General features: G+C 64.8%; 63 protein-coding genes and 1 riboswitch (1 of these 64 only partly in view). Of the genes, 30 read left to right on the forward strand and 33 right to left on the reverse strand.

The features are described 5' to 3' along the window. Window positions 1-2981 (reverse strand): HAMP domain-containing protein (locus tag JQ603_RS24815; RefSeq protein WP_212343312.1); only part of this gene is annotated, 2981 nt, incomplete at its 3' end. Between the two features lie 278 nt (window positions 2982-3259). Between JQ603_RS24815 and JQ603_RS24820 the strand changes: the two genes are divergently transcribed. Then, window positions 3260-3559, forward strand: a complete 300-nt coding sequence (locus tag JQ603_RS24820) for a hypothetical protein (protein WP_212343313.1) — start codon at window positions 3260-3262, stop codon at window positions 3557-3559. A gap of 6 nt (window positions 3560-3565) precedes the next feature. Here JQ603_RS24820 and JQ603_RS24825 read toward each other — a convergent pair whose 3' ends face one another. Next, on the reverse strand, window positions 3566-4072 hold the full coding sequence (locus tag JQ603_RS24825; protein ID WP_212343314.1) for a DUF4142 domain-containing protein: 507 nt from the start codon (window positions 4070-4072) through the stop codon (window positions 3566-3568). Window positions 4073-4166: 94 nt separating this feature from the next. On the opposite strand from JQ603_RS24825, the gene JQ603_RS24830 reads away from it, so the two are divergent. Further along, a complete protein-coding gene (locus JQ603_RS24830; RefSeq protein WP_212343315.1) occupies window positions 4167-4361 on the forward strand; it encodes a hypothetical protein in 195 nt (64 codons plus the stop codon). A 331-nt stretch (window positions 4362-4692) separates the two neighbouring features. After that, window positions 4693-4899, forward strand: a complete 207-nt coding sequence (locus tag JQ603_RS24835; protein ID WP_212343316.1) for a hypothetical protein — start codon at window positions 4693-4695, stop codon at window positions 4897-4899. Window positions 4900-5100: 201 nt separating this feature from the next. Here JQ603_RS24835 and JQ603_RS24840 read toward each other — a convergent pair whose 3' ends face one another. Continuing rightward, a complete protein-coding gene (locus tag JQ603_RS24840; RefSeq protein ID WP_212343317.1) occupies window positions 5101-5349 on the reverse strand; it encodes a hypothetical protein in 249 nt (82 codons plus the stop codon). A 172-nt stretch (window positions 5350-5521) separates the two neighbouring features. On the opposite strand from JQ603_RS24840, the gene JQ603_RS24845 reads away from it, so the two are divergent. Then, window positions 5522-5680, forward strand: a complete 159-nt coding sequence (locus JQ603_RS24845; RefSeq protein ID WP_018648711.1) for a hypothetical protein — start codon at window positions 5522-5524, stop codon at window positions 5678-5680. 148 nt (window positions 5681-5828) lie between these two features. On the opposite strand, the gene JQ603_RS24850 is transcribed toward JQ603_RS24845, so the two are convergent. The 6 genes from JQ603_RS24850 to JQ603_RS24875 form a co-directional block, all read right to left on the reverse strand. Next, on the reverse strand, window positions 5829-6311 hold the full coding sequence (locus tag JQ603_RS24850) for a DUF3147 family protein (RefSeq protein ID WP_212343318.1): 483 nt from the start codon (window positions 6309-6311) through the stop codon (window positions 5829-5831). Continuing rightward, the gene (locus JQ603_RS24855) at window positions 6311-6658 is read right to left on the reverse strand and encodes a DUF3147 family protein (RefSeq protein ID WP_212343319.1); all 348 of its coding nucleotides are present in this window, start codon (window positions 6656-6658) and stop codon (window positions 6311-6313) included. Before JQ603_RS24855 ends, JQ603_RS24850 begins: the two co-directional genes overlap by 1 nt. Beyond that, window positions 6655-7224 carry a phosphatase PAP2 family protein gene (locus JQ603_RS24860; RefSeq protein ID WP_212343320.1) on the reverse strand — a complete coding sequence of 190 codons (570 nt, stop codon included), beginning with the start codon at window positions 7222-7224 and terminating at the stop codon, window positions 6655-6657. The genes JQ603_RS24855 and JQ603_RS24860 overlap by 4 nt, the downstream gene beginning before the upstream one ends. 71 nt (window positions 7225-7295) lie before the next feature. Continuing rightward, on the reverse strand, window positions 7296-8186 hold the full coding sequence (locus JQ603_RS24865; RefSeq protein ID WP_212343321.1) for an SDR family oxidoreductase: 891 nt from the start codon (window positions 8184-8186) through the stop codon (window positions 7296-7298). A 48-nt stretch (window positions 8187-8234) separates the two neighbouring features. Next, window positions 8235-8786, reverse strand: coding sequence for a DUF4142 domain-containing protein (locus tag JQ603_RS24870; protein ID WP_212343322.1), 552 nt, complete (start codon window positions 8784-8786; stop codon window positions 8235-8237). Window positions 8787-8864: 78 nt separating this feature from the next. Next, complete coding sequence (locus tag JQ603_RS24875; RefSeq protein ID WP_212343323.1) at window positions 8865-9092, reverse strand: hypothetical protein; 228 nt, start codon at window positions 9090-9092, stop codon at window positions 8865-8867. Window positions 9093-9243: 151 nt separating this feature from the next. Here JQ603_RS24875 and JQ603_RS24880 point away from each other — a divergent pair, with 151 nt between their 5' ends. The 4 genes from JQ603_RS24880 (at window position 9244) to JQ603_RS24895 (ending at window position 12797) form a co-directional block, all read left to right on the forward strand. Further along, window positions 9244-9618 carry a PRC-barrel domain-containing protein gene (locus JQ603_RS24880; protein WP_212343324.1) on the forward strand — a complete coding sequence of 125 codons (375 nt, stop codon included), beginning with the start codon at window positions 9244-9246 and terminating at the stop codon, window positions 9616-9618. Window positions 9619-9641: 23 nt separating this feature from the next. Then, entirely contained in the window at window positions 9642-9800 is a 159-nt protein-coding gene (locus JQ603_RS24885) for a hypothetical protein (protein ID WP_212343325.1), read from the forward strand. A gap of 208 nt (window positions 9801-10008) precedes the next feature. Beyond that, the gene (locus tag JQ603_RS24890; protein ID WP_212343326.1) at window positions 10009-11187 is read left to right on the forward strand and encodes an HlyD family secretion protein; all 1179 of its coding nucleotides are present in this window, start codon (window positions 10009-10011) and stop codon (window positions 11185-11187) included. After that, window positions 11184-12797, forward strand: coding sequence for a DHA2 family efflux MFS transporter permease subunit (locus JQ603_RS24895; RefSeq protein WP_212343327.1), 1614 nt, complete (start codon window positions 11184-11186; stop codon window positions 12795-12797). The genes JQ603_RS24890 and JQ603_RS24895 overlap by 4 nt, the downstream gene beginning before the upstream one ends. Before the next feature lie 60 nt (window positions 12798-12857). On the opposite strand, the gene JQ603_RS24900 is transcribed toward JQ603_RS24895, so the two are convergent. Next, entirely contained in the window at window positions 12858-13322 is a 465-nt protein-coding gene (locus tag JQ603_RS24900) for a winged helix-turn-helix transcriptional regulator (RefSeq protein WP_212343328.1), read from the reverse strand. Window positions 13323-13483: 161 nt separating this feature from the next. On the opposite strand from JQ603_RS24900, the gene JQ603_RS24905 reads away from it, so the two are divergent. The 4 genes from JQ603_RS24905 (at window position 13484) to JQ603_RS24920 (ending at window position 17512) form a co-directional block, all read left to right on the forward strand. Further along, the gene (locus tag JQ603_RS24905) at window positions 13484-14221 is read left to right on the forward strand and encodes an SDR family oxidoreductase (RefSeq protein ID WP_212343329.1); all 738 of its coding nucleotides are present in this window, start codon (window positions 13484-13486) and stop codon (window positions 14219-14221) included. 62 nt (window positions 14222-14283) lie between these two features. Beyond that, entirely contained in the window at window positions 14284-15285 is a 1002-nt protein-coding gene (locus JQ603_RS24910; protein ID WP_212343330.1) for an NAD(P)H-dependent flavin oxidoreductase, read from the forward strand. A gap of 107 nt (window positions 15286-15392) precedes the next feature. Next, complete coding sequence (locus JQ603_RS24915) at window positions 15393-15812, forward strand: hypothetical protein (protein ID WP_212343331.1); 420 nt, start codon at window positions 15393-15395, stop codon at window positions 15810-15812. Between the two features lie 125 nt (window positions 15813-15937). Beyond that, window positions 15938-17512, forward strand: a complete 1575-nt coding sequence (locus JQ603_RS24920) for an alkaline phosphatase D family protein (RefSeq protein WP_212343332.1) — start codon at window positions 15938-15940, stop codon at window positions 17510-17512. On the opposite strand, the gene JQ603_RS24925 is transcribed toward JQ603_RS24920, so the two are convergent. Next, the gene (locus JQ603_RS24925; RefSeq protein WP_212343333.1) at window positions 17509-17730 is read right to left on the reverse strand and encodes a hypothetical protein; all 222 of its coding nucleotides are present in this window, start codon (window positions 17728-17730) and stop codon (window positions 17509-17511) included. The genes JQ603_RS24920 and JQ603_RS24925 overlap by 4 nt on opposite strands. Window positions 17731-17983: 253 nt before the next feature. On the opposite strand from JQ603_RS24925, the gene JQ603_RS24930 reads away from it, so the two are divergent. Beyond that, window positions 17984-18802 (forward strand): aldo/keto reductase, encoded by an 819-nt coding sequence (locus JQ603_RS24930; RefSeq protein WP_212343334.1) that lies wholly within the window; start codon window positions 17984-17986, stop codon window positions 18800-18802. A gap of 70 nt (window positions 18803-18872) precedes the next feature. Here the strand turns inward: JQ603_RS24930 and JQ603_RS24935 are convergent, their stop codons facing one another. Then, a complete protein-coding gene (locus JQ603_RS24935; RefSeq protein WP_212343335.1) occupies window positions 18873-19100 on the reverse strand; it encodes a hypothetical protein in 228 nt (75 codons plus the stop codon). Between the two features lie 176 nt (window positions 19101-19276). Beyond that, window positions 19277-19729: a hypothetical protein gene (locus JQ603_RS24940; RefSeq protein ID WP_212343862.1), complete on the reverse strand. Its 453-nt coding sequence runs from the start codon at window positions 19727-19729 to the stop codon at window positions 19277-19279. 157 nt (window positions 19730-19886) lie between these two features. Here JQ603_RS24940 and JQ603_RS24945 point away from each other — a divergent pair, with 157 nt between their 5' ends. Next, window positions 19887-20159: a helix-turn-helix domain-containing protein gene (locus JQ603_RS24945; RefSeq protein WP_018648688.1), complete on the forward strand. Its 273-nt coding sequence runs from the start codon at window positions 19887-19889 to the stop codon at window positions 20157-20159. A gap of 8 nt (window positions 20160-20167) precedes the next feature. Here JQ603_RS24945 and JQ603_RS24950 read toward each other — a convergent pair whose 3' ends face one another. Both JQ603_RS24950 and JQ603_RS24955 read right to left on the reverse strand, forming a co-directional pair. Continuing rightward, window positions 20168-21400: a PLP-dependent aminotransferase family protein gene (locus JQ603_RS24950; protein ID WP_212343336.1), complete on the reverse strand. Its 1233-nt coding sequence runs from the start codon at window positions 21398-21400 to the stop codon at window positions 20168-20170. Between the two features lie 90 nt (window positions 21401-21490). Next, window positions 21491-22018, reverse strand: coding sequence for a DUF3124 domain-containing protein (locus JQ603_RS24955; protein WP_212343337.1), 528 nt, complete (start codon window positions 22016-22018; stop codon window positions 21491-21493). Between the two features lie 67 nt (window positions 22019-22085). Between JQ603_RS24955 and JQ603_RS24960 the strand changes: the two genes are divergently transcribed. The 4 genes from JQ603_RS24960 to JQ603_RS24975 all read left to right on the forward strand — a co-directional run bounded on the left by JQ603_RS24960 (window position 22086) and on the right by JQ603_RS24975 (window position 27521). After that, window positions 22086-23816, forward strand: a complete 1731-nt coding sequence (locus JQ603_RS24960) for a cation:proton antiporter (RefSeq protein WP_212343338.1) — start codon at window positions 22086-22088, stop codon at window positions 23814-23816. Between the two features lie 191 nt (window positions 23817-24007). Further along, on the forward strand, window positions 24008-25084 hold the full coding sequence (gene ribB, locus JQ603_RS24965; RefSeq protein ID WP_212343339.1) for a 3,4-dihydroxy-2-butanone-4-phosphate synthase: 1077 nt from the start codon (window positions 24008-24010) through the stop codon (window positions 25082-25084). Window positions 25085-25274: 190 nt separating this feature from the next. Continuing rightward, the gene (locus JQ603_RS24970; protein WP_036004014.1) at window positions 25275-26489 is read left to right on the forward strand and encodes an acyl-CoA dehydrogenase; all 1215 of its coding nucleotides are present in this window, start codon (window positions 25275-25277) and stop codon (window positions 26487-26489) included. 114 nt (window positions 26490-26603) lie between these two features. After that, complete coding sequence (locus JQ603_RS24975) at window positions 26604-27521, forward strand: MBL fold metallo-hydrolase (protein ID WP_212343340.1); 918 nt, start codon at window positions 26604-26606, stop codon at window positions 27519-27521. A gap of 94 nt (window positions 27522-27615) precedes the next feature. On the opposite strand, the gene JQ603_RS24980 is transcribed toward JQ603_RS24975, so the two are convergent. Both JQ603_RS24980 and JQ603_RS24985 read right to left on the reverse strand, forming a co-directional pair. Continuing rightward, on the reverse strand, window positions 27616-28470 hold the full coding sequence (locus JQ603_RS24980) for a DUF1499 domain-containing protein (protein WP_212343341.1): 855 nt from the start codon (window positions 28468-28470) through the stop codon (window positions 27616-27618). Between the two features lie 197 nt (window positions 28471-28667). Next, window positions 28668-30296 (reverse strand): fatty-acid--CoA ligase, encoded by a 1629-nt coding sequence (locus JQ603_RS24985; protein WP_212343342.1) that lies wholly within the window; start codon window positions 30294-30296, stop codon window positions 28668-28670. Window positions 30297-30361: 65 nt separating this feature from the next. On the opposite strand from JQ603_RS24985, the gene JQ603_RS24990 reads away from it, so the two are divergent. Continuing rightward, the gene (locus JQ603_RS24990; RefSeq protein WP_212343343.1) at window positions 30362-31441 is read left to right on the forward strand and encodes an extensin family protein; all 1080 of its coding nucleotides are present in this window, start codon (window positions 30362-30364) and stop codon (window positions 31439-31441) included. A gap of 36 nt (window positions 31442-31477) precedes the next feature. On the opposite strand, the gene JQ603_RS24995 is transcribed toward JQ603_RS24990, so the two are convergent. Continuing rightward, a complete protein-coding gene (locus JQ603_RS24995; protein ID WP_018648678.1) occupies window positions 31478-32164 on the reverse strand; it encodes a L,D-transpeptidase in 687 nt (228 codons plus the stop codon). Window positions 32165-32490: 326 nt separating this feature from the next. On the opposite strand from JQ603_RS24995, the gene JQ603_RS25000 reads away from it, so the two are divergent. Continuing rightward, window positions 32491-33468, forward strand: coding sequence for a magnesium transporter CorA family protein (locus JQ603_RS25000; protein WP_212343344.1), 978 nt, complete (start codon window positions 32491-32493; stop codon window positions 33466-33468). Between the two features lie 184 nt (window positions 33469-33652). Continuing rightward, the gene (locus JQ603_RS25005; RefSeq protein WP_212343345.1) at window positions 33653-33886 is read left to right on the forward strand and encodes a hypothetical protein; all 234 of its coding nucleotides are present in this window, start codon (window positions 33653-33655) and stop codon (window positions 33884-33886) included. 80 nt (window positions 33887-33966) lie between these two features. Here the strand turns inward: JQ603_RS25005 and JQ603_RS25010 are convergent, their stop codons facing one another. The 3 genes from JQ603_RS25010 to pdxH are packed head-to-tail and all read right to left on the reverse strand — an operon-like array spanning window position 33967 to window position 36187. Further along, window positions 33967-34737: a class I SAM-dependent methyltransferase gene (locus JQ603_RS25010; protein WP_212343346.1), complete on the reverse strand. Its 771-nt coding sequence runs from the start codon at window positions 34735-34737 to the stop codon at window positions 33967-33969. Between the two features lie 17 nt (window positions 34738-34754). Then, window positions 34755-35507, reverse strand: a complete 753-nt coding sequence (locus JQ603_RS25015; RefSeq protein WP_212343863.1) for an SDR family NAD(P)-dependent oxidoreductase — start codon at window positions 35505-35507, stop codon at window positions 34755-34757. A 38-nt stretch (window positions 35508-35545) separates the two neighbouring features. Continuing rightward, window positions 35546-36187 carry a pyridoxamine 5'-phosphate oxidase gene (gene pdxH / locus JQ603_RS25020; protein ID WP_212343347.1) on the reverse strand — a complete coding sequence of 214 codons (642 nt, stop codon included), beginning with the start codon at window positions 36185-36187 and terminating at the stop codon, window positions 35546-35548. A gap of 113 nt (window positions 36188-36300) precedes the next feature. Between pdxH and JQ603_RS25025 the strand changes: the two genes are divergently transcribed. Both JQ603_RS25025 and JQ603_RS25030 read left to right on the forward strand, forming a co-directional pair. After that, a complete protein-coding gene (locus tag JQ603_RS25025; RefSeq protein WP_212343348.1) occupies window positions 36301-36708 on the forward strand; it encodes an RT0821/Lpp0805 family surface protein in 408 nt (135 codons plus the stop codon). 109 nt (window positions 36709-36817) lie between these two features. After that, window positions 36818-37777 (forward strand): DnaJ C-terminal domain-containing protein, encoded by a 960-nt coding sequence (locus JQ603_RS25030; protein ID WP_212343349.1) that lies wholly within the window; start codon window positions 36818-36820, stop codon window positions 37775-37777. 317 nt (window positions 37778-38094) lie between these two features. Here JQ603_RS25030 and JQ603_RS25035 read toward each other — a convergent pair whose 3' ends face one another. Continuing rightward, window positions 38095-38865 (reverse strand): anti-sigma factor family protein, encoded by a 771-nt coding sequence (locus JQ603_RS25035; protein ID WP_212343350.1) that lies wholly within the window; start codon window positions 38863-38865, stop codon window positions 38095-38097. Window positions 38866-38971: 106 nt separating this feature from the next. Continuing rightward, window positions 38972-39460, reverse strand: a complete 489-nt coding sequence (locus tag JQ603_RS25040; protein WP_011085414.1) for a sigma-70 family RNA polymerase sigma factor — start codon at window positions 39458-39460, stop codon at window positions 38972-38974. Window positions 39461-39632: 172 nt separating this feature from the next. Between JQ603_RS25040 and fabI the strand changes: the two genes are divergently transcribed. The 4 genes from fabI to JQ603_RS25060 all read left to right on the forward strand — a co-directional run bounded on the left by fabI (window position 39633) and on the right by JQ603_RS25060 (window position 43511). After that, window positions 39633-40448 carry an enoyl-ACP reductase FabI gene (gene fabI / locus JQ603_RS25045; protein ID WP_212343351.1) on the forward strand — a complete coding sequence of 272 codons (816 nt, stop codon included), beginning with the start codon at window positions 39633-39635 and terminating at the stop codon, window positions 40446-40448. A 24-nt stretch (window positions 40449-40472) separates the two neighbouring features. After that, window positions 40473-41072: a histidine phosphatase family protein gene (locus JQ603_RS25050; RefSeq protein ID WP_212343352.1), complete on the forward strand. Its 600-nt coding sequence runs from the start codon at window positions 40473-40475 to the stop codon at window positions 41070-41072. Window positions 41073-41161: 89 nt separating this feature from the next. After that, window positions 41162-42250, forward strand: a complete 1089-nt coding sequence (gene aroC / locus JQ603_RS25055; RefSeq protein WP_212343353.1) for a chorismate synthase — start codon at window positions 41162-41164, stop codon at window positions 42248-42250. A gap of 70 nt (window positions 42251-42320) precedes the next feature. Continuing rightward, entirely contained in the window at window positions 42321-43511 is a 1191-nt protein-coding gene (locus JQ603_RS25060) for an adenylate/guanylate cyclase domain-containing protein (RefSeq protein WP_212343354.1), read from the forward strand. 42 nt (window positions 43512-43553) lie between these two features. On the opposite strand, the gene clpS is transcribed toward JQ603_RS25060, so the two are convergent. Genes clpS through JQ603_RS25085 form a run of 5 tightly spaced genes read right to left on the reverse strand, consistent with a single transcriptional unit; the run spans window position 43554 to window position 46290 of the window. After that, complete coding sequence (gene clpS / locus JQ603_RS25065; protein WP_025034645.1) at window positions 43554-43859, reverse strand: ATP-dependent Clp protease adapter ClpS; 306 nt, start codon at window positions 43857-43859, stop codon at window positions 43554-43556. A gap of 40 nt (window positions 43860-43899) precedes the next feature. Further along, window positions 43900-44241, reverse strand: a complete 342-nt coding sequence (locus JQ603_RS25070; RefSeq protein ID WP_212343355.1) for a DUF190 domain-containing protein — start codon at window positions 44239-44241, stop codon at window positions 43900-43902. A 2-nt stretch (window positions 44242-44243) separates the two neighbouring features. Next, complete coding sequence (gene crcB, locus JQ603_RS25075; RefSeq protein WP_212343356.1) at window positions 44244-44669, reverse strand: fluoride efflux transporter CrcB; 426 nt, start codon at window positions 44667-44669, stop codon at window positions 44244-44246. A 6-nt stretch (window positions 44670-44675) separates the two neighbouring features. After that, window positions 44676-45065, reverse strand: coding sequence for a fluoride efflux transporter CrcB (gene crcB / locus JQ603_RS25080; RefSeq protein WP_212343357.1), 390 nt, complete (start codon window positions 45063-45065; stop codon window positions 44676-44678). A 16-nt stretch (window positions 45066-45081) separates the two neighbouring features. Next, window positions 45082-46290 (reverse strand): MFS transporter, encoded by a 1209-nt coding sequence (locus JQ603_RS25085; protein ID WP_349630757.1) that lies wholly within the window; start codon window positions 46288-46290, stop codon window positions 45082-45084. A gap of 95 nt (window positions 46291-46385) precedes the next feature. Further along, window positions 46386-46461: riboswitch (Fluoride riboswitch) on the reverse strand. Window positions 46462-46729: 268 nt separating this feature from the next. On the opposite strand from JQ603_RS25085, the gene JQ603_RS25090 reads away from it, so the two are divergent. Further along, window positions 46730-47599, forward strand: a complete 870-nt coding sequence (locus tag JQ603_RS25090; RefSeq protein WP_212343358.1) for a DUF1194 domain-containing protein — start codon at window positions 46730-46732, stop codon at window positions 47597-47599. A gap of 151 nt (window positions 47600-47750) precedes the next feature. Here JQ603_RS25090 and JQ603_RS25095 read toward each other — a convergent pair whose 3' ends face one another. Both JQ603_RS25095 and JQ603_RS25100 read right to left on the reverse strand, forming a co-directional pair. Further along, window positions 47751-48524, reverse strand: a complete 774-nt coding sequence (locus JQ603_RS25095; RefSeq protein ID WP_212343359.1) for an enoyl-CoA hydratase/isomerase family protein — start codon at window positions 48522-48524, stop codon at window positions 47751-47753. Between the two features lie 200 nt (window positions 48525-48724). Beyond that, window positions 48725-49366 carry a carboxymuconolactone decarboxylase family protein gene (locus JQ603_RS25100; protein WP_245003842.1) on the reverse strand — a complete coding sequence of 214 codons (642 nt, stop codon included), beginning with the start codon at window positions 49364-49366 and terminating at the stop codon, window positions 48725-48727. 132 nt (window positions 49367-49498) lie between these two features. Between JQ603_RS25100 and JQ603_RS25105 the strand changes: the two genes are divergently transcribed. After that, the gene (locus JQ603_RS25105) at window positions 49499-49882 is read left to right on the forward strand and encodes a bleomycin resistance protein (RefSeq protein WP_212343361.1); all 384 of its coding nucleotides are present in this window, start codon (window positions 49499-49501) and stop codon (window positions 49880-49882) included. A 30-nt stretch (window positions 49883-49912) separates the two neighbouring features. On the opposite strand, the gene JQ603_RS25110 is transcribed toward JQ603_RS25105, so the two are convergent. Next, window positions 49913-50971: a class I SAM-dependent methyltransferase gene (locus tag JQ603_RS25110; RefSeq protein WP_212343362.1), complete on the reverse strand. Its 1059-nt coding sequence runs from the start codon at window positions 50969-50971 to the stop codon at window positions 49913-49915. Window positions 50972-51186: 215 nt separating this feature from the next. Between JQ603_RS25110 and JQ603_RS25115 the strand changes: the two genes are divergently transcribed. Continuing rightward, window positions 51187-51789: a hypothetical protein gene (locus JQ603_RS25115; RefSeq protein WP_212343363.1), complete on the forward strand. Its 603-nt coding sequence runs from the start codon at window positions 51187-51189 to the stop codon at window positions 51787-51789. 5 nt (window positions 51790-51794) lie between these two features. Here JQ603_RS25115 and JQ603_RS25120 read toward each other — a convergent pair whose 3' ends face one another. Both JQ603_RS25120 and JQ603_RS25125 read right to left on the reverse strand, forming a co-directional pair. Next, on the reverse strand, window positions 51795-53042 hold the full coding sequence (locus JQ603_RS25120) for a class I SAM-dependent RNA methyltransferase (protein WP_212343364.1): 1248 nt from the start codon (window positions 53040-53042) through the stop codon (window positions 51795-51797). Then, on the reverse strand, window positions 53035-53316 hold the 3' end of the coding sequence (locus JQ603_RS25125; protein ID WP_212343365.1) for a TlyA family RNA methyltransferase. Its footprint extends 453 nt past the window's final position; the window shows 282 of its 735 coding nt (coding positions 454-735); the start codon falls outside the window, past its right edge; its stop codon occupies window positions 53035-53037. Before JQ603_RS25125 ends, JQ603_RS25120 begins: the two co-directional genes overlap by 8 nt.

The raw sequence follows: 53316 nt of genomic DNA on the forward strand, positions 1-53316 counted from the left end.
TCCACCATGGTGTTGATGGTGTTCTTCAGCTCGAGGATTTCGCCCTTCACGTCCACGGTGATCTTGCGGGACAAGTCGCCGCGCGCCACGGCGGTGGTCACTTCGGCGATGTTGCGGACCTGCGTGGTGAGGTTGGCAGCGAGCAGGTTGACGTTGTCGGTGAGGTCCTTCCAGGTGCCGCCGACGCCGGGCACGACGGCCTGGCCGCCGAGCCGGCCTTCGGTGCCGACCTCACGCGCGACGCGCGTCACTTCGGCGGCGAAGGAGCGGAGCTGCTCGACCATGGTGTTCAGCGTATCCTTCAGCAGCAGGATTTCGCCGCGCACGTCCACGGTGATCTTCTTCGAGAGGTCGCCGCCGGCGATGGCGGTTGCGACCTCGGCGATGTTGCGGACCTGGGCCGTCAGGTTCGACGCCATGAAGTTGACGTTGTCGGTGAGGTCCTTCCAGGTGCCGGCGACGCCGGGCACCTCGGCCTGGCCGCCGAGCTTGCCTTCGGTGCCGACCTCGCGCGCCACGCGCGTCACTTCGCCGGCGAAGCCGTTGAGCTGGTCCACCATGGTGTTGATGGTGTTCTTCAGCTCGAGGATTTCGCCCTTCACGTCCACGGTGATCTTGCGGGACAAGTCGCCGCGCGCCACGGCGGTCGTCACTTCGGCGATGTTGCGGACCTGGGCGGTGAGGTTGCCCGCCATCGAGTTGACGCTGTCGGTGAGATCCTTCCAGGTGCCGGCGACGCCGGGCACGTTGGCCTGGCCGCCGAGGCGGCCTTCGGTGCCGACCTCGCGCGCCACGCGCGTCACCTCGCCCGCGAAGCGGTTGAGCTGGTCGACCATCGTGTTCAGCGTGTCCTTGAGCTGAAGGATCTCGCCGCGCACGTCCACGGTAATCTTGCGCGAGAGGTCGCCGCCGGCGATGGCGGTTGCGACCTCGGCGATGTTGCGGACCTGGGCGGTGAGGTTGCCTGCCATCGAGTTGACGTTGTCGGTGAGGTCTTTCCAGGTGCCGGCGACGCCGGTCACCTGCGCCTGGCCGCCGAGCTTGCCTTCGGTGCCGACCTCGCGGGCGACGCGCGTGACTTCGCCGGCGAAGGCGTTGAGCTGGTCGACCATGGTGTTGAGCGTTTCCTTCAGCTGAAGGATTTCGCCCGACACGTTCACGGTGATCTTCTTGGAGAGGTCGCCCTTGGCGACTGCGGTGGCGACTTCGGCGATGTTGCGGACCTGGCCGGTCAGGTTCGAGGCCATAGAATTGACGCTGTCGGTCAGGTCCTTCCAGGTGCCGGCGACGCCGCGCACCTGGGCCTGGCCGCCGAGCTTGCCTTCGGTGCCGACCTCGCGCGCGACGCGCGTGACTTCGCCGGCGAAGGCGTTGAGCTGGTCCACCATGGTGTTGATGGTGTCCTTCAGCTCCAGGATCTCGCCGCGCACGTCCACGGTGATCTTCTTGGAGAGGTCGCCGCCGGCGACCGCGGTCGTCACCTCGGCGATGTTGCGGACCTGAGCGGTCAGGTTCGACGCCATCGAGTTGACGCTTTCGGTGAGGTCCTTCCAGGTGCCGGCGACGCCGAGCACGTTGGCCTGACCGCCGAGCCGTCCTTCGGTGCCGACCTCGCGCGCCACGCGCGTGACCTCGCCGGCGAAGGCGTTGAGCTGGTCGACCATGGTGTTGAGCGTTTCCTTCAGCTGAAGGATTTCGCCCGAGACGTTCACGGTGATCTTCTTCGACAAGTCGCCGCCGGCGATGGCGGTCGCGACGTCGGCGATATTGCGGACCTGCGCGGTCAGGTTCGACGCCATGAAGTTGACGTTGTCGGTGAGGTCTTTCCAGGTGCCGGCCACGCCAGGCACCTGGGCCTGGCCGCCGAGCTTGCCTTCGGTACCGACCTCGCGCGCCACGCGCGTGACTTCCGAGGCGAAGGAGTTGAGCTGGTCCACCATGGTGTTGATGGTGTCCTTCAGCTCCAGGATCTCGCCGCGCACGTCCACCGTGATCTTGCGGGAGAGGTCGCCGCGCGCCACGGCTGTGGTGACGTTGGCGATGTTGCGGACCTGCGCGGTGAGATTGCCGCACATCGCGTTCACGGAGTCGGTCAGGTCCTTCCAGGTGCCGGCGACGCCGGGCACGATCGCCTGGCCGCCGAGCTTGCCGTCGGTGCCGACCTCGCGCGCGACGCGCGTCACTTCGGAGGCGAAGGAGCGGAGCTGGTCCACCATCGTGTTGATGGCTTCCTTGAGCTGAAGGATCTCGCCGCGGACGTCGACGGTGATCTTCTTGGACAAGTCGCCATTGGCGACCGCGATCGTGACCTCGGCGATGTTGCGAACCTGGTTGGTCAGGTTGTTCGCCATCGAGTTGACGCTCTCGGTCAGGTCCTTCCAGACACCGGTCACCTCCGGCACCTGGGCCTGGCCGCCGAGCTTGCCCTCGGTGCCGACCTCGCGCGCCACGCGCGTCACCTCGGAGGTGAACACGCCGAGCTGCTTGATCATGGTGTTGACGATGTTCGCCGACTGCAGGAACTCACCGCGGAGCGGACGGCCGTCGACGTCGAGCTTGACGGTCTGGAGCAGGTCGCCTTGCGCCACCGCGGCAACGGCGCGCGTCACCTCGCGCGTTGGCCACAACAGATCGTCGATCAGCGTGTTGACGGAGCCTTCCATGTCCGCCCAGGAGCCGGAGGCGAGGCCGAACTTCACGCGCTGCCGGGTCTTGCCCTCGCGCCCCACCACCTGGCCGACCAGCTCGAGCTGCTGGGCCATGCGCTGGTTGGCGGCGATGATTTCATTAAAAGTGTCGGCAATCTTGCCATCGATGCCGAGATAGTCGCCGCTCATGCGCACCGAGAAATCGCCGCTGCGCATCGCTTGCAGCGCGAGCAGCAATTCCGGTCTGGAATCCGGATCCGACATTCCGTTGGTTCTGGGTTTTGGGACGCGACGACCGGAGCGTGATGCAGTTCCGGGATCGAGGTCGCTCATACTTGATTCCCCCGCAGGCGTCGTCCGAATCCGCGGCACGACGCAATTGGTCAAAATAGAGCGTCAGCCAAATTCGAAATCAAGCGCCAAGGTTGCGGCACGAGGATATGGAACCTGCTTTGCTCAGCCCGGCCAAGATAACGACGGTTGGTCGCATCGGTTCCATTCGGTTCTTGGAAAAATTTCGAGCTCTGCTGGACCTCGAGCCGGCGAGCTGCCGGCGCCCTTTCGGAACGGAGCGCCAACCTTTTCGGTTAGCGGGGACAGGGAGAGAGCAGATGCAGATCAAAGCAGGATTCACCGCGGTCGCTGTCACCATATTGCTCGCCGGTTCTGCCTTCGCGCAGGGTGAACCCAGCGGCCGCGGGGCAGTGACCGGCGATCCCGCCGCAAGCTCCGCCACCCCAAAGGCGGATGCACCGACCACGGGGACCGCAACCCGGGCGAACCCCAGCGGCAGCGGCACCTCGAGTTCGGGGGGCAAGGACGACAATGGGGATGCGGGCAGGGACAAGATGCCGGAAAGCGACCGCACGGTGCGACCGGAGAGCCAGCAGCATCATCCGAACGACAAGTGAGGGCGGCTACTTGTCCGCCATGGTGCGCTCGGCGTCCTTGACCTGCGAGCGCAGCGTCGGCAGCTGTTCGCGCGCGAACGCTGCAAGCGCGGCATTGTCAGGCGTCCGGAGATAGCGTTCGAGCAGGGCGATGGTGGATTCATATTCGGCGATTTGTGCGGCATAGAAAGTCCGGACATAGGTCGGTCCATCCGAGCTGTCGGGCTCGGCGAGGCCAGCGCTCGCCGTCTTGCCGATCCGGGGCTCGGCGCCGATCGCCGCCTGAATATCCTTGAGGGTCTTGTCGCGTTTGGCAGCTTCTTCGGCGCGCAAGGCGGCAAGGTTTTTCACCTCCGCATTGCCCTTCAGGTCGGTGCTCTCCAGAAGGCCGTGCTGAAAGCGGCTGAACGCGTAGAGGCCGCTGATGACGTCAATGGCCGTCGGCGCACGGTTGTCAGGCCTTTGCTCGCCGGTGCTGTCGGCCAGCGCTGCGCTGCCAATGAACATCAGGATGATCGCGACAAGAACTCGCATCCAGGTCAATGACCGATGCCGTGCGAAGTTCCCGAACGTTACGATCCGGTAAAGGGCGGTTGCGACGCGGGAGTTCCGTCCCCACGTCTTCCCCATGAAACAGTCTGACGTTTTCAGGGATAACGCCGAGAACTGCCTGCAGCTCGCCGAGCGAGCGGAAGGGCAACCCGCCTACAAGCGCTATTCGCGCATGGCGGATGCCTGGACGGCACTCGCAAGGGAGCAGGACTGGCTCGATGGTGAAATCCCGCCCGTGACGGTCCGGATCCTCCCAAAGCAGGAGGCATAGGCGGCTCTCGTCTTCGTGAATCCGTGTGTGAGACTACACACGGAACGCAGCCGACCAATCCAGGATCATCCGGGAACAGTCGATCGCGTGGATTTCGACTCCAGAAGGAGGTTTTTGCAATGGCTCCGCGTCTTGCCCTTCTTTCACTCATTCTCGCCTTTGGCGTCTCGGTCGCGTTCGCGACGGTGACGACGGTACGGCAGCTGCACCTCGAGAGGGCGTCGGTTGCGGTTCATGCCGCCCATAGCTAGCGCTGCTGCTCGCGTCCGGAACAATCGGCGCTGACATGCGTAGCCGCTTCGAGACATCAAGAGAGAAGCGAGAGCATATCATGGCCCATTCCGACCACGGCATCGTCAGGGACAAGCGCGCGGAGGAGCAGCCCCGCGACAAGAAGCGTGCCCAGACGGTTCACAAGACGGACCCGAAGGGCTCGCCATCGCGAGAGGCGACGCGCGATCCTGACCTCACCGACAAGAACAAGACGCCGGGCTCCGGTGTGATGCCGGACGATTCCGGCGACGCGCCGACGGGGTAGAGCATGATCCGGAAAAGCGTGAAGCGGTTTTCCGGAAAAATCATGCTCAAGCGCTAGAGGGTTCTGGCAAGGAACGAATCCGCGCGCGAAGAGTCGATGGATTGCTTCCGGTTTAGCATGCCCCCGGTGCGCCGGAAGCAATCTCCAAGGACGGCCCTGGCACCCACCGTGCCGGGGTCGTTTTGCTTTGCGAGGCGTTGATCAGTCCTCTTTGCCGTCTTCGGGGTCGGTTTGAGTGTGGCCCTCAGGTCCGCGGCCGAATACGCCGAAACTGCTCGACTTTACGCCGGCAGCAGCATCGACGCCCGCTGCCGCCAGTCCGAACTTGAGCAGTTCGCGGACTGCCGCAGCGCGGGTCGGCATGCGGTGCTTGAACCGGAAATCATCAACTGCGGCCAGCTCGTCGGGTGAGAGCATGACCTGGAGGCGCTCCGCGCGAAGGTCATTCATGGTCGATCACGCAAAATGAGTAAGTTGAGTAGTCTGCTCAACAAACGAACTTGGCGGGAGTTCCACAAGAGTCGATAAAACTGCCAAATGAGTAAAAATAACAAGCAAAATCAATAAGTTATATTGAAACGAGTCCCGTGCTGGCGCATTCTCTTGCAAAGGGAGATGGGCCATGACGGATGAGGTCAGGTTACCCCGCAAGCTTTCCGAAGAGCCAGAAGCACCCAAGCCGGTGCGGCCGAGCCACCAGAAGGTCATCGATCAAGTCGAGCGCTGGGCCAACAGCCCGGGCCTGCAACCCCCGAGGACGGACGATGCGAAGACGGTCTGAACCCCACACATTCGAACAACGTCTCGACGCGCAGAGGCTGCGGCTCGAGCACGAACTCGCAAGTCTGCCGATCGGCGTTCAGCGGGACTCCGTTGCCGCGCGCATCGAACAGCTTCATGCCGCCGCGGAGATGTTTGAGTTTCTGAAGTTACGGGACGCTACGACGCCGCGCTGATCGCGACCAGGATTCGGAGGGCAGGCGATGCGAGACGGTGCGGAATTTCCGTCTCATCCACCACGCCGAGACTGAAACCACGGCCCAGGCGAAAACGGCGGCGATGAAGGCCGCTACGCTGCTCACGGGGACCGTGACGTAGAAGACGGCGGCAAACGCAGCGAGACCGATGCTTCCCAAGCCGGCGCCGGCGGCGTCGAGCGCCGCGGCCTTTTGCCCGCGCCGGCGGCCGTCGAGACCTGCCTTTTCCTTGGCCCGGCGCTCATGACTTTCGATCAGCGTTGCACTGGCGCAGAAGATGGCGGGAAGGGCAAGGAAGAGCCCACCTATGGAGGTGCCGAAGCTGGCCCCCATGATGCCTGCCAGCACTGTCGCCAGTCCGCCGAGCACGAAGCGAATGGCGTATTCGTACCAGCGCGTTTGCTTCAGCGCCGATGGGGACAGCTTGACCAGCATCAGGCGGCGCCTCCGAAGCTTGCGAGCAGGCCGAGGGCGACGACCAGCCATACTGCGAAGGTCAGAATGGTGGCGGGCAGCGCGGCAAGACGAAACCTCATCAGCAGGTGGCACACGGCGACGCTGTAGCAGGCAAGCGCGATCGCGCCATAGATCATGGTCCAGCTTTCGGCTGCGGCGTAAGCTCTGCCATGCTGCACGATCGCGATTGCGAGCGTGGCGAGCGCGACTGACGGTGCGGCGCCGAGCAGGCCGGCAAAACTCTTCGGCCGCAGCATGTCGCCAAGGATCGCGAAGGCTGAGACGATCATCCCGCCGGCGATGAAGCGAACGACATATTCGGTCATGACCGTATCCGCTTGTGGCGCCGGGGCAGCGTGAGCGGCCTGAGAAGTCGTTCGATGACAACGCCGAGCGAGAATCCCACCAGCACATCGCTCGGCCAATGCGCCAGAATCGCGACGCGCGTTAGCGAGAGTGCGACCGCGATGACGCGTATCGCGCGGCGCGGTCCTGCCGGCAGAAGGCCCGCGGCCGAGGCGAGCGCACCCATGTGCATGGCGTGGCCGGAGGGGAAGGCATCCCGCGGTCGCCCGGAGAAGGGAACGCCATTCCGGTGGCCGCGAACGGTCGTGCGATCGGGTCTTGTCTGGTCGAACACGGATTTCAGCGCGTGCGGCAGCACCGCCGTCGCCAAGGTCACTGCCAGAATATGATTGGCGGCGGGGCGCGCCTGCGGCCGCCGCAATTGGGCGTAGAGCCATCCTGCAGCGGCAAGCGCCAGAAGCACGTGCTCGTCGGCCGCCCAGGTCAGCGTCTGCGCTGCCTGCTCCAGCCCTGTATTGGTGTGGTCGGCGATCTCATTTGCGATCGCAGTGTCGATCCGAGTGGGTCTGACTGTTACGACTGCCATCGGTCCGCGGTCGGTGAAATGTTCTCCATGACACGATTGTAAAGCTTGGGTGACGATGATCGTTCCTGCGGCTAAGGCTGTCCGGATCCGCCTGCGGCGCCATAGACCTGACCGGTCGCGTAGCTCGCATCGGCCGCGGCAAGCTGTACGTAAATGGAGGCGAGTTCGGCAGGTTGGCCGGGACGGCCGAGTGGCGTCATGCCGCCGAACTTCTCGAGCTTCTCCATCGTCGCGCCGCCGGAGACCTGGAGCGGCGTCCAGATCGGACCGGGTGCCACGCCGTTGACGCGAATGCCCTTCGGACCCAGCTGCTTGGCCAGCGACTTCACGTAGTTCATCGTCGCGGCCTTGGTCTGCGCGTAGTCGTAGAGTTCCGGAGACGGATCATAAGCCTGCTCGGACGTCGTGCCGATGATGCACGAGCCCGGCTTCAGATGCGGCAGCGCCGCCTTGATGATCCAGAAGGGAGCGTAGATGTTGGTCTTCATGGTCGCGTCGAAGTCCTCGGACGAGACGTCGAGGATCGACTCGCGGGTCTGCTGTCGCGCGGCGTTGCAGACGACGATGTCCAGGCCGCCGAGGCCCTGCACGGCTTGCTCGACCAGCTTCCTGCAGAATTCCTCGTTGCGGAGGTCGCCGGGGATGGCAAGCCCGATGCGTCCCTCCTTCTTGATCAGCGCGATGACGTCTTGTGCATCGGGTTCTTCGTTCGGGACATAGTTGATGGCGACGTCGGCACCTTCGCGTGCATAGGCGATCGGGGCGGCGCGGCCCATGCCGGAATCGCCGCCGGTGATGAGTGCCTTGCGGCCGGTAAGGCGGCCGGAGCCCCTGTAGCTGGTCTCGCCATGGTCCGGCCGCGGCTCCATCTTGCCGGCAAGGCCGGGCCAGGGCTGCGACTGCTTCTTGAACGGCGGTTTCGGATAGCGGCTGACGGGATCTGTCGACTTCTGCTCGGCCATGGGCGTGTCTCCTTTCGCTGCCGAAGGCGCCAGCGAAGCTGCAGGATATTACTTCGACTGGCCGACGCTCGGTGCCTTGCCGAGCTCTTTCGCCATCTGGAGATGGTGCTTGAGCGCGGGCAGCGTCTTGCCGGCCCAGTCCTTCAGCTCGGCGTTATCGCCGCCCTTGGCGTACCGCTCGAACAGCGACACCGCGTCCTCGTGCGCGCTGACCTGGTAGGAATTGTAGTCGGAGCTGAAGTCCTTGCCGGTCGCGCCCTTGAGCTTGTCGAGCTTGCTCTGGTGCGAGCTGTCGAGCGCCGTCGGCAGCGTCGCCTGGACCTTGCCGTTGCCGACCAGACCCTTGAGCTCGCTGCTGGTCTTGGTGTGGTCGGTCACCATCTGCTGCGCGAAGGATTTCTCCTGCGCGTTTCCCTTCTGCTCCGCGAGCTTGCTCGATTCGATCTCGAACATGTCGCTGATGGCGACTTCCTTGACGAAGTCGGCGGTGGCGGGCGCGACGCCCAGCGCCGAATTGACGCCGGTCTTCTCGCCGAGCGACTGGGCAAGCGCAGGGCCTGCGAGAAGCACGCAAGCAAGGGCGATGATCGTTCGTTTCATGGTCCGGTCCCTCTTGATTGGCGCAGCCGCTGGCCGCGGGTCTTTGCGCCGACCAACACGCCGCAATTGTCGAGGTTCCTAGTCCGTGGGATTGCGGCCGGTGCGCGGGTTGATCGGATCGGTCGGTTTCCGCCGAAGCCGCTCCGGCAGGAACGGCTCTGCCGAAGACGCCGATGGCTCGGCACGCACATCGGCATGGTGTTGCGCCCGTTCATGCGAGGTCTGATTGCTGTTGATATGATGCTTCACATCGACGCCATCGACGGGATCGTTGACGCCATGCTGGATGTCGCGGAAGTCGCTCATGGCCATCTCACTCCCGGTTTCCTGATGGACCCTTTGAGAACGGCGCTTTCTCCGTGATGTTCCTGCTTGGCCGCGAGATGCCGCACCCGCACGCTGGAACGATCACCATCAGGGCAGGTTGGTCCACACATCGGCTGAGCGGAGAATTGCAATGTTGAATCAAGGCGAGCTGGATCGCAGCGAGATGGGCCGGTTGATCGGCAGCGACAAGGTCGAGGGAACATCGGTCTACGGTGCCGACCGCAACAAGATCGGCTCGATCGAGCGCGTGATGATCGACAAGATCAGTGGCAAGGTGTCCTACGCCGTGCTCGGGTTCGGCGGATTTCTAGGCCTCGGCAATGATCACTACCCCTTGCCCTGGCAGTCGCTGAAATACGACACGGAGCTCGGCGGCTATGTCACCGGCATCACGGCCAAGGAGCTGGAAGGCGCGCCGAAATACGGCGCGAAGAGCGACTGGAACTGGAGCGATGAATCCGCCGTTCGCGGCATCAACTCGTACTACGGTGTTCCGTTCGCGTAAGGCGCTTCACGGAAGGAGATCCGATGAGCAAGGAACGGCCCAACGACGATCCCCGTCAGCAGAATGACTGGGGATCTCATTCCCAGACGGACAAGCCCTGGAAGGGCAATCCGGAGAAAGAGCAGGGATCGGACAAGGCGAAGCCCGATCTCGAGAAATGGCACGAGACCAAGACGCACTGAGCCAAGACGCACTGAGCCAAGTGCGTCGGCACGACCATCGAGGCGAGCGCGGCACGGTGAGTGCCGCGCTTGTTTTTTGACCCTTGCAATCACGAATGGCGATGATGCGCTCGGGTGCGGAACCATGCCTCAGTGCCAAGGTTAGGCTGGCGGCGCGAAAGCTCGCTTTGTCGTTCTGCGCCGCTCAAGCCCGAGAAAGGTATGCACCGTGGATGCTCGAACCCGGGAGCGCGGGGCGCGCGCGGAGCAGCCGTTGCCGCCCCGGACGGAGGAAGCTCCGAAGCATTCTCCGGATCAGGTGAGTGAAGCCAAAGGTCAGTCGAAGGAACAGTCGGGCAACCCGGCGAAATCGCCGTCACTGCGCGACCGGCTCCGCGAGCACTGGCTCCTCGCCATCGTCGGCGCGATCGTGCTGGTCGCCGCACTCGTCGGCGGTCTGCTCTATTGGCTTGAAGTGCGTCACTACGAGTCAACAGACGACGCCTTCGTCGCCGCTCGCAGCTTTTCCGTGGCCTCGAAGGTCGGCGGCTACGTGACCGACATACCGGTCACGGACAATCAGCATGTCAATGCCGGTGACCTGCTGGCCAAGATCGACGAGCGCGACTATCGCATCGCCATCGATCAGGCCAATGCTCAGCTCGCGGTCGCCAAGGCGAACGTCGCCAATGTCGAAGCGCAGATCGATTCGCAGCAGGAGCAGATCAAGCAGGCTCAGGCGCAGCTCGAACAGGTCCAGGCCCAGCTTCAATTCTCGCAGGAAGAGTTCAAGCGCGCCGAGGATCTGGTCGAGAAGGGCGCCGGTACCGTGCAGCGCCAGCAGCAGACCCGCTCCGACCTTCAGGCGCAGCAGGCCAACACCGAGCGGACCAAAACCGCGGTGACGGCCGCGCAGCTCGGCATCAAGACACTGCAAGCCCAGCTGGAAGGCGCCAAGGCGCAGGTCGAGCAAGCGCAGGCGCAGCTCGATCAGGCCAAACTGAATTTGCAGTACACGAGCGTCGTTGCGGCGCAGTCCGGCCGGGTGGTCAAGCTCTCGGGCGCCAGGGGGACCTTCGTCACGGCGGGCCAAAGTCTGCTGATGTTCGTGCCCGACCAGGTCTGGATTGTCGCCAACTACAAGGAAACCCAGCTCAACGACATGCGGCCGGGTCAGCCGGTCGAGATCCGCATCGACGCCTATCCGGGCCGCAAGCTCACCGGCCATGTCGATTCCGTGCAGCCGGGCTCCGGCACCGCGTTCAGCCTGCTGCCTGCAGAGAATGCCACCGGCAACTACGTCAAGGTGGTCCAGCGCGTGCCGGTGAAGATCGTGGTCGACAACTGGCCGGCCGATCTGCCCGTCGGTCCCGGCATGTCGGTCGTGCCCTGGACCAGGGTGCGATGAGTGACGTCGCGCAAGGTGGCGCGTCCGGCTGGTCGCCGGAGCGTTCGGCAGCCGGCGGGCACAATCCCTATCTGATCGCCTTCGTCGTCTCGATCGCGACCTTCATGGAGGTGCTCGACACCACCATCGCCAATGTCGCGCTGCGGCACATCGCGGGCGGGCTCGCGGTGGGCATCGACGAGAGCACCTACGTCATCACCAGCTATCTCGTCGCCAATGCCATCGTGCTGTCGATCTCGGGCTGGCTCTCGACCGTGATCGGCCGCAAGCGCTTCTACATGATGTGCGTGGCGACGTTCTCGGTTGCCTCGCTGCTGTGCGGCTTCGCCTGGAATTTGCAGTCGCTGGTGCTGTTCCGCATCCTGCAGGGCCTCGGCGGCGGCGGCATGGCCACCAGCGAGCAGGCGATCCTCGCCGACTCCTTTCCGCCGCACAAGCGCGGCCGGGCTTTTGCCATCTACGGCGTCGCCGTCGTGGTCGCGCCGGTGATCGGCCCCACGCTCGGCGGCTGGATCACCGACACCTATAGCTGGCACTGGGTGTTCCTGATCAACGTGCCGATGGGGCTGCTCTCGCTGTTTCTGGTCGGCACGCTGGTCAAGGAGCCGTCGGGGGCGGAGGAGGTGAGGGCGAAGCTCCTGAGCAGGGGTTTGCGCGTCGATTATATCGGTTTCCTGCTCGTCGCGATCGGGCTCGGCTCGCTCGAATACGTGCTCGATGAAGGCCAGCGCAACGACTGGTTCGGCTCGACCACGATCGTCTTTTTCGCGGTGCTCGCCGCGGTCTCGCTGCTCGCGCTGATTCCGTGGGAGCTGACGCGCGAGGATCCCATTGTCGACATCCGCCTGCTCGGCCGGCGCCAGTTCGGCGCATGCTTCCTGGTGATGTTGGGCACTGGCGCGGTACTGATCTCGACGACTCAGCTGCTGCCGCAACTACTCCAGACCGAGCTGAACTACACGGCCATGCTGGCCGGCCTTGCCTTGTCGCCCGGCGGCATCGCAACCCTGGTGCTGATGCCCGTGGTGGGCCGCCTCGTCAGCTCGGTGCAGCCGAAATATCTCATCATGTTCGGGGCTGCCATCGTCGCCTTCTCGATGTGGCATCTCACCGGTCTGACCGGCGACATCACCTATGGCTATGCGGCGCTGTCGCGCATCTTCCTCGCGCTGGGCTTGCCCTTCCTGTTCCTGCCGGTGACGACTGCGTCCTATGACGGCGTGCCACCCGACAAGACCAACCAGGCCTCCGCGCTGATCAACGTCGCCCGCAACATCGGCGGCTCGATGGGTGTCGCGCTGGCGCAGACGATCTTGGCGCAGCGCCAGCAATTTCATCAGAGCCGCCTCGTCGAGCACGCCGCGCCCTCCGATCTCGGTTACCAGCAGACCATCGATGCCATGACGCGCTACTTCCAGGCGCAGGGCTCGAATGCAAGCGATGCGGCAGCGCAGGCGGTCGCATGGGTCGGAAAAACACTGCAGCAGCAGGTCGATCTTCTCGCCTATATCGACGTGTTCTGGACGCTCGCGATTGTCGCGGTTCTGATGATCCCCACGGCGGTCGTGCTGCGCCCGATCGACTTGAGGGCGCCGGCAAAGGGGCATTGAGCCCCCGTGTCGTCCTGGCCTAGTGCGCGATTGCGCACTAGGCCAGGACGACATTGGGGCTCACCCCACCGCCTCCTTCCGCCCCGGACCCGCGTGCACATGGACCTGCTTGGCATGCAGCGGCTCGCCGCATTCCGAGCACACCATCACGGGATCGAACAGCTTGCCGCAATTCTTGTGCTCATGCAGCAGCGGGCGGCCGCGCTCGTCGCCCATGTGGGTGTCGCCCCAATGCACCATGGCCATGATGATCGGGTAGAGGTCGAGGCCTTTCTGGGTGAGGATGTATTCGTAGCGCTTGGGCGCCTCCGAATAGGGGACGCGACGCAGGATGCCGAAGCGGACCAGCTTCTTCAGCCGCTCCGAGAGCAGGTGTCGCGTGATCTGAAGCGAGGATTGAAATCCCTCGAAGCGGCGCACGCGCAAAAAGCATTCACGCAGGATCAACAGCGTCCAGCGATCGCCGACGACCGCGACGGTGCGGGAAAGCGAGCAGGGCTCCTCGTCCAGCGTGTCCCACTTCATGATCCGGTCTCCGGCGTAGGCCTAGTCAGTCAGAAAAAGGAACTGACTTGAACGATCAACGCAATTTCCGGCCCAAGCTAGCACTCAGCCCGGCAGTTTGACAGTTCTATTTTAGAACTATAGCCTTCCGGTCAATCACACGCTCATCGGAGGAGGCGACCTTGCCCAAGCGGAACGCGACAGCAGCCGTCATCGGGGCCGGCGATTTCATCGGCTCCGAGATCGCCAAGAAATTCGCCGCGGAAGGATTTTCGATCTTCGCCGGCCGCCGCAACGGCGACAAGCTGGCGCCGCTGGTGACGGACATCGAGGCCTCAGGCGGCGAGATCCACGCGCGTTCCCTCGATGCACGCAAGGAGGACGAGGTCATCTCGTTCCTCGAGGACGCCGACAAGCATGCGCCGCTCGAGGTCTGCATCTTCAACGTCGGTGCCAACGTGAATTTCCCGATCCTCGACACCACCGAACGCGTCTTCCGGAAAGTGTGGGAGATGGCCTGCTATTCCGGCTTCCTCGCAGGCCGGGAAGCTGCGCGGCTGATGCTGCCGCGCGGCGGTGGCAACATCTTCTTCACCGGCGCGACTGCCTCCTTGCGTGGTGGCAGCGGCTTTGCCGCCTTCGCCAGCGCCAAGTTCGGCCTGCGCGCGGTGGCGCAGGCGATGGCGCGCGAGCTCGGGCCGAAGAACATCCACGTCGCTCATCTCATCATCGATTCCGGCGTCGACACCGAATGGGTGCGCCAGCGCCGGCTGGAGGCGCTCGGCCCGAACGCGCTCGACAATCCAGATCTCCTGATGCCGCCGTCGTCGGTTGCGGACGCCTATTGGCAGCTCTATCAGCAGCCCAAGAGCGCCTGGACCTTCGAGATGGAGATCAGGCCGTTCGGAGAGAAATGGTGACCACGGCGCAAGACTGCGGTTAGACTGATCCCATACAAACCAAAATCCGGGAGGCGACTTACGTGAAGACCGCGATCACCGAACTGTTCGGCATCGAGCACCCTATCATTCAGGGCGGCATGCATTTCGTCGGCTTTGCCGAGCTTGCCGCCGCCGTCTCGAATGCCGGCGGGCTCGGCATCATCACGGGCCTCACGCAGAAGACGCCGGAATTGCTCGCGAAAGAGATCGCGCGCTGCCGCGACATGACCGACAAGCCGTTCGGCGTGAACCTCACCTTCCTGCCGACCTTCTCCGCGCCGCCCTATCCCGAATATATCGCGGCCATCGTCGAAGGCGGCATCAAGGCGGTCGAGACCGCGGGCCGCAGCCCGGAAGCCTACATGCCCGCGCTGAAGGCCGCGGGCATCAAGGTGATCCACAAATGCACCTCGGTGCGCCACTCGCTGAAGGCCGAGAGGATCGGCTGCGACGCCGTCAGCGTCGATGGCTTCGAGTGCGGCGGCCATCCCGGCGAGGATGACATTCCCAACATGATCCTGCTGCCGCGCGCGGCGGAGGAGTTGAAGATCCCGTTCGTGGCTTCCGGCGGCATGGCCGACGGGCGCAGCCTCGTCGCGGCGCTGTCGCTCGGCGCGGCCGGCATGAACATGGGTACGCGCTTCATCGCCACCAAGGAAGCACCTGTCCATCAGAACGTGAAGAACGCGCTTGTCGCGGCCACCGAGCTCGACACGCGCCTCATTATGCGCGCGCTGCGCAACACCGAGCGCGTGCTGAAGAACGCCAATGTCGATCGCCTGCTCGAGATCGAACGGGAGAAGGGCGCCAAGCTCACCATCGACGACATTCACGACCAGGTCGCGGGCGTCTATCCCAGGATCATGCTGGAAGGCCAGATGGACGCGGGTGCCTGGAGCTGCGGCATGGTCGCCGGCCTCATCCACAACATCCCCTCCTGCAAGGAACTCATCGATCGCATCATGGTCGAGGCGGAAACCATCATTCGCGGGCGCCTGATGGGGTTCCTGGACGGGACGGGGGCGACGCGAAAGGTCGCGTAACACCGGCAAACTTCTTAACCACGGCGGCAACCGGCCGCTGGAATTCCGCGCGACGCCTCCTAAATAGGGATAAATTACGCCCTAATAATCAATTTCAGGAGGCGTCCGTGGTCCTGAAAAGCGTTCCTTTTGCGGTTGCCGTCGCCCTCGTCATTGCGTGGGGCGGCATCGCGCGCGCTGACGACTACAAGCCTGACGAATATTTCGGTCTCGATCTCTCCAAGGCGGTGCTGTCGCCGAAACGGCTCGGGCCCGAGACGCAATTCGCGCCGGTCGCACTCGAAGCGAAGGGCGGCAACGAGGCGCAGGCGCGGATCGAGCCGATCGACGTGCCGAAGAAGGTCGCGGCCGAACGCGTGCATGTGCCCGAGCCGAAGGTCGCGCATACCAAGAGCACCCAGCCCCGCGGCGCCGCCCGCACCAAGCTCGCGCATCGCCGCGGCAATCCGCTCGACGCCCAGGCGATGGACACGCGCATTCAGACCTGGCCGTGTCGCTCCGGCGGCATCTGCAACTGGAAGCGGTAGTCGCGCGTAGCCATTCGCCCGTCATCCCCGCGTCGCAAAACCGTAGGCGCGGAGTCAAGAAACCGTCAGGATAGGAGTCAAGGAGCGCAGGCACCTTCCGTCGCGATTCGACGAAGGTCTCCTGAATGGCAACGCTCCGCGCCCCGCGCGCATGGACCCGGCGGCAATTCCTGGTCCGCTCAACTTCAAGCCTCGCCGTCGCCTCGCTCGGCACACTCGCAAAGCCCCACATCAGCCGCGCCTCCGACCGGCCCCAGATCGCGGGCGGCATCCAGTCCGGCGATGTCTCGGATGGGTCTGCCGTGATCTGGGCGCGCGCCGACCGGGCCGCACGCATGCACGTGGAGTGCTCGACCGTCGAGAGCTTCAAGACCATCATTGCGTCGGCTTCGCGCGACGCCCTGCCGGATGCGGATTTCACGGCAAAACTGCAGCTGAACGACCTGCCGCCCGGGCAGGACATCTTCTATCGCATCCGCTTCGACGACATCGCCACCGGTATCGCCGGCGACAGCCGTATCGGCCATTTCCGCACCGCGCCGGCAGCTGGCCACTCGATCTCGTTCCTGTGGTCCGGCGACACCGCGGGGCAGGGCTGGGGCATCGATGTCTCGCGCGGCGGCTACCGTAGCTTTCGAACCATGCTCGACAACCGCCCGGACTTCTTCATCCATTCCGGCGACCACATCTACGCCGACTGCACGATTCCTGCCGAGAAGACGCTGCCGAATGGCGAGACCTGGCGCAACATCGTCACTGAGGAAAAAGCCGAGGCCGCACACACGCTGGCGCAGTTCCGCGGCAATTACAAATACAACCATCTGGACGAGCACTTTCGCGCCTTCCACGCGCAGGTGCCGATGTTCGCGCAATGGGACGACCACGAGGTTACCAACGACTGGTCGCCGTCCGGCAGCTACGATGAGGCGGGTTTCGAGGACGATGGCACCTCGCGCCTGGTTGCGCGCGCCCGCCGCGCTTTCTTCGACTTCATGCCGATCCGCGACATCGGCGCGCCGCAGGGTCGGGTCTATCGCAAGATCGCCTACGGCCCGCTGCTCGACGTCTTCATGATCGACATGCGCAGCTATCGCGACGAGACCTGGAACAAGGGCCAGGATCATCGCGGCTGGATTCTCGGCGCCGAGCAGCTCGCCTGGCTGAAGCGCGAGCTTGCCGCCTCACGCGCGACCTGGAAGGTGATCGCGGCCGACCTGCCGATCGGCCTCATCAGCCTCGACGCGGTCGCGCTCGGCGATGGTCCGCCGGACCGGCGCGAGCACGAAATCGCCGATCTCCTTGCCTCGATCAAGCGCGCGGGCGTGCGCAACATCGTCTGGCTCACCGCCGACATGCACTACACTGCCGCGCACTATTACGATCCGAACAAGGCCCAGTTTCAGGACTTTGAGCCGTTCTGGGAATTCGTCTCCGGCCCCCTCCATGCCGGCACCTGGGGGCCGGGCGCGCTCGACAACACGTTTGGTCCGGTCGCGATGTACCAGAACGGCTGCAGCGCGGCGCAGGGCGAGAATCTCGCTCCCTGCTTCGGCCTGCAATTCTTCGGTCGCGTCGATATCGACGGCGCGAGCGGCGTCATGACCGTGACCCTGAAGGACGTCGACAACCGCGATCTCTGGTCGGTCGACATCGAGCCGCGGCCGCAGACGCGCCCGGCGGTGGTGGCGCAGCACTCCTAGGGCATCCGCAGGCCGATACCGCCGCGCACCTGGCGGGCCACGGGCTGCGGAGCTTCTGCGCGCGCATTCATCCAGGCCGGCTTCTGTGGCGCAGTGGGTTGCCGGACATAGAATTCGCCTAGCTTGGGCGAGCCGGTATAGGCGAAGCCGTCGGCATGCACAGGTGTGGCGCCGACAAGGGCGGCCGCCAGAACAGCCATCGTCAAGATCGTCCTCATGGTCGTCTCCGTGTCGCGCGGCCGGAATGACCGCGATGACGGGATGCTGGCAGGAGAGGGCAATGATCTGAAATGCCGTTTGGCTGTTGCGGTGATAGCGGCCGGCTATCTCGCTAACCCGATCTTGATTGGCCGCTCCGGCGCCTCCCGCGCTATAGTGCGTTCTCCCGCCATCTCTTTTCCGTCACCAAAGAGTCTGTCCCCGCGGCCTCACCGCGCGACTGGCGGGCTGAAATACTCAGGAGCCTGTTTCATGGACAATCTGAAGACACAGGGCATCAGCATGCCCAAGCTCGGCCTCGGCACCTTCCGCATGCAGGGCGATGCCTGCCGTGCGGCGGTCGAGAGCGCGCTCGCGATCGGCTATCGCCACATCGACACCGCCGAGATGTACGCCAACGAAGAACCGATCGGCGCGGCGCTTGCCGCAGCGCGCGTGCCGCGCGGCGAGCTGCACGTCACGACCAAGGTCTGGCACGAGAACCTCAGCCCTGATGCGATCCGCCGTGCCTTCAATGCAAGCCTGACGAAGCTGCGGCTCGATCATGTCGATCTCTATCTCGTGCACTGGCCGTCGCAATCCGCGAACTGGGGCGCGGTGTTCGAGACCTTGATGAAGCTGAAGGAGGAGGGACGCACGCGGGCGATCGGCGTCGCCAACTTCACCACCGCACTGCTCAAGATTGCGGTCGAGGACATCAAGGCGCCGATCGCCTGCAACCAGATCGAATATCACGCGATGCTCGATCAATCGAAGGTGCTGGCCTATCTCAAGCCCAAGTCGATCCCGCTGGTCGCCTATTGCCCGCTCGCGCAGGGGCGCATTGCCTCGGATCCCGTGCTGGCCGAGATCGGCACCAAACACAATGCGACCGCAGCCCAGGTCGCGCTGAAATGGCTGCTCGACCAGGACGGCGTTGCGGCCATCCCGAAAGCCTCGCGCCGTGAGAGCCAGCAGGCCAATCTCGATGCACTGAAGATCACGCTCGACGAGGCCGATCGCAAGAAAATCGCGGCGCTGCCGAAGGACAGGCGCTGCGTCAATCCCGGTTTCGCGCCGGCGTGGGATTGATTCCGCCGAACGTTTCGAGCATGCAAAGAAATGGCCCCGTGAGGGGCCATTTCCACGTTTGCGTTGCGCATTAGTCCCAGTGGTGACGATGGCCGCGCTTGATCACGACGACCTTGTCGCCATGATGACGCCAGCCACGATGCCAGCCGTGGTCACGATGCATGCCGTATTCGGCACGCGCGGCGTACGGGCCGTGGTGATGACCACGCTTGATCACCACCGTCTCCGCGCTCGCCAGCGTCGGCGCTGCGATCGCGAGCGCGCCGAGGGCCGCAACCACATAACCAAGCTTCTTCATGATGTCCTCCTCCAATCGAATGCCAATTTAAACTGCGCATTCGCATGAACGTTCCGGAGGAATCGCAGGAGAATTCTGAACGGATGTTCAGACAGCGCGTGATCCCGACCCGATAGGGCCGCGCTCGTGCAAAGTTAAGGAGCGGCTTTCCGAAAGGTCATGCTCAAGCGGAATGCTCAATCGCAGCGCTGCTGCGTGGGCGTCGGCGCGCCGCTGGCGACGTACTTGCCGTCCCTGATCGTGTATTCGCCGCGCTCGCTGCGATTGTAGATCGCGCGCAGGCTGCCGTCCTTGTCCAGCAGCAGCCCGAACTCGCGGGCCTGATGCAGCGAGGGGAAGTACACCATCACATTGAGCAGGCCTTCGGCGTTGACCGTGGCGGACACCACCTCGTTCTCGTCCCTGGCATCGCCGAAATTGCGCCGGTACATCACCCGGCCGTCCTTGCGGATCTCGTAGGTCAGCAGCGCGCCTTTGTCGCGATCCGGCCGAACCGCGCAATCGACTGCCCATGAGCCGAGCAGGCCCCATTGCTCGACGGTCGCCGCAAGTGTTTCAGCGCGGGCCAAAGATATGAAAGCAACCCATAGCAATGCAGCCGTGGTCCAGCGGCTCAAACAACGCATCATGTCCCGAAAAGCCCGGCCTCGAAGAATTCCAAAGTTTAGCATCCCGGGCGCGGCCGTCCACGCCGGCTGCCGATCGCGCGCGAATTTGATCCGCGTCAATGAGGCCGGCCGTGGCGGGGGTAGGATGGCAGCTCCGAAGGCGAACGTGGATACACCAATGCTGAATCAAGTCATGGATTTTGCGGGCGAAGTGCTGCCGGGGAGCTGCGCCGTGCCGCCCTATTCGGAGACCGCGTTTCTGGCCGAGCTGGGTGACCGCCTGAGGTCCTCGCGCACCCGCTGCGACCTGTCGCGCCGGGAGCTTGCCCGCCGCTCCGGGATTTCCGAGCGCTACATCGCCCAGATCGAGGCCGGCAAGGGCAATGTCTCGATCGTCCTGTTGCTGCGGCTGGCCTCCGCGATCCACAGCAGCCAGCCACAGGCGGCCTGACGCTACCTTCAGGCCCGCTTCTCCACATTGGCGCTACGCGACGGCACGCCGAACTCCTTGCGGCAGACCTCAGCCAGCACGGCGACGCCCTCGCGGATCTGCTGATGCGTCGGGCTTGCAAAGCAGAGCCTGAGGCGCGAGCTGGAATGGCCCTTGTTGGTCGACCATTCCGGTCCCGGATTGATCGAGACGCCGGCGGCCAGCGCAGCCTGATAGAGTTTGAGCGTATCGACCTGCTCGGGCAGCTTCACCCAGAGGAAGATGCCGCCTTTGGGCTCCTCGAACTCCGCTGCCGTTCCGAACTGCTCGTTGAGGGCCTCCATTAGCGTGTCGAGCTTGGTGCGCAGCGCTTTCGTCAGCGCCGGCACGTGGGTCGAAAAATGCGGCTTGCAATAGGCCGCCAGCACCATCTGCTCCAGCGCGCCGGAGCCGGCATCCGTCTTCAGCGACAGCATCCGCGACATCACATCCCAGGGCGCGACGATGAAGCCGACGCGCAGCGCCGGCGCGATCGATTTCGAGAACGAGCCGATATGGATCACGCCGCCGTTCGGGCTCATCGCATGGATCGCCGGCGGCCGCTGCCCCGACCAGACCAGGTCGGCATAGCAATCGTCCTCGAAGATGGGCACGCCATATTCGGCGGACAGCCGCACCAGCTCGGCGCGGCGGCTCTCCGGCATGATGCTGCCGGTCGGGTTCTGCACCGTCGGAATGGTGTAGACGTATTTCGGGCGGATGCCGCGGCTCTTCAGATCGGCCAGCGCTGTGGCCAGCGCGTCCATGCGCATGCCGTCCCTGTCGAGGGGAATGCCGACGACATTGACGCCGAGCCGCGCCAGGCGTGTCAACGAGCCCTGATAGCTGTCCTGCTCGAAGATCACGGTGTCGCCGCGCGTCAGCAGCGTGTTGTTGACGAGGTCCAGTGCCTGGAGTGATCCCGAGACGATCAGGAGATCGTCGACGGTGCAGTTGATGCCGGCATCGCGCTTCAACTTGGTGACCAGGAATTCGCGCAAGGGCAGGTAGCCCTGCGGACCATGCGCCAGCCCGTAAGTGGCGATGGAGCGGCCCTCGCGCCGCAGCACCGTGTTGGTTGCTTCGATCAGCTCGTCGAGCGGCACCTGTTCGGAATCATTGTTGCCACCGACGAAGCTGTATTTGGCAAGGCCCGTCCAGCGCGCAGTCGGGGCCGGCAGCCCTGCGGGGAACAGGGGCGCGAAATCGAAGCTGGACGTCATGGGGGCGTTCCTCGTTTTGTTCTTGTTGAGCGGCCGGCTTTGCACCGGCCTGCTTTACGACTTTGCTGGCCGCCCGGGTTCGGACGGCTATTACTTTTTGCCGGCCGTCCGGGTCGGACGGCCCTGGCTGATGAAAGCGTAATGCGCATTGGCGACGCCGCCAACCATCAAGGCCTCGACCACCGGTTCGGAGATCTCGCCCGTGGCGGCCCAGTCGACGATGAAATTGGCGCCCGTGCCGCCGCGCACGTCGTCGGTCGGGATGAAGATCGAGACGGTGGCGAGGGGTTTTAGTGCCACTGGCGCCTTCAGATAGCTCTCGACCTGCTTGCCTGCGGTGTCGAAATAGGCGATGCGTTTGAGGACCAGCGGTTGGGTCTCGGAGGCGTTGTGCACGCTCAACGTCACCGAGAAGTCGACACGCAGCTTGCCCTGGCTCATCGCGACGCTGGAATAGGCCGGCACGTAGAATCCGCCGGAGGCGGCGAGCTCCTCCTTCGGCAGCGCAGTGAGCGAATCGGCAAAGGTTTGTTCGATATTGACCTTGGATTGCGCGGCGGCTGGCAATGCGGACGCGAATGGACCCAGCAGGGCTATCAAAGAGAGCACGAACCGCATGTGACGAATTGCTCGCTTGCCGCGCCGCAACCCGCCACTAGGGTGCGGCAAAACGGACCAATTTGGCATGCATGAGCTCATTCGCGACATCACCCTCTGTATTCTGTTTGCCTGGGGGCTGGGCCTGCTCGCCCATTTCTCCCGGCAACCCCTGATCCTGGCCTACCTTATCGCCGGCTTCTGCATAGGTCCATTCGGTGCCGGCTGGGTCCATTCGCAGGAGTCGATCAGCGTCATCTCCGAGCTCGGCCTGATCTTCATGCTGTTCATGATCGGCCTGGAGATCGACCTGAAGAAGATCGTCCGGGCCGGAAGGGTGATCCTGTTTGCGGCGGGCGGCCAGCTGCTCGGCGGCTGTGTGCTCGGCGTGCTGTTCTTCGTCGGCATCGGCCTGTCGCTCGGTGGCGGCCATTTCGACGCGGTCTATCTCTGTGTCGCCTGCGCGCTGTCGAGCACGGTCATCATCGTCAAGGTGCTCTACGAGAAGCGTGAACTCGACACGCTGCCGGGCCGCATCACGCTCGGCGTGCTGGTGCTGCAGGACATCTTCGCCATCCTGTTCCTGGCGGTGCAGCCGAGCCTTGCCAATCTGGAAGTCACCGTCATCCTGCTCTCGATCGGCCGCGTCGCGGTGCTGGTTGCGGCTGCGCTCCTGGTCAGCCGTTACGTACTGCCGCGCCTGTTCCACCAGATCGCCCGCCGCCCCGAGCTGATCCTGCTCGGCGCGCTCGCCTGGTGCTTTCTCGTCGCCGAGACCGCCGAGCGGCTGTCGCTGTCGCGCGAGATGGGCGCCCTGATCGCCGGCGTCTCGCTCTCGACCTTTCCTTACGCGCTCGACGTCACCGCCAAGGTCACCACGCTGCGGGACTTCTTCATCACGCTGTTCTTCGTCGCGCTCGGCATGACCATTCCCGTGCCCGGCCTCTCCGTGATCGGGCTTGCCTTGATGATCGCGGCGTTCACGGTGGTGAGCCGCCTCGTCACCACCTTCACGCCGCTCTACCTGATGAAGCAGGGGCTGCGCGCGAGCCTGTTGCCGGCGCTCAACCTCGCGCAGATCTCCGAGTTTTCGCTGGTGGTGATCCAGACCGGCGTCAACGACCACCACATCGCAGCCGAGACGGCGAATGCCGCCTCTTTCGCCTTCGTGGTGCTGGCGGTGCTCTCGACCTTCGCGATGAGCCGCAGCGACGAGATCACCCGCTGGGCGATCGGCCCGTTGAAGCGGATCGGCCTGCGCGATCTCGATCACGGCAACGGCCATGCCGAGGAGAGCCACGAGGGCGGCCATGGCGAGGCCCGCCGCATCGTCATCCTCGGCTTTTTCCGTGCGGCGAGCGCGCTGCTGGCGGAGATCGAGCGGCAGGCGCCGGTGCTGCTGGAGCAGATCACGGTGGTCGATTTCAACCCCAATGTGTACCAGACGCTGTTATCGCGCGGCCTGCACGTGATCTATGGCGACATCAGCAGCGCCGACACGCTGCTCCATGCCGGCGTCGGCAAGTCCGAGATGATCATCCTCAGCGTGCCGGACGCGCTCTTGAAGGGCGCCAGCAACGAGAAGCTGGTCCGTCACGTCCGCACCCTCAATCCGACCGCATTGATCGTTGCCACGGCCGATCTGCTGTCGGATGTGGGGGAGCTCTATGCGGCCGGCGCCAGCTACGTCACGGTGACCCGGCTCAGCGATGCTCATGAGCTGTTTACCGTGATCGAAGCCGCCCAGGCCGGCCTGCTCGACGACAAGCGCGCCGAGCTCGATCTGCGGCTCGGCGAGCGGCGCGAGGTGCTGCCCTGACGGGCGGTTTGCCGTCTTCCGTCCGGGCCTCGCGCACCTATATCCTTGGTATCTTCGGTGCAAGCCTGAGGCCCGCGGGCCGGCCCGCCATCAGGCATATGCGGTTGCGTCCAGGACACTAGCGCTTGGAGCCAAGTCCGGCTAAGGCGTCCGGCTAAGCCTCCGGCCCCGTAACCGATAGAGATTGGGACATGCCCGATACCGTCCAGGAAGTCTTGCAGGCCTTTGCCAGGGGCGAGCTCGTCGTCGTCACCGACGACGAGGACCGCGAGGGCGAGGGCGACCTGATCGTCGCCGCCTCGCTCTGCACCGCCGAGAAGATGGCGTTCATCATCCGCCATACCTCCGGCATCGTCTGCGCCCCCGTGACCACCGAGGACGCCCGCCGCCTGCGGCTCGATCCGATGGTCGCCCACAACGATTCCGCGCACACCACCGCCTTCACGGTCTCGGTCGACTACAAGCCCGACGGCGGCACCGGCATCTCGGCCGAGGAGCGTGCCTCGTGCTGCCGCGCGCTCGCCAACCCGAATGTCGGCGCCAACGACTTCGCCCGGCCGGGCCACATCTTCCCGCTGATCGCCAAGGACGGCGGCGTGCTGCTGCGCTCCGGCCATACCGAGGCCGCCGTCGATCTCTGCAAGCTCTCCGGCCTGCCGCCGGTCGGCGTCATCAGCGAGCTGATGAACGACGACGGCAGCGTGATGAAGGGCGAGCAGGTCGCGCAGTTCGCCGCCAGGCACAAGCTCAAACACGTCACCATCGCGGACATGATCGCCTACCGCCAGGCGCGCGAGAAGCTGATCGAGCGGGTCTCGACCTTCGTCATCGATAGCCCGATCGGACCCTTGCAGGGCTATGCCTACCGCTCGCCGTTCGATTCCATCGCCCACGTCGCCTTCGTCTACAACGGTGTCGGCGACGGCAAGAACGTGCTGACGCGCTTCCACAAGCCTAACATCGTCAAGGACACCTTCACCGGCCACAAGCGCATGGCCGCCGTGCTCGAGCATTTCAAGAAGACCGGCCGCGGCGTGCTGGTCTACTTGCGAGACGGCGCTGCCGGCGTGCCCGTGTCCCCGCTTCCGGACGAGACCTCGACGGAGGCCGACCGCAACCGCCAGTGGCGCGAGATCGGCGTCGGTGCGCAGATCCTGCGCGATCTCGGCGTCACCTCGATCCGGCATCTCACCTCCTCGGTGCACGACTACAAGGGCCTGTCGGGCTTCGGCATCGAGATCGTCGCCAACGAGCAGCTCGAAACCTGACACGCAGTGTCATTCCGGGATGGCGCTGAAAGCGCCAGACCCGAAATCTCGAGGTGGTAAGCAAAGACATGCCGGGTTCGCCGTTGCGCGAGCCGGAATGACCGAAACCAGGATGCATTTGCACTTGTTGCCGCGGCGCTTTAATTTGTCGGGCAATTATTAGACGGAACCAGACGCGAAAGGACGTTTCATGAGCGTGCGCCCTCAGGCCAAGGACAAGCCGGCTGCGGCTTCTTTCCAGTGGGACGATCCGTTCCTGCTCGACGAGCAGCTGACCGAAGACGAGCGCATGGTGCGCGACACCGCCCGTGCCTATGCCCAGGACAAGTTGCTGCCCCGCGTCTCCAAGGCCTATCTGGAAGAGAAGACCGACCGCGAGATATTCAACGAGATGGGTGAGCTCGGCCTGATCGGCATCACGCTGCCCGAGGAATATGGCTGCGCCAATGCGAGCTACGTCGCCTATGGCCTCGTCGCGCGCGAGATCGAGCGGGTCGATTCCGGCTACCGCTCGATGAACTCGGTGCAGTCCTCGCTGGTGATGTATCCGATCTACGCCTATGGCGACGAGAACCAGCGCAAGAAGTACCTGCCGAAGCTCGCCAGCGGCGAGTGGGTCGGCTGCTTCGGCCTGACCGAGCCGGACGCCGGCTCCGATCCGGCCGGCATGAAGACCCGCGCCGAGAAGGTCTCGGACGGCTATCGCCTCACCGGCAGCAAGATGTGGATCTCGAACGCGCCGATCGCCGACGTGTTCGTGGTCTGGGCCAAGTCGGCGGCGCACGACAACCAGATCCGCGGCTTCGTGCTGGAAAAGGGCATGAAGGGCCTCTCCGCGCCGAAGATCGGCGGCAAGCTCTCGCTTCGCGCCTCCATCACCGGCGAGGTCGTGATGGACGGCGTCGTGGTTCCCGAAGACGCGCTCTTGCCTAACGTCTCCGGCCTGAAGGGCCCGTTCGGCTGTCTCAACCGCGCCCGCTATGGCATCTCCTGGGGTGCGCTCGGCGCGGCCGAAGACTGCATGCACCGCGCCCGCCAGTACACGCTCGACCGCAAGCAGTTCGGCAAGCCGCTCGCGGCGACCCAGCTGGTGCAGAAGAAGCTTGCCGACATGGAGACCGAGATCGCGCTCGGCCTGCAGGGCTCGCTTCGCGTCGGCCGCCTGATGGACGAGGGCAAGTTCGCGCCCGAGATGATCTCGATCATGAAGCGCAACAATTGCGGCAAGGCGCTCGACATCGCCCGCACCGCCCGCGACATGCACGGCGGCAACGGCATCTCGATCGAGTACCACGTGATGCGCCACGTCCATAACCTCGAGACGGTCAACACCTACGAGGGCACCCACGACGTCCACGCCCTGATCCTGGGACGTGCGATTACGGGCATCCAGGCGTTTTTCTGATTACGTTCTTCGTCATTCCGGGGCGATGCGAAGCATCGAACCCGGAATCTCGAGATTCCGGGTCTGGCCCTGACGGGCCATCCTGGAATGACGTCAAAGAACAAAGAAGAAGCCATGTCCGACAACGACGACGTCCCGTTCAACCGCAACTTTCCGCTTCAGCCTGGCGTCGTCGAGGAAGTCCGTCCCGGCGTGCGGCGTGTGCTCTGTAACAATCCGAGCCCCTTCACCTTCACCGGCACGGTCAGCTACATCGTCGGCACCGGCAACGTCGCGATCATCGATCCCGGCCCGGACGACGCGGCGCATGCGGCCGCGCTGCTCGAGGCCGTGCGCGGCGAGACTGTGAGCCACATCTTCGTCACCCACACCCACCGTGACCACTCGCCGAACACCGCGCGGATCAAGCAGGCGACCGGCGCGCCGGTCTATGCCGAAGGTCCGCACCGCGCCTCGCGCCCGCGCTTCGAGAGCGAGAAGCACAATCCGGAATCCGGCGTCGATCGCGATTTCGTCCCCGACATCAGGATCGCCCATGGCGACGTCGTCGAGGGCGACGGATGGCGGCTCGAGGCGGTGGCGACGCCCGGTCACACGGCCAATCACCTCGCCTTCGCCTGGCCGGAGCGGAAATTCAATTTCGTCGGCGACCACGTGATGGGCTGGTCGACCTCGATCGTGGCGCCGCCCGATGGCTCGATGATCGACTACATGGACTCGCTCGACCGCCTCGCCGCGCGCGAGGAGGATCTCTACTTCTCCGGTCACGGCCCCGAGATCCCGGACGGCCCGCGCTTCGTGCGTTTCCTGATCCGCCACCGCAAGGCGCGCGAGGCCTCGATCCTGCACCGCCTCGCCAAGGGCGAGGCCGATATCCCGACCATGGTGCGCGCGATCTATATCGGCATCGATCCGAGGCTGACAACGGCCGCCGGCTATTCCGTGCTGGCGCATCTGGAAGACCTCGTCGCGCGCGGCGTGGTGGCAACCGATGGTGATCCCGTGATCACCGGGACGTACCGGATGGCCTAGCTCGTCATTCCGGGGCGCGTGTCAGCGCGAGCTATGATGCGCAATTGCGCATCATAGTTCGATGCTGCGCATCGCCCCGGAATGACACCAGGGGCTATTTCTTCACTGTCTTCGCCGGAGCCTTCGGCGGCGCGACCGGGGTCTTCTTCACCGGCTTGAGCGCATCGGCGTCCGCAGCGGTGTTGAGATCCTCGATGAATTTCCTCACACGTGCGGCATTGCTGCCGAGATCGCTATCGAAATAGCGCGAGGCGGAGCGGATATCGACGCGGGAATCCTCGCCGTCGGGCACGACCCTGATGGAAATGTCCTCGCGCAAGCCCATGATCGGCGTGCGGGCCACCGCCTCGATGCGGCCGATACGGCGCGGCGGCTGCGGCGCGCGCTCGTCGATGACGAGCCATTTGCGCTTGTTGACCAGTTGGAGCGCGATCGCATAGGCGCGATCGACCGGGATCTCGAGCTCGATCGGTTCGATATCGGGGTAGAAATGGCGCTGCTGCTCGGCCGAGTAGAGGCCGGCATAGACGGCCGTGTTGGCGCCGTCGCCGGTGCGCAGCCGCGCCAATGCGTCGAAGCGGGGCGGGTCGATCGGGTCGGTGGTGATGTCGTGGATCGCCGGCAGCTTGCGGTATTGCAGGGCGAGATAGGCGGGGTAGGCGAGGATCGCGCCGTCGATCAGGAACGCGAGCAGAATCCGCGCCATGCCGCGCGAGCCGTTCTGCCAGATCGCGGCGAAGCCCGCGAGCCCGAACAGGATCGAGAGCCCCGCGATTGTGAGGCCTCCGAAGAAGGTGACGAGCGCCGGCTTCGGCTCCAGGAAGCCGAAGCGGACGACAATGATCGACACCAATACGGCCACCACCGCGAACACGGCGAGATTGCGCGCCCAGCTGGCGAGGCTGGACACGGGCTCCGTCTGGTAGGGAGCGGAAAACCTGCGGGCCATCGGGTGAAGCTCTGCCGGGGTCTTGGTGCCGGCCGATCTGGCGCGACGATGAGCCGTTGAGACCACGGCCCGCGGGCAAATTCAAGGGTTCCGGCTCTTCATTGCCCGTCATTCCGGGGCGCCCAAAGGGCGAGCCCGGAATCTCGAGATTCCGGGTTCGATGCCGTTGGCATCGCCCCGGAATGACGTGTAAGCCCCTACGCCGCCGCGTTCGGGAAGCGGTAATCCTTGAACTGGTCGCGTAGCGCCGTCTTCAGGATCTTGCCGGTGGCGGTGTGCGGGATGCCGTCGACGAAGGCGACGTCATCGGGCATCCACCATTTGGCGATCTTGCCGTCCATGTATTTCAGGATGTCCTCGCGGCTCGCCTGCTGGCCCTGCTTGAGCTGCACGATCAGGAGCGGCCGCTCGTCCCATTTGGGATGGAATACGCCGATCACGGCGGCTTCCGCCACGGCCGGATGGCCGACCGCGAGGTTTTCGAGGTCGATCGAGGAGATCCACTCGCCGCCGGACTTGATCACGTCCTTGGAACGGTCGGTGATCCGCATGTAGCCGTCCTCGTCGATGGTCGAGACGTCGCCGGTGTCGAAGAAGCCTTCCTCGTCGAGGATGTTGGCGTCGACGCGGTAATAGGCCTTGGCCACGGCGGGGCCGGAGACCTTGAGGCGGCCAAAAGTCTTGCCGTCCCAGGGCAACTCCTTGCCGGCATCGTCGGTGATCTTCATCTGCACGGCGAAGGGGGCATAACCCTGCATCTGCAGCACGTCGAGCTTGGCGTCACCGGTCGCGTTCTGGAACGGCGGCTTCAGCGCCGCGACGCTGCCGATCGGGCTCATCTCGGTCATGCCCCAGGCGTGGCGGACGCTCGAGCCCATGTCGAGGAAGGCCTTGATCATCGAGCGCGGCATCGCCGAGCCGCCGCAGATCACCATCTTCAGGTCCGGCAGCTTCAGATTATTGGCGGCCATGTGCTGGAGCAGCATCAGCCACACCGTGGGCACGCCCGCGGTGTGTGTCACCTTCTCGGTCGAGAGCAGCTCGTAGACCGAGGCGCCGTCGAGCTTGGCGCCGGGCATGACCAGCTTGGTGCCCTGCGAGGGCGCGGAGAACGCGATGCCCCAGCTGTTGGCGTGGAACAGCGGCACCACCGGCAGCATCGTCTCGGAGGCGCTGGTGCCGAGCGCATCGACATTGTTGGCCATCAGCGCGTGCAGCACGTTGGAGCGGTGCGAGTACAGCACGCCCTTCGGATCGCCCGTGGTGCCCGACGTGTAGCACATCGCGGCCGCCGTGTTCTCGTCAAAGTCCTTCCATTTGAATTTGCCGTCGGCCTGCGCAATCCAGTCCTCGTAGGCCACCGCATTCTTCAGCGTGGTCTGCGGCATATGCGCCTTGTCGGTGAGCACGATGTAGCGCTCCACGCTTGGCAGCTTGTCGGCGATCTTCTCCAGGATCGGAACGAAGGTGATGTCGGTCATCACGATGCGGTCCTGCGCATGGTTGATGATCCAGGCGATCTGCTCGGGGAAAAGGCGGGGATTGACGGTATGGCAGATGGCGCCGATCCCCATGATGCCGTACCACACCTCGAGATGGCGCCAGGTGTTCCAGGCGATCGTTGCGACCCGGTCGCCGAGCTTGATGCCGTCGCGCTCCAGCATCTGGGAGACCTTGAGCGCGCGCTTGTGGATCTCGGCATAGTTGGTGCGATGGATCGGTCCCTCGATCGATCGCGTGACCACCTCCTGCTTGCCATGAATCCTGGCGGCGTGTTCGATGATCCGGTGGCAGAGCAGGGGCCAGTCTTGCATCAAACCAAGCATTCCGACGTTCCTCCGAGAAGTCGCTGGGCGCGTTTTTGCTCTCAGCGTTGGGCCAAAGAATTGTCATGAATTTTAGCCTGCCGGACTTTCGCCGCAAATGGTCTTGTCGCGGCTATATGTCCGCCGGCGCGGCAATGGTTACCGTCGCGCTGGGACTGTCGCTTGTGCTGACGGAGCGGGCAGAGGCGCGAAAATATGCTGCGCCGTTCGATATCTTTGGCCTTGGTACACCACGGCCGCGTGCGAGGGTTCATTCGGCCAGGATCCCGCTCCCGAAACCGCGCCCCGAGGAGGCCCCGAAAGCCTCGGACGAGGCCCCGCCGGAGGCCGAGGGCAAGCCGTCCCCGGACAAGCCGGGTGACACCAAGCCCGCCGAGGCGGCGCGACCGCCCGAGAAGCAACTCTCCGCCTGCCGCCTCGCGCTGACCGAAGAGGTTGCGATCGCACCTTCCATCCCGGATATCCGCGGCCCCGGCGCCTGCGGCGGCGAGGATCTGGTGCGGCTGGAAGCCATCGTGCTGCCGGACAAGCGCAAGGTGACGGTGAAGCCGGCGGCGATCCTCCGCTGCACCATGGCCTCCGCGATCGCGGACTGGGTGCGCAAGGACATGGTGCCGCTGGCCGCGAGCCTCGGCACCACCATCAGCGATCTCGACAATTTCGACAGCTTCGAGTGCCGGGGCCGCAACCGCATCGTTGGCGCGATGCTGTCCGAGCACGGCAAGGCCAACGCGCTCGACGTCCGCGCCATCAAGCTCGCCAACGGGCAGTCGATCGGCCTCACCGACCGCTCCATGTCGCGCGATGTGCGCGAGCGCGTGCTGCATTCGGTCTGCGCGCGCTTCTCCACCGTGCTCGGGCCGGGCTCGGACTGGTACCACGAGGACCACATCCATCTCGATCTCGCGCAGCGGCGCAACGACTACCGGATCTGCCAGTGGAATGTCTGGGATCCCCTGCCGCAGGTCGCCCCGCTCTTGCCGGCGGAGCGCCCCGAGGAGGCGCCGCCGCGCGAGGTCGCGGCCAAGCCTGAGGCAAAGGAAGGCGCCGATGACGAGGCGGCCGAGAAATCCTCTCGGCCTGTGGAGAAGTCGACACCCGAGAAGGCTCAGCCGCACAAGCCGGCAACAAAAAAGCGCCGGTAAAACCGGCGCTTTTGGATTTCAGAGATCAGGAGGCGATCAGTAGCTACCCGCCTGGCCGGTTCCGCCGGCGCCGAGCGCCAGACGGGAATTGTAGGGGGAATCACCGTGCTTGGGCTCGAGCACCACGACGATGGTGCCGACCTTGACGCGATCATAGAGATCGATCGCGTCCTCGTTGGTCAGGCGGATGCAGCCTGACGAAATCGAGGCGCCGATATATTCCGGCTGGTTGGTGCCGTGGATGCGGAACAATGTGTCTTTCCCGCCGGAATAGAGGTAAATCGCGCGGGAGCCCATCGGATTGTCCGGACCCGGTGCGACATAGGTCGGCACGCCCAGGCGCGAAATTTCGCCGGGGGTGGGGTGCCAGGCCGGCCACTCGGTCTTGCTGCCTACCTTGGCGATGCCCGACCAGGCCATAGCCTCTTCGCCGACGGTGATGCCGTAACGGATCGCCTTGCCGCCATCCTGCACGTAATAGAGGTAGTGATTGTCGGAATCGACCACGATCGAGCCCGGCGATTCCTTGCGGTGATATTCGACGATGGCGCGGCGGAACGGCTCTGCGACAGGGGTGTTTTCATACCGAACTTTGGCAAGGAGTTCCTTGTCCTTCGGCTTGAATGCCTTGGTGTCGGTCGCCTCGAAATGCGTGGCCTGCATGCAGCCCGACAGCATCAGGCCCGCGGCCAAAATTCCCAACTTAACTTTCAGCGACGACATGGTTTGGTTCCAATCAAAACAATACCGTGCGGAAGGCCCGGGCTTAGCGCCCAAGTTCCTCGACTCCGTTAGTCCCATTATCGTTGAAATCTGCCACAATTCCAGCGCTGAAGGCCTTTTCCCGCGCTGCGAGACCCAAGCTGTGGCTTTTCTGCCGCAAGTTTTGCAAGGCTATGGGCGTTTTTTGGCAAGGGAGGTCCGGACTGTCGATTCTGCGCCACAGTAGCGCCACAAATGCAAACCCTCCGTTAATGTTGTTGTCATCGTGAACCTGTCAGAATCGCGCTAAGGGCTGTCATTCTGTCGCAGGTTCTCTGGAGTTGTTCATGTTTTCGGTGTTTGTTCCCTCCGAGTCCTCCCTCAAGAAGGCGGTCATCGAGGATCTCACGGTGCTGCCGGAGAACGCGGTCTGGATCGACCTCGTCAACCCCTCGGCCGCTGAAGACAAGGCTGTGGAGCGGCTGGCGGGGATCGCCATCCCGACCCGGGAAGACATGCAGGAGATCGAGATCTCCAGCCGGCTCTATATCGAGAACGGCGCGCGCTACATGACCGCGACGCTGATGTGCCACTCCGATACTGACATGCCCCGGACCACGGCGGTGACCTTCATCCTCGGCGACCATCGCCTGGTGACGGTGCGCTACGACCTGCCGAAGCCGTTTGCGCTGGTCGAGGCCAAGCTGGCCCGCTCCTGCACGCCGTCCGTCACCGGCGAGATGGTGCTGATGGAACTGCTGGACGCCGTGATCGACCGCTGCGCCGACATCCTGGAGCGCTGCGGCGCCGAGATCGACCAGGTCTCGCACGACATCTTCGAGCCCGAGAGCGAGCGCCATGGTCACGCCAAGCAATATTCCCAGATTCTGATCTCGATCGGCCGCAAGGGCGATTTGACCTCGAAGGTTCGCGAGAGCCTGGTCTCGATCGGCCGCGTCGCCGCATTCCTCTCGGCGGTGGTGGAGGGCGTCAAATGGTCGAAGGACATGCGCGAGCAGCTCAAGACCATGCAGCGCGACGTCGTCTCGCTAACCGACCATGCCTCCTATCTTTCCAACAAGATCACCTTCGTGCTCGACGCCATGCTCGGCGTCGTCAATCTCGAGCAGAACAACATCATCAAGCTGTTTTCGGTCATGGCCGTTGTCCTGATGCCGCCGACGCTGATCGCCTCGATCTACGGCATGAACTTCAAAGCGATGCCGGAACTCGAATGGGTCCACGGCTATCCGATGGCGCTGGTGATGATGCTGATCGCCGCCATCGTTCCGTACTGGATCTTCAAATGGAAGAAGTGGCTGTAATACTACCGAGACCTTACACCGTTCGCAGAGACACGGTGCTTGGTGTCGCAGAATAGAGCGGGATTGCGGCGTCGCGGTGATGCGTGTTTGCTGCCCCAATTCCTCCGGTAAAATTTGAGCGGTGGGCTGAACGTTTGCGCGAAACTTGTCTGCGATAAGTAGTGCGTAGCCGCGAGGAACAGCCATGGTTGAAAAACACATAACGTCGCCCCGCAACGTCATCGATCTGGCGAACTATCGTCAGGTCCTGGCGAGCGGCAAGGCGTCGTCGATGTCGGCACGCCTGTGCCGGCACTGTGGTGCTCCGCTGCTCGATGGCGAGAACGACGACGACTGCTCGACCGCATTCAATGCCGGAGCTCCAAGTGCTTCAGCTTCAAGGCTGCGCGATCGGTCACGTCGGATTCGAGTCGATTGAGCAACGGAAGGAAGGCGGGCGATCCAGGTCTTGCGGCGGCGTTGTCTGGATCGCCTTGCTTCCGTCCTTCGGCATATCAATCAGCGCTTCACGATCTGTGCCGTCGAGACAATGGTCTCGGCGATCGTGCCGTCGCGGCTGAACGGCACCAGATGTTTCCCGACATCCTTTAGCATCGCCTCGACATTGTCGCCCAATGCCTCCGGTGATGACGACGAATAGGTGAGGGTGCGCCGCGTCAGGTCCTCTACGATGACCGAGTGACTGGTCTCGACCGCGATGAGCTCGGCGGGCCGGAACGCGCTGTCGCGGAAGAACGCGGGCAGGTCGCGATGTGTCCGCGTGCCCCGGCCGGCCGCCTCCCACAGCCTGGCCGGCGACCAGCGGCGGCGGATCTCGTTGTAGCCATCGAGCCATGGATTGCTGCCGTCGGTGGCCGAGAACGAGGCGCAGATCGCAATCGCGCCCTCGCGCGCAACCAATTTGTCGAGCCGTGCCAGCGTCGACTCGCGATCCATCCAGTGCAACGCGCGGCCGATCGTCACGACATCGAATGTGCCGATGTCGGGCGCAAGGGTCTCGGCCTTGCCTTCGATCAGCGAGAGCGCGTGGCCTGCTCTCGCAGCCGCGCGGCGCGCCGCATCGAGCATTGCAGGCTCAGGGTCGACGCCGACGATGCGGCCGACATAGGGAGCGAAGCCGAGCGCCAGCAGCCCGGGTCCGGTGCCGAGGTCGATCAGGCTGCTCTGTTTCGAGAGGCCGAGCTTTCGCGTGACGCTGCGGAAGAATTCGCTCGGGTAGGGCGGCCGCAAATGCTCGTAGAGTGACGCGGTGCTCGCGAACCGGCCCATGCTTCCGCCGTTCTGGCCTACACGTGCTGGCCGCCGTTGATGTGGATCTCGGCGCCGTTGACGTACGAGCTGGTGTCCGTGCACAGCACGTAGATGATCTTGGCCACTTCGTCCGGTGTGCCGAGCCGGTGCATCGGGATCTGCTGATCGACGATCTTCTCGGTACCCGGCGACAGGATCGAGGTGTCGATCTCGCCCGGCGCGATCGCATTGACGCGCACGCCGACGCGGCCGAAGTCGGAGGCCATCTCGCGCGTCAGCGCGGCGAGAGCTGCCTTCGAGGTCGCATAGGCGGCGCCGGCGAAGGGGTGCACGCGCGAGCCCGCGATCGAGGTGACGTTGACGACCGAACCTTTGGCCGCTTTCAACTCCTCGATCAGTCCGCGCGCGATCATGATCGGCGCGAAGAAGTTGACGTGGAAGACATGCGTCCAGGTGTCGAGATCGGTGTCGACCGAGCCGAGCCGGCCGCCGCCCGGGCCCTTCGGCGAGATCGCGGCGTTGTTGACGAGCGCATGCAGCATGCCGCCTTCGAGACGGTTGCGGATTTCGGAGATCGCACGCGAGGTATCCTCGGGATCGCCGAGATCGACCTGGATGTGGTCCTCAGGACCCGCGTCCCACGGGCAATCCTCGGGAAAAGCATGCCGCGAGCAGGTGATGACGCGCCAGCCCGCAGAGGAGAAGCGGATCACGGTGGCGTGGCCAATGCCGCGGCTCGCTCCGGTGAGGAGCAGCGTACGACGCGGCAGGTTGGACGAATGCGGCATGGACATCTTTCAGGTCGGCTCAGAGCTCGGGACAAGGCTCAAGGATACATCCGCGTCTTGGACCATGGCTGGCCGGTGGCGTCACGACGAAATTCGATGCGGTCGTGCAGACGGAATGGGCGGTCGTGCCAGAACTCGATGCGTGTCGGGGTGATGCGCCAGCCACTCCAGCCCGGCGGCCGCGGCACCTCGCCGATGACATATCTGGCCGCGACCTTGGCGATGGCCTGCTCGAAGGCGAAGCGGCTCTCCAGCGCTTCGGATTGCTTGCTCGCCCAGGCGCCGATCTGCGCCTGCTTCGGTCGCGTTGCGAAATAGGCGTCGGCCTCAGCGTCGGTCACCGGCGTCACGTTGCCGCGGATGCGGACCTGACGGCGCAGCGACTTCCAGTGAAAAAGTAACGCTGCCTTAGGATTTGCGGCGAGTTCGCGGCCCTTCTGGCTCGCGATGTGGCTGTAGAAGACAAAACCCTCGGTATCGAAGCCTTTCATCAGCACCATGCGCACATCGGGCAGCCCGTCGGGATCGACGGTTGCGAGTGCCATGGCGTTCGGATCGTTCGGTTCGCTCTTGATCGCCTCGTTCAGCCAGGCCTCGAACAGCGCAAATGGCTCGTCGGCGGCGGTGAAATCACCGGATGTTAAGGGTGTCTGGTGTTTCATCGAGGTCGTGTCGGTCATGTCTGGAGTCCGAGTTGCGTCCCGCGGCCCAAAACGCGTTGTTGTCCGCTACCGCCCTATATAGGGCATGGGGACGCGTTGGCCTATCGGCGATCCGGCCGTCCAGCCTTGTCATGACGATCATTCTGGTCGGGCTCGGCACCGGCGGCTGCAGCTTCTCCCGTGGTGACAAGAGCGCCTATGCCAAGGCTGACGACAGCGACCTCACCGGCTCGATCGTGCGGCCGGCGAAAGACACCGCGCCGACGGAGACCGATCTCGCCTTCGCCCGCAACGCCGCCACCGACGTGCTGAGCAAGGGCGACAAGGATTCCAGCCAGCACTGGGAGAACCCGGAGACAGGGGCGCGGGGCTCGGTGACCCCGATCGCGCAGTCCTATGCCGCCGAGGACGGCCGCAAGTGCCGCGATTTCCTGGCGAGCTACGTCAACGGGAACACGGAAAGCTGGCTCCAGGGCGCCGGCTGCCAAAGCAGTCGTGGCCGTTGGGAGATTCATACGCTAAAGCCGTGGCGGAGCTAGGATTCGGCCGGTAGCCCTAGTTGCAAAAATGCCACTCCCACCCCACATGGATCGCAGGTGGGGCGGGGAGCCCTTTAGACAATTCGATTCCTTGAAGGAGACGTGACGGATGCGCGACCCCTATGAGGTCTTGGGGGTGCCGCGGAGCGCCAACGCTGCCGCGATCAAGAGCGCCTATCGCAAGCTTGCCAAGAAGCACCATCCCGACAGCAACAAGGACGATCCGAAGGCGGCCGAGCGCTTCTCCGAGATCAACTCGGCGAACGAGATCATCGGCGACGAGGACAAGCGCAAGCAGTTCGACCGCGGCGAGATCGACGCCGAGGGCAAGCCGCGCTTCCAGGGCTTTCCGGGCGGCGGGCCGCGCGGTCGCGCGGGTCCCGGCGGCTTCGAGAGCTATACGTTCCGCTCCGGCGGCGGACCCGGCCAGGGCGGCGGCGCCTTCGAGGACATCCTCAACAGCATGTTCGGCGGCGGGATGCGCGGTGCGCGGCCCGGAGCCGGCGGCGCAGGGCAGTTCGAATTCGACACCGGCGGGGTCGGGCTCGATCTCGACGTCAACGTCGCGATGTCCGTCTCGCTGGAGGAATCGGTCAAGGGTGGCGAGAAGCGCGTCCGGCTGCCCACCGGCAAGGAGCTCAACGTCAAGATTCCGGCCGGCGTCACCGAGGGCCAGCAGATCCGGCTGCGGGGGCAGGGCGAGAGCGCCCAGGGCCATCCGCCCGGCGATCTCCTGATCACCATCAGCATCGCGCCGCACCCGTTCTTCAAGGTCGAGGGTTCAGATCTCAGGATCGACCTGCCGGTCACGCTGTACGAGGCGGTGCTCGGCGCCAAGGTCCGCGTGCCCACCCTCGGCAATGCCGTGGAGCTCTCGGTCCCCAAGAACACTTCCAGCGGCCGGACCTTCCGTCTCAAAGGCAAGGGCCTGCCGAAATCCGGCGGAACCGGGGATCTCTTCGTCACCATCAGGATTATGCTACCGGACGGGAACGACGCCGAGCTTGAAGCATTGATGGAGAAGTGGCGGGACCAACACCCCTACAATCCACGTAGCGGGCTTGGTTAGGGCGAGATCGAACTGAAGGGGTTCTCCTGGAAGCCGGAAGCATCGTCCACGAGATGATGCTCATCATACTCCTGAAGCGTAGTAGCGCTTCATGGTCACGACGTGTCGGCTGTCCGGCGGGGCAGCCGATAAAAAGGTGCGGCCTCGAGAGGGGGACCAGCGCGGTACCAAAAACCCCAATCGAGGCCGCCCGCGTCGATCGGCGGATCGAACGCAGCTCATAATCGCGTGAACACCCGGTGCGATAATGAGACACGCCCGTGTCTTGATTCGAAATTTTCAATGACGGAATCGAGGCACCGCGGTTTGACGGTTGTTTAGGTGCCGTTTTTCTCTGCCTGGTCGTAGACGGCCTGCGCCACCTTGGTCAGCCGGTCGCGATCACCGCCACCGCTGACGACATAGCCGACGCCGCGCTCGGCCCAGAACAACGCACCATCCTTGTCCGTCCTGGCGTAGCGCATTTGCGTCGCACCATTCTCGGTCTTGGCCGAATAGATCGTGTATCGCTCGCCCGAGGCGCCCTCATACATCAGGAACGACGCCGGTCCGTTCGGTCCCGGCAGCAGCCGGCCGCCGACCAGCTTCAGTCCGCTCGCCTCCAAATTCGGCGCGAACACGGTCCAGCCGCAGCGCCTGGTCAGCCAGGCCTGCAAATGATCGCGCTCGTTGCCGCCGACCTCGACGGGGTGGCGGACCTCGACGACATAGAGGCGGTGAGCGTCGAGCGCATCCGCCGTAAAGCTCTGGAAGGTCGAAGGCGCGTTGGCGGCGCCATGCGCCACCCAGCCGGCGGTGCCGCCGGCGACGAAGGCCACCAGCACGGCCGCGGCGGCGCCATAGAACCATTGCCGGGGACGGCGCTCCAGCCGCTCCAGCTCAAGCCGGGTCGGCACCGGCTCCTGGGCGACGGAATCGTAGCGGGCGTGCAGCATCTCGGCCATGGTCTGCCAGGACTGCACCCGCTCGGCATCCTCGGGGTGAGCGGCAAGCCAGGCCTCGACGTCGGCGCGTCGCTCGGCCGGCAACTCGCCGTCGACATAGGCGTGGAGCTCGTCCTCGGTAATGGGAATGCTGCGGTCGTTCATATCGGTCGTCTCTGGCTCTGCGGCCCAAAAAATTCCTTGTGGCTCAACTTCGCCCGCTTCACCGTCAGGCTACGGGCGGACATTATTCGATGCATCAACCCGGCCATCATTTCACCCGCCTGAGCGCCGGGCGCTCACCCTCCAGCGAGGCTTTCACGTGGGCTCTCGCCCGTGCCAGGCGCGACATCACGGTGCCGATCGGCACGCCCTGGATGTCGGCGACCTCGCGGTAGCTCATGCCCTCCAGCATCACCAGCAGCAGCACCGAGCGCTGCTCCTCGACCAGTGTTGCCAGCGCCTTCTCGATGTCGCGTCCCTCGGCCTCGGTCCCGCTGGCGTCGGGGTTGTTCTCCGTCAGCTGCATGAATTGCGGCCGCCTCGCCAATGAGCGCCGCCGGTTCTTGTTGAGGTTGGTCAGGATCGTATAGAGCCAGCTCCTGACGTCGCCGCCGAGAAACAGGCGCTCCGAACGGAGCGCACGCACCAAGGTATCCTGCACCAGATCGTCGGCCGCATCCGCATCGCGCGTGAGCGCGCGGGCGTAGCGGCGCAACGCCGGGATCATGGCTTCCACGCTCTGGCGAAACGCACTCATGCCGTCTTTGATGTCCTGCCGTTCGGCGCAAGCGCCACAATCATCATAACACCCGAATGGAACGGCTATTCCGGCGCTCGAAACAGCGTTAACGCCGCGTATTAGGGCTGTACCGAAAGGGAGGGCTGGTGTACCTCCAGACCTCAACGAGAGCTCGACGGGACGTTCAAAAATGGCGCAGAATTCAGGTCTGATGCAAGGCAAGCGCGGGGTGATCCTCGGCGTTGCCAACAACCGCTCGATCGCCTGGGGCATTGCCAAGGCATGCCACGCCGCCGGCGCCGAGCTCGCCTTCACCTATCAGGGCGATGCGCTGAAGAAGCGCGTCGAGCCGCTCGCCGCCGAGATCGGCGGTCTCGTGCTCGGCCATTGCGACGTCACGGACGCTGCGACCATCGACGCGGCCTTCGCGGTGCTGAAGGAAAAGTGGGGCAAGATCGACTTCCTGGTGCACGCGATCGCGTATGGCGAGCAGCTCGACGGCCGCTACGTCGACACCACGCAGGAGAACTTCACCAAGTCGATGCTGATCTCCTGCTATTCGTTCACGGCGGTGGCGCAGCGCGCCGAGAAGCTGATGACCGATGGCGGCTCGCTGATCACGCTCTCGTATTACGGCGCCGAGAAGTGGATGCCGCATTACAACGTGATGGGCGTCGCCAAGGCGGCGCTGGAAGCCAGCGTGCGCTATCTCGCCGCCGACCTCGGCGAGAAGAACATCCGCGTCAACGCGATCTCGGCGGGGCCGATCAAGACGCTGGCGGCGTCCGGCATCGGCGACTTCCGCTATATCCTGAAGTGGAACGAGACCAACGCGCCGATGCGGCGCAACGTCTCGACCGAAGACGTCGGCGGCAGCGCGCTGTATTTCCTCTCCGACCTCTCGCGCGGCGTCACCGGCGAGGTGCATCACGTCGATTCCGGCTACCACGTGCTCGGCATGAAGCGGCCGGACGCGCCGGACATTTCGCTCGGCGGTAAGGACTGATCCAAGGACTGATCTTCAGCTGGAATGCCCGTGCCTACGATCTATTACCTTCGCCACGGCGAGACCGAGTGGAATGCGCTCGGCAGGCTTCAGGGCACCAAGGACATTCCGCTGAACGCGCGCGGCCGCAGTCAGGCCGTGCAGGCAGGCCTCGTGCTGGCCGATCTGTTCAGGCGTGACGGGCGCGACAAGGCCGCCCTGCCTTACGTGTCGAGCCCGCTGGGCCGCGCGCGCCAGACCATGGAGCTCGCGCGCGGCAAGCTCGAACTGCCGCCTGCCGATTACGCGCTCGACGATCGTCTGCGCGAGATCGGCTACGGCACCTGGGAAGGGCTGACGCTCGCCGAAAGCGAGGCGAAGGATCCCGACATCTATGCGAGGCGCCTCGCCGACAAATGGACGGTGGGCCCCGCGGGCGGGGAGACCTATGCCGACGTCCAGGTCCGCGTGCGCGCCTGGTACGACCAGCTCCGGACCGACACCGTCGCGGTCGCCCATGGCGGCACCTGCCGGGCCCTGATGGTGTCCCTGGGGCTGGAGACCCCCGCCAGCGCCGCCGAGCTCTATATCGAGCAGGGCGCCGTTTACGTGTTCCGCGAGGGCCGGCTGGAGAAGTATAGTTAGGCCGGTCTGCCGCCGTCCGCCCGCCTTGCGGGTTTGACCCCCAGCCCCCCGCGCGTTACCACACGCCGGAACCGAACCAGCGAGCAGCGATGTCCTTCAACACCTTCGGCCACATGTTCCGCGTCACCACCTTCGGCGAGAGCCATGGGGTCGCGATCGGCTGCGTGGTCGACGGCTGCCCGCCGATGATCCCGCTGACCGAGGCCGACATCCAGCGGGATCTCGACCGCCGCCGTCCCGGCCAGTCGCGCTTCACCACCCAGCGCCAGGAGCCGGACCAGGTGAAAATCCTGTCCGGCGTGATGGCGCATCCGGAGACCGGCGTGCAGGTGACGACGGGCACGCCGATTGGCCTGCTGATCGAGAACACCGACCAGCGCTCGAAGGACTATTCCGAGATCAAGGACAAGTTTCGTCCTGGACATGCCGACTTCACCTATGAGGCGAAATACGGCCTGCGCGACTATCGCGGCGGCGGCCGTTCCTCGGCGCGCGAGACCGCGATGCGGGTCGCCGCCGGCGCCATCGCGCGAAAAGTGCTGCCCGACGTGAAGGTGCGCGGCGCGCTGGTGCAGATCGGCCCGCACAAGATCGACCGCGGCAAGTGGGACTGGGACGAGATTGCAAAAAATCCGTTCTTCTGCCCGGACAAGGACAAGGCCGCGTTCTTCGAGACCTATCTCGACGGTATCCGCAAGAGCGGCTCCTCGATCGGCGCGGTGCTCGAAATCGTCGCCGAAGGCGTGCCGGCCGGCCTCGGCGCGCCGATCTACGCCAAGCTCGATTCCGATCTGGCGGGCGCGATGATGACCATCAACGCGGTGAAGGGCGTCGAGATCGGCGCCGGCTTCGGCGCGGCCGAGCTCACCGGCGAAGAGAACGCCGACGAGATGCGCACCGGCAATGACGGCACGCGCTTCCTCTCCAACCATGCCGGCGGCATCCTGGGCGGCATCGCCACGGGACAGCCGATCGTGGTGCGTTTCGCGGTGAAGCCGACCTCGTCGATCCTGCAGCCGCGTCTCACCGTCGATCGCAAGGGTGCTGACACCGAGATCTTCACCAAGGGCCGCCACGACCCCTGCGTCGGCATCCGCGCCGTCCCCGTCGGCGAAGCCATGATGGCCTGCGTGCTGGCGGATCATTTCATTCGGGATCGCGGGCAGGTCGGCCGCTAGGGCCTTCGTGTCGCGGTACCAGCCCACCGCGCAGCTTGACGTCGCTGCAACTTCGTCCGCAAATGCGCGCATGGAAACCTCCGAGCTCCAGCGCCTCACCAATTGGCTGATCGACGGCGCGAGGTCGTCCGGGACCCCGGCCGAGATGATCGCCAACGTCTGCGAGCATCTGGTCGAGGCCGGCCTGCCGCTGTGGCGCTTCGGCATCTTCATCCGCACGCTGCATCCGGAAATCTTCGGCCGCAACTTCATCTGGCGGCAGGGCCAGGAGGTCGAGATCGGCTCCGTCGATTTCGAGATTCTTGATACGCCCGAATTCGCCAGGAGCCCGCTCCGCATCGTGTTCGAGCAGGGGCTGGAGGTCCGGGGACGGATGGACGATCCCGACAGCAAGCGGTTTCCGTTCCTCGACGACATGCGCGCCGAAGGCGTGACCGACTATGTCGCGATGCCGATGCCGTATCTCGACGGCTCGGTCCACGCGACGAGCTGGGTCACCCGCCGTCCCGGCGGCTTCAGCGAGGAAGACATCGCGGCGATCAGGACCATCGTGACGCCGCTCGCCCGCGTCAGCGAGATCATCAGCCTGCGCCGCACCGCCGAGATGCTGCTCGACACCTATGTCGGCAACCGCGCCGGCGCGCGCATCCTCGGCGGCCAGATCCGCCGCGGCCACAACGACACCATGCAGGCGGCGATCTGGCTGTCGGATTTGCGCGGCTTCACCGCGCTGTCGGATCGCCTGCCGGCCGAGACCGTGGTCGACATCCTCAATCAGTATTTCGACTGCCAGGTCACAGCGATCCGCGGCCATGGCGGCGAGGTGCTGAAATTCATGGGCGACGGCCTGCTCGCGGTGTTCCCGATCGACGAATATGTCGGCGATGCCGCCCATGTCTGCACCCGTGTGCTGGAGGCCGCACGCGAATCCCGCGCCAGCGTCGAGGCGCTGGCCTTTCCGGTCGGCGACATCGTCGAGCGCTTCCGCTTCGGCGTCGCGCTCCATGTCGGCAACATCCTCTACGGCAATATCGGCGGCGGCAACCGCCTCGACTTCACCTGCATCGGTCCTGCCGTCAATCTCGCCGCACGGCTGGAGAAGATCGCCGGCCGCCTGGGCCGCACCGTCGTGGTCTCGGAAGTCTTTGCCAATGCCTGCCGCCACGACTGGCGCGAGCTCGGCGAGTTTCCGATCGCGGGATTTTCCATGGCGCAGCGCGTCTACGGGCTCGGCGAGGAGACGCCGGTGGTGATGGCGTAATGCGCACTGAGCTGAAGTCGTTCATCGTCGCACGATGAAGCCTCATTCCTCCGGCTCGGTCGTGAACAGCAGCGGATAGCCCTTGGCGCGGCCGGCGTCGGTGGCGCGGGTGGCCTTGGTCTCGGCGACGTCCTTGGTGAAGACGGCAACCACGCAGGCGCCCAGCTTGTGCGCGGTGATCATGACCTTGTAGGCCTGATCCTCGGTCATACGGAATTCGGCCTTCAGCACCATGGTGACGAATTCGCGCGGCGTGTAGTCGTCGTTGATCAGGATGACCTTGTGCAGCTTCGGCCGCTCGACCTTGGTCTTGGTCCTGGTTTTCGGCTTGGTGACGGTGTCGTTCATTCCGCCTCCTGGACACGGCGGGGTTTCCGGCCGGAAGCGATCAGCTCGCGGCCTTCTCACCATATTGCAGGACCTGCACCTTCTCCAAGGTGATCAGCCCGCTCGACATCATGCCGTCCAGGATGGGCAGGAATGCATTGATGTTGTCCTCGCTGTCGACGATCTCGATCAGCAGCGGCAGGTCCTCCGAGAGCCGCAGGATTTTCGAGGTGTGCAGCCGGCTCGATTTGCCGAAGCCCATCGGACCACGCAGCACGGTGGCGCCGGCGAGGTGCAGCTCGCGCGCCCTCATCACGATCGCTTCATAAAGCGGCTTGCCGTCATAATGATCGCTCTCGCCGATGAAGATGCGGAGCGAAACAGCCTGATTGGGAATTTGCATGGTCAGCTCCTTTTCAAGCGGTTGTAGCGGCTCGCCAGCATATGCCCGGCCCACACCGACACCAGCCAGCAGACGACCGAGGACGCGACATAGGCGAGCGCAGTGTATTTCATGCCCCCATGGAACAGGCGGAAGGTTTCCAGGCTGAAGGCGGAGAAGGTGGTGTAGCCGCCGCAGAACCCGGTCATGACGAATTGCCGGTGCTCGGGCCGCGCCAGGACGCGGCCGTCAGGGCCGGTCAGCGTCGCGTAGAAGCCGATGATCAGCGAGCCCGTGGCATTGATGAACAGCGTCGCGGTGGGAAAGGCGGGCCCGGTGTCGAGCAGAAGGGAAACGAAATAGCGCGCCAGTCCGCCCAGGATGCTGCCGAAGGAAACCCAGGCATAGAGCACCGCACTGCGCCAGCGGTCGGTGGAAGGGGAGCTCATCAGCCTCTAGCCTCCCAGACGATCCGCAAGCAGGAAGCCGCAAGTCACGGCCGTGAGGCACAGCCCGACCGAGGCGGCGACATTGCCGAGCGCGTGCAGCGGCTCGCCGTTGCGGGCGAGGGTCAGCGTTTGCAGGCTGAACGAGGACACCGTGGTGTAGCAGCCGAGGAAGCCGGTCACCGCGAACAGCCACGGGTTGGGCGCGGCGAAGACCGAGCCCGGATGGGTCGCCAGCGCGCCAAAAATGCCGATCAGGAAGGCGCCGGTGACATTGATGGTCATGGTGCCCCATGGAAACGTCTCGCCCAGCCGCCGCGCGATCGCGCCGGAGACGAAGTAGCGCGCGCATCCGCCCAGCACGCTGCCGATCATGATCGCAAGCACTCCGCTCAGCACGACGAACCATCTCCCGTCATCGCTTGCCCTCCGTTGCGAGCCCGTTGCCGATGGCGAGCAGCCCCGCGAGTGACACCAGTACGAAGCCGAGCCCGGCCAGGAACGTGCCGGCCGGGCCATAGGCATCCCACAGTGCGCCCGCGATCACGCTCGCCGCCAGCAGGGCAAGGCCCGTGAACAGGTTGAAATAGCCGAACGCGGTGCCGCGCAGGCTGGGCGGTGCGGCGTCGGCGACGAGCGCCGAGAGCAGGCCCTGCGTCAGTCCCATATGCAGGCCCCACAGCACGACACCGAGCGCGAGGCCGCCAAGGTTTGGCAGCAGCGCGAGTGCAACGTCGGCACCGGCGAGGAAGACGAGGCCGAGCGCGAGCAGGCCGGTGCGGTTGATGCGGTCCGACAGCACGCCGGCCGGATACGCCGAGAGCGCGTAAGCGATGTTCATCAGCACCAGCACCGCCGGCACCCACATCGCATTGAGTCCGATATTTTGCGCGCGCAGGATCAGGAAGGCCTCGCTGAAGCGGGCGAGCGTGAACACGACGCCGACCGCGACGACGCGCCAGTACACCGATCCGAGCTGCCGCATCGCAGCGAGATTGAGCGGATTCTTCGCAGGCTCCCGGCTCGGGTCCGGTTCCGGCTCGTTCACGGCAAAGGCGATCAGGCCGAACGAGAGAAAGGCCGGCAGCACGGCGAACCAGAATACGAGGGCAAAATTGTCCGCCGTCCACCACATCAGGCCGATCGCGACGAGCGGCCCGACGAAGGCGCCGATGGTGTCGAGCGACTGCCGCAGGCCAAAGCTCGCGCCACGCAGGCCGCGAGGTGCGATATCGGCGATCAGTGCATCCCGCGGTGCACCGCGGATGCCCTTGCCGACGCGGTCGATGAAGCGCGCCGCCACCAGCCATCCGACGCTGGGCGCGAGCGGGAATAGCGGTTTTGTCAGCGCGGCGAGGCCATAGCCCAGAGCAGCGAGCAGCTTGCGGCGGCCGAGCCAGTCCGACAGCGCGCCGGAGAAGATCTTCGTGATCGAGGCGGTGGCCTCCGCAATGCCCTCGATGAAGCCGACCGTGAGCGTGGACGCCCCGAGCACAGTGACGAGATAGACCGGCAGCAGCGCGTGGATCATCTCGGAGGAGATGTCCATCAGCATCGAGACGAAGCCGAGCACCCAGATTCCCCTGGGCAGCCCGCTGCGCGCAGCAATCGGTGTCGTCGTCACGCCTTCTCCTTCTTCCGCCTTCAGGCAACAAAAAACCCGCCATCGGCGGGTTTGTCCATGCTCCCGCCAAAGGCGGAGGCTCAATGATTGCCCCACCTCAAGCAGGAGTCATCAGCCCACTACGGTCGAGCCGCCGGGCGGTTGTCGGGGGACTCCATCCCCATCTGTACGGTCAGCCTAGCATGGAAATCGCGCTCGACAAGTGGGCGGGGACGTGTCTCCACCGGCGCCGCCGTCATTCCGGCTTCGGCTCTTCGAGCCGCCCCGGAATGACGGAGCCTGTGGTCGCACGTGTTCCGATGACGCAAGCGCGGCAACACGGCGGCAGCTTTGCGTAACGCACACAAATTCCTAACTCGAATGTGAAGCGCAGGCGATCTTCGCACTTTGCGGCAAGGCGATTGCATGTCACCATCGCGTCATACGACGGGAGACTGCGATGCGCTTGCTGTTCTCGATCGGGGCTGTGCTGGTGGCCGGCGTGCTCGCCGGGGGGGACGTCGCGGGCATCGCGGCACCAGGGCCGAAGTTTGAACCTCCCAGGACTCAGTCGCAGCGGCTGGCGGCCGACCGGGACGCGCAGACGGTCGATGTCGAGCTGATCCTCGCGGTGGACGTGTCCTACTCCATGGACATGGACGAGCTGGCGATCCAGCGCGAGGGCTACGCGCAGGCGATCCAGTCGAAGGAGTTTCTCCAGGCGTTGAAGCTGGGCCCGAACGGGCGGATCGCGGTGACCTATTTCGAGTGGGCCGCCTCCACCGACCAGAAGATCATCATTCCCTGGCGCCTGGTCGACGGCCCGGAGACTGCGGACGCGGTCGCCGCCGAGATCATGAAGACGCCGATCCGGCGCGCCTCGCGCACCTCGATCTCCGGCGCGATCACCTTCGCGATGCCGCTGTTCGACGAGGATCCCTATCGGGGCCTGCGCCGCGTCATCGACATCTCGGGCGATGGTCCCAACAACAACGGCGGCCCGGTCACGGTGGCGCGCGACGCCGCGCTCGAGAAGGGCATCGTCATCAACGGCCTGCCGATCATGGTCAAGGAGCCCTCCTATTCGACCATGGATATCGACAATCTCGACTATTACTACGAGGACTGCGTCGTCGGCGGTCCCGGCTCCTTCGTCATCGCGATCAAGGACCGCGACAAGTTCAAGGAGGCGATCCGCACCAAGTTGCTGATGGAGGTCGCCGGCCGCACGCCGGAGCGTCCCGTGGTGCGCGTTGCCGACAAGGACAAGGAGCCGCGCGTCAACTGCCTGATCGGCGAGAAGATCTGGTCGGACCGCTGGGGACGCTAAAGCATGATCCGGACCCGAAGGGCCGCGTAGCGCAAAGTGCGAAGCGGTTTTCCGGAAAGATCATGCGTCAACAACAACCTAAAGCGCGATGACGATTCATCCCAATCTCATCGCGCTTGAGCAGCACGCGCCTCGGACGGCGGGCGGTCCTCTACCATTTCGGCGCCCGCTTCTCCACGAACGCTCGCAGGCCCTCCTGCGCCTCGTCCGACGTCGCGACGTTGCAGAAATCGTCCACGGCACTGGCAATGCTGCGCCGATAATCGAGATCGATCTGGCGCATGAAGGCGGCGCGCCCCATCCGCAGCACCGCGGCCGATTTCGCCGCGAACTGCGCCGCGAGCCTCTCGGTTTCCGCCTCGAGCTCGGCATCGGCGACGACGCGGTTCACCACGCCGAGCTCGCGCGCTTCCGCCGCGCTGAAGACGCGCCCGGTGAACAGCAGCTCGAAGGCGCGGTGGCGTCCGACGATGCGCGGCAGATGCGCATAGTGGATGGCGGGAATGACCCCGACGTCGATCTCGGGATAGCCGAACGTCGCGCTCTCGGAGGCCAGCACCACGTCGCAGGACACCGCCATGGTCATGCCGCCGCCGCGCGCCGCGCCGCCGACCGCGGCGATCGACGGCTTTCCGAGCGCGTACTGGGCGTCATAGAGGTCGATGTAGAGCGCCTGGAGGAATTCGCGGATCTGGGCGCCGGACTTGCCGAGCAAAATGTCGAGGTCGAGGCCCGCCGAAAAGCGTTTTGCAATGGCGCTCGCCAGCACGACAACGCGCGCATCGGTATCGTCGGCAGCGCGGCGCAAGGCCGCGACCACCGCACGGATGACCTCGAGGCTCAACGCGTTGACAGGCGGCCGACGCAGCGTGATGCGGGCGACGTTGCCGATGCGCTCGTAAGTGACGGGATGGTCTGATATCACCGGGATCTCCAAGTCTTCAAGTGCGTAGTACGGACGAGCCTACCAATCCGTCATCCTGAGGTGCGAGGCATGGGACGCAACGCGTCCCATGGGGAGCCTCGAAGGATGCACGGCCCCGATGTAGCCGGGCCGTCGCCCTTCGAGGGCCGCTGAAGAAGCGGCCACCTCAGGGTGACGGTGATAGAATTTCGCCGGGGCGGCTATTTCGCAGCCAGCGGCGGCAGCGGGGGCACGCTGTCGTTCGGCGCTTCGGCCTGCATCGTGATCAGCGTCATCGAGACCAGGTCGTAATAGCCGATCAGGCCGATGATATCCATGATGCCGCGCTCGCCGAATTTCTGCTGCGCGGCGCGGTAGACCTCGTCGGACACCTTCTTGTCGCGATAAAGCGCCATCACGAGCTCGTAGAGCGCGGCCTCGTCGTCCTTCATCGTCTGCGGCCGCACGCCGTTGGCGACATCCTTGGCGACCTCAGGATCAAGCCCGGCCTTCATCGCGAGCGGATAATGCGCGAACCATTCGTACTGCGCCGTCCACTGCCTTGCAGTGATCAGGATGGCGAATTCGCTGAGCCGCGCCGGCAGCGACGAATTCCAGCGCAGATAGTCCGACATTGCCGAGAGCTTTGGCGCGAGCTCTGGGTTGCGGATATAGGCGCGATAGGGCGGGTTGGTGAATTTGGCATTGCGTGGCGGCACCGCGATCGCATCCGCCCATTCCTTCTGCGGCGGCGTCAGCTCCTCCGCCTTCAGCGGCGTGAAGCGGGTCGGCTCGGCAGCGCGGCCCGCGCCCGGGATTGCCGTAGTGACCAGTGCAGCCAGTGCCAGGCCAAGATATCGCATCGTCATCCTCCCATTCCGGCGGACTCGCGCCGCCTTGCTCGATCGCCAGCTTACGTTGCGGCTAGAGCCGTGCAAGACCTCGGCAACGCATGCTAGGTTGCGTGCCGGAGATTGCTTGTGACGGAGGGATTCATGACCGACGAACAGGCGATGATGGTCGGGTCCGCTACCGTCTTCGTCGTATCCGATATCACCGCCAGCCTCGCCTATTACCGCGACGTGCTGGGCTTCGAGGTCACCTTCGAATACGGGCAGCCGCCGTCCTATGCCTGCCTCTGCCGTGGCGAGGTTGGCCTGCATCTGCTCGTAGCGGCCGCGACGAAACGGCTGCCCGGACAGGGAGGCCTCTGCGTTTTTGTCAGGGATGTCGATGAGCTCTATGCCGAACTGTCGGCGCGCGGCGCCAGGTTGCTCAATCGTCCGGAGGACCGCGATTACGGCATGCGCGATTTCGATGTCGTCGATGCCGACGGCAATCAGCTGACATTCGGCATGGGGACGGACGCCGCGGCCTGACATCGTCGGCCGCGTGCGCCCGGCGGTGGATCAGATCCGCGCCTCCAGGATCAGGTTGAAGGGTGTCTCGGCGGCGCGGCGGAAGCGCGACAGGCCGCCTTCGCGCGCGACCTTGCGCAGCCGCGCTTCTCCCGCCTGTGCGCCCAGCGCCAGGCCCACCTCCTGATCGAGCGAGGCCGGCGTGCAGATCATGGTCGAGGCCGCATAATAGACGCGTCCGACCGGGTTGAGATTGTCTTCGAGGCGATCGCCTGCGAACGGTTCGACTAGCATGCAGGTGCCGTCCTTCGCCATGGTCTCGCGCACGTGGCTGATGGCGCCGACGGGATCGCCCATATCGTGCAGGCAATCGAAGAAGCAGACGAGATCGTAGCCCTCGGCCGGATAGGACTTGGCCGAGTGAACGGCGAAGGAAACCCGGTCGCCGAGCCTGGCCTCGTTGGCTCCCTTCCGCGCGGCCTCGATCGAGCCCTCGTGATAGTCGAAGCCGTAGAAGCGCGAGTTCGGGAAGGCTTCCGCCATCAGCCGCGTCGAGACGCCGTGGCCGCAGCCGACATCGGCAACCTTGGCACCGCGCTTCAGCTTGTCCACGACGCCGTCGAGCGCGGGCAGCCACTCCTGCACCAGATGATGCATATAGCCGGTGCGGAAGAAGCGTGCGGTGCCGCAGAACAGGCACTCGCTGCGCCGGTTCCAGCCGACACCCTTGCCGGTCTTGAACGCGTCCGTGATCTTCGGCTCGTCGAGAAACGCCGCTGCAATGACATTGCCGACGGCGCCGAGGAACACCGGGCTGTCCTGGTCGGCAAGCGCCATCGCCTGCTCCGGCAGCATCGAGAACTTTCCTGAAGCGGTATCATATTCGACGTAGCCGGACGCCGCCTGGCTCGAGAGCCATTCGCGGACATAACGCTCCGTCGTTCCGGTGGCGCTGGCGAGCTCGGCGGAGTTCATCGGTCCCTTGGCGGCGAGGGCGCGGTAGAGGCCGAGCTTGTCGCCCAGCAGGACCAGCGAGGCGTTCATCGCCGCCCCCACCTCGGTGATCATCTTGCCCATAAAGGCATTCAACCTGTCGGCATTGACCTCCATGACAACCTCCATGATATGGCGTTTTCAAAGGTCTTCGGACCAAGGCAGGCGCGCGGGTTCGCGCCTCCCCTAAAGTGGGTCCATCCGTCACGGAGCAGGTTCAACGCGTCAGGAAAAGGTGATCCTGGAACTGAGGGGCCGGCCACCGGCATCGCGTCGCTGGCAATCTGCCGGTCCTCCGGGTATGATTTGGGCATGTTCTGACGGTCACCCGAATGCCAGGCTTTGCTTCCTCTCGTGCACTCGCAACCCTCTTCGCCGTGCTCTGCAGCTGCGGAGCCCCGGCTCATGCGCAAGTCGCACCCCTGAGATATTGGATCCCGGGCGGGGCCTTTGGCTATGGCGGCAGCGATGGCCAGAGCTCCGACGCTTACGGCAATTTTCCGAGCTTCAATGCCGCCGACGCAAGCGGGCGTACCAACTTTGCCAACGGCTTCTTCGTCGGCAGCCAGCGTGGCAACCTGAATTGGAGCGGCCTCAGCCAGACTGGCCTGGCCGGCAATTTCAGCGCGCTCTCCTATGACAGCACGCAGTTCGGCTACAACACCAAGACCGCCGGCGGCATGCCCGTCACGTTCTTTGCCGGTTTCGACACGCTGAAATATGGCAATGGCATCGGCAGCTCGATAGCGCCGCTGACATCCAGCGCCGCACCGGGATACAGCGCATTTGCGGGTGTCGAGTTCAAGCCGACCTCCAACCTCAGCCTGTCGTTCGGGGCCGGGTTCATCCAGCAGGACTCGGGCCGCATGGACAGCGATATCAGGTCGAACATGCTGCCCGGTGAGTCACCGGCGCTGAGCGGGCTTCGCCGCTAGCAAAATCAGCGCGTGAACTTCGCCACCAGCTCGACATGCGGCGTATGCCGGAACTGGTCGACCGGCACCACGCTATCGATCTTGTAGCCGCCGTCGATCAAGAGGCGCGCATCGCGGGCGAAGGTCGCGACGTCGCAGGACACCGCGACCACCACCGGCACCTTGCTCGCGGCAAGCTTCAGCGCCTGCGCCTGCGCGCCCTGACGCGGGGGGTCGAACACCACGGCATCGAAGTCGCGCAGCTCCGGCGGCACCAGGGGGCGGCGGAACAGGTCGCGCGGTTCGGCCTTGATCGGCTTCAGGCCTGGTGTGCGCGCTGCCTTTGCGAGCGCTGCGATCGCGCCGGCATCGCTGTCATAGGCGATGACGCGTGCCTTTTCGGCCAGTCTCAACGCAAACGGCCCGACGCCGCAGAAGAGGTCGAGAACCTCCTTGGACTTGCCGATGCGCTCTACGACCAGCGCCGCGAGCGTCTCTTCACCCGCGACGGTGGCTTGCAGGAACGAACCCGGCGGCAGCACCACCTCGGCGCGGCCCATTCGCACGGTCGGTGCGAGGCGCTGCAGCACCAGCTCGCCATGGCGCGTCAGCCGCGCCAGGCGATGCTGCTCGGCGATGCGCGACAGTGCCGTGACGAGCGGCGTCGGCAGCGGGCCGGAGCCGCGCACGTCGACGTCGAGCCCGTTGATGGTGGCGGTGACCTGGATGTCGAGCGGCTTGGTCACCGGCATCTTGGACGTCAGCGGTTCTGCGATCGCCCAGGCGGCATCGAGTGCACCTTCGAGCGCGGGATCGAGGATCGGGCAGCGATGGATCGGGATGACGTCGTGCGAGCTTGTCGCCGAGAAGCCGACCTTGAGGACGTCATGCGTGCCGAAGCGGCCATGCAGCGTGACGCGCCGGCGCCCGGCGCCATGGGCGTCGACCAGCGGCGCCACCTCGCACGCGATGCCGGCCTGCGCCAGCGTCTCGACCACGATGCCGCGCTTCCAGGCGTGGTAAGGCTCCGCCGCCCAGTGCTGGATGGCGCAGCCGCCGCAGACGCCGAAATGCGGACAGAACGGTTCGATGCGATCGGGGCTCGCGACGTCCACCGCCAGCAGCTTGCGGCGGTCGGGATGATGGCCCGCGACGTGATCGACCTCCACGGTCTCGCCCCGAAGCGTGTAGGGAACGTAGACTGCATCGCCCGTCGTGAGCGAGACGCCGTCGCCGCGGTGGCCGACGTGATCGATCGTCAATCGCTCAACCACGGCGCGCGCCCAGGAAGAATTCGATGTTGCCGTCGCCGCCGGTGATCGGGGAAGGGAACACCTCGATATCGGTGCAGCCTAGCGAGGCCGCAAACGCCGCGATGTCGTCGCAGATCTGCTGATGCACCGCGGCATCGCGGATGATGCCCTTCTTGTTGTGTTTCCTGTCGGCCTCGAATTGCGGCTTGATCAGCGCCAGCAGGCTCATCGGTGCCGCCGCCAGCGACAGCGCCACGGGCAGCACGCTCTTGAGCGAGATGAAGCTGACGTCGAT

This window comes from Bradyrhizobium liaoningense (genome assembly GCF_018130825.1).
Lineage (GTDB): Bacteria > Pseudomonadota > Alphaproteobacteria > Rhizobiales > Xanthobacteraceae > Bradyrhizobium > Bradyrhizobium liaoningense_B.

Bases quoted from the DNA above. Each gene is read 5' to 3' on its own strand.
- JQ603_RS24920 (WP_212343332.1), top strand. From the start codon at position 15,938: ATGGCAACGCTCCGCGCCCCGCGCGCATGGACCCGGCGGCAATTCCTG.
- JQ603_RS25040 (WP_011085414.1), bottom strand. From the start codon at position 39,460: ATGAGTGCGTTTCGCCAGAGCGTGGAAGCCATGATCCCGGCGTTGCGC.
- pdxH (WP_212343347.1), bottom strand. From the start codon at position 36,187: ATGACCGACACGACCTCGATGAAACACCAGACACCCTTAACATCCGGT.
- JQ603_RS25115 (WP_212343363.1), top strand. From the start codon at position 51,187: ATGCCAGGCTTTGCTTCCTCTCGTGCACTCGCAACCCTCTTCGCCGTG.
- JQ603_RS24940 (WP_212343862.1), bottom strand. From the start codon at position 19,729: ATGATGCGTTGTTTGAGCCGCTGGACCACGGCTGCATTGCTATGGGTT.
- JQ603_RS24985 (WP_212343342.1), bottom strand. From the start codon at position 30,296: ATGCTTGGTTTGATGCAAGACTGGCCCCTGCTCTGCCACCGGATCATC.
- JQ603_RS24955 (WP_212343337.1), bottom strand. From the start codon at position 22,018: ATGCGGTTCGTGCTCTCTTTGATAGCCCTGCTGGGTCCATTCGCGTCC.
- JQ603_RS24960 (WP_212343338.1), top strand. From the start codon at position 22,086: ATGCATGAGCTCATTCGCGACATCACCCTCTGTATTCTGTTTGCCTGG.
- JQ603_RS25105 (WP_212343361.1), top strand. From the start codon at position 49,499: ATGACCGACGAACAGGCGATGATGGTCGGGTCCGCTACCGTCTTCGTC.
- JQ603_RS24840 (WP_212343317.1), bottom strand. From the start codon at position 5,349: ATGAATGACCTTCGCGCGGAGCGCCTCCAGGTCATGCTCTCACCCGAC.
- JQ603_RS24895 (WP_212343327.1), top strand. From the start codon at position 11,184: ATGAGTGACGTCGCGCAAGGTGGCGCGTCCGGCTGGTCGCCGGAGCGT.
- JQ603_RS24830 (WP_212343315.1), top strand. From the start codon at position 4,167: ATGAAACAGTCTGACGTTTTCAGGGATAACGCCGAGAACTGCCTGCAG.
- ribB (WP_212343339.1), top strand. From the start codon at position 24,008: ATGCCCGATACCGTCCAGGAAGTCTTGCAGGCCTTTGCCAGGGGCGAG.
- JQ603_RS24875 (WP_212343323.1), bottom strand. From the start codon at position 9,092: ATGAGCGACTTCCGCGACATCCAGCATGGCGTCAACGATCCCGTCGAT.
- JQ603_RS25000 (WP_212343344.1), top strand. From the start codon at position 32,491: ATGTTTTCGGTGTTTGTTCCCTCCGAGTCCTCCCTCAAGAAGGCGGTC.
- JQ603_RS25015 (WP_212343863.1), bottom strand. From the start codon at position 35,507: ATGCCGCATTCGTCCAACCTGCCGCGTCGTACGCTGCTCCTCACCGGA.
- JQ603_RS24860 (WP_212343320.1), bottom strand. From the start codon at position 7,224: ATGGCAGTCGTAACAGTCAGACCCACTCGGATCGACACTGCGATCGCA.
- JQ603_RS24995 (WP_018648678.1), bottom strand. From the start codon at position 32,164: ATGTCGTCGCTGAAAGTTAAGTTGGGAATTTTGGCCGCGGGCCTGATG.
- JQ603_RS25035 (WP_212343350.1), bottom strand. From the start codon at position 38,865: ATGAACGACCGCAGCATTCCCATTACCGAGGACGAGCTCCACGCCTAT.
- JQ603_RS24870 (WP_212343322.1), bottom strand. From the start codon at position 8,786: ATGAAACGAACGATCATCGCCCTTGCTTGCGTGCTTCTCGCAGGCCCT.
- JQ603_RS24990 (WP_212343343.1), top strand. From the start codon at position 30,362: ATGAATTTTAGCCTGCCGGACTTTCGCCGCAAATGGTCTTGTCGCGGC.
- JQ603_RS24880 (WP_212343324.1), top strand. From the start codon at position 9,244: ATGTTGAATCAAGGCGAGCTGGATCGCAGCGAGATGGGCCGGTTGATC.
- fabI (WP_212343351.1), top strand. From the start codon at position 39,633: ATGGCGCAGAATTCAGGTCTGATGCAAGGCAAGCGCGGGGTGATCCTC.
- JQ603_RS24970 (WP_036004014.1), top strand. From the start codon at position 25,275: ATGAGCGTGCGCCCTCAGGCCAAGGACAAGCCGGCTGCGGCTTCTTTC.
- JQ603_RS25110 (WP_212343362.1), bottom strand. From the start codon at position 50,971: ATGGAGGTCAATGCCGACAGGTTGAATGCCTTTATGGGCAAGATGATC.
- JQ603_RS24845 (WP_018648711.1), top strand. From the start codon at position 5,522: ATGACGGATGAGGTCAGGTTACCCCGCAAGCTTTCCGAAGAGCCAGAA.
- JQ603_RS24930 (WP_212343334.1), top strand. From the start codon at position 17,984: ATGGACAATCTGAAGACACAGGGCATCAGCATGCCCAAGCTCGGCCTC.
- JQ603_RS24835 (WP_212343316.1), top strand. From the start codon at position 4,693: ATGGCCCATTCCGACCACGGCATCGTCAGGGACAAGCGCGCGGAGGAG.
- JQ603_RS24865 (WP_212343321.1), bottom strand. From the start codon at position 8,186: ATGGCCGAGCAGAAGTCGACAGATCCCGTCAGCCGCTATCCGAAACCG.
- JQ603_RS24935 (WP_212343335.1), bottom strand. From the start codon at position 19,100: ATGAAGAAGCTTGGTTATGTGGTTGCGGCCCTCGGCGCGCTCGCGATC.
- JQ603_RS24945 (WP_018648688.1), top strand. From the start codon at position 19,887: ATGCTGAATCAAGTCATGGATTTTGCGGGCGAAGTGCTGCCGGGGAGC.
- JQ603_RS25070 (WP_212343355.1), bottom strand. From the start codon at position 44,241: ATGCAAATTCCCAATCAGGCTGTTTCGCTCCGCATCTTCATCGGCGAG.
- JQ603_RS24885 (WP_212343325.1), top strand. From the start codon at position 9,642: ATGAGCAAGGAACGGCCCAACGACGATCCCCGTCAGCAGAATGACTGG.
- JQ603_RS24855 (WP_212343319.1), bottom strand. From the start codon at position 6,658: ATGACCGAATATGTCGTTCGCTTCATCGCCGGCGGGATGATCGTCTCA.
- JQ603_RS25010 (WP_212343346.1), bottom strand. From the start codon at position 34,737: ATGGGCCGGTTCGCGAGCACCGCGTCACTCTACGAGCATTTGCGGCCG.
- JQ603_RS24825 (WP_212343314.1), bottom strand. From the start codon at position 4,072: ATGCGAGTTCTTGTCGCGATCATCCTGATGTTCATTGGCAGCGCAGCG.
- JQ603_RS24850 (WP_212343318.1), bottom strand. From the start codon at position 6,311: ATGCTGGTCAAGCTGTCCCCATCGGCGCTGAAGCAAACGCGCTGGTAC.
- JQ603_RS24975 (WP_212343340.1), top strand. From the start codon at position 26,604: ATGTCCGACAACGACGACGTCCCGTTCAACCGCAACTTTCCGCTTCAG.
- JQ603_RS25100 (WP_245003842.1), bottom strand. From the start codon at position 49,366: ATGCGATATCTTGGCCTGGCACTGGCTGCACTGGTCACTACGGCAATC.
- JQ603_RS24950 (WP_212343336.1), bottom strand. From the start codon at position 21,400: ATGACGTCCAGCTTCGATTTCGCGCCCCTGTTCCCCGCAGGGCTGCCG.
- clpS (WP_025034645.1), bottom strand. From the start codon at position 43,859: ATGAACGACACCGTCACCAAGCCGAAAACCAGGACCAAGACCAAGGTC.
- JQ603_RS24980 (WP_212343341.1), bottom strand. From the start codon at position 28,470: ATGGCCCGCAGGTTTTCCGCTCCCTACCAGACGGAGCCCGTGTCCAGC.
- JQ603_RS25060 (WP_212343354.1), top strand. From the start codon at position 42,321: ATGGAAACCTCCGAGCTCCAGCGCCTCACCAATTGGCTGATCGACGGC.
- crcB (WP_212343356.1), bottom strand. From the start codon at position 44,669: ATGAGCTCCCCTTCCACCGACCGCTGGCGCAGTGCGGTGCTCTATGCC.
- JQ603_RS25090 (WP_212343358.1), top strand. From the start codon at position 46,730: ATGCGCTTGCTGTTCTCGATCGGGGCTGTGCTGGTGGCCGGCGTGCTC.
- JQ603_RS24820 (WP_212343313.1), top strand. From the start codon at position 3,260: ATGCAGATCAAAGCAGGATTCACCGCGGTCGCTGTCACCATATTGCTC.
- aroC (WP_212343353.1), top strand. From the start codon at position 41,162: ATGTCCTTCAACACCTTCGGCCACATGTTCCGCGTCACCACCTTCGGC.
- JQ603_RS25050 (WP_212343352.1), top strand. From the start codon at position 40,473: ATGCCCGTGCCTACGATCTATTACCTTCGCCACGGCGAGACCGAGTGG.
- JQ603_RS24925 (WP_212343333.1), bottom strand. From the start codon at position 17,730: ATGAGGACGATCTTGACGATGGCTGTTCTGGCGGCCGCCCTTGTCGGC.
- JQ603_RS25005 (WP_212343345.1), top strand. From the start codon at position 33,653: ATGGTTGAAAAACACATAACGTCGCCCCGCAACGTCATCGATCTGGCG.
- JQ603_RS25025 (WP_212343348.1), top strand. From the start codon at position 36,301: ATGACGATCATTCTGGTCGGGCTCGGCACCGGCGGCTGCAGCTTCTCC.
- JQ603_RS24900 (WP_212343328.1), bottom strand. From the start codon at position 13,322: ATGAAGTGGGACACGCTGGACGAGGAGCCCTGCTCGCTTTCCCGCACC.
- JQ603_RS25030 (WP_212343349.1), top strand. From the start codon at position 36,818: ATGCGCGACCCCTATGAGGTCTTGGGGGTGCCGCGGAGCGCCAACGCT.